Annotated in this window: 58 protein-coding genes and 3 pseudogenes (2 of these 61 only partly in view); 32 read left to right on the top strand and 29 right to left on the bottom strand. The window is 70.1% G+C overall.

What is annotated here, in order from left to right:
* Both OG589_RS09515 and OG589_RS09510 read right to left on the bottom strand, forming a co-directional pair.
* Positions 1-130 carry the start of a putative quinol monooxygenase gene (locus OG589_RS09515; RefSeq protein WP_405147974.1) on the bottom strand. Its footprint begins 188 nt before the window's first position, so the window shows 130 of its 318 coding nt (coding positions 1-130); the start codon lies at positions 128-130; its stop codon lies beyond the left edge, outside the window.
* 149 nt (positions 131-279) lie between these two features.
* Complete coding sequence (locus OG589_RS09510; protein WP_405147972.1) at positions 280-609, bottom strand: hypothetical protein; 330 nt, start codon at positions 607-609, stop codon at positions 280-282.
* On the opposite strand from OG589_RS09510, the pseudogene OG589_RS09505 reads away from it, so the two are divergent.
* A pseudogene (locus tag OG589_RS09505) lies at positions 517-1,110 on the top strand (transposase); the annotation flags it as partial. The gene OG589_RS09510 and the pseudogene OG589_RS09505 sit on opposite strands and share 93 nt — an antisense overlap.
* A gap of 51 nt (positions 1,111-1,161) precedes the next feature.
* Here the strand turns inward: OG589_RS09505 and OG589_RS09500 are convergent.
* Both OG589_RS09500 and OG589_RS09495 read right to left on the bottom strand, forming a co-directional pair.
* Positions 1,162-1,473: pseudogene (locus OG589_RS09500) on the bottom strand (transposase family protein); the annotation flags it as partial.
* Between the two features lie 274 nt (positions 1,474-1,747).
* Complete coding sequence (locus tag OG589_RS09495; RefSeq protein ID WP_405147970.1) at positions 1,748-2,020, bottom strand: hypothetical protein; 273 nt, start codon at positions 2,018-2,020, stop codon at positions 1,748-1,750.
* Positions 2,021-2,038: 18 nt separating this feature from the next.
* Between OG589_RS09495 and OG589_RS09490 the strand changes: the two genes are divergently transcribed.
* The 7 genes from OG589_RS09490 (at position 2,039) to OG589_RS09460 (ending at position 8,232) form a co-directional block, all read left to right on the top strand.
* On the top strand, positions 2,039-2,221 hold the full coding sequence (locus tag OG589_RS09490; RefSeq protein ID WP_405147968.1) for a hypothetical protein: 183 nt from the start codon (positions 2,039-2,041) through the stop codon (positions 2,219-2,221).
* A gap of 726 nt (positions 2,222-2,947) precedes the next feature.
* Positions 2,948-4,003, top strand: coding sequence for a methyltransferase (locus OG589_RS09485; RefSeq protein ID WP_405151997.1), 1,056 nt, complete (start codon positions 2,948-2,950; stop codon positions 4,001-4,003).
* A 138-nt stretch (positions 4,004-4,141) separates the two neighbouring features.
* Complete coding sequence (locus tag OG589_RS09480) at positions 4,142-5,356, top strand: hypothetical protein (RefSeq protein WP_405147967.1); 1,215 nt, start codon at positions 4,142-4,144, stop codon at positions 5,354-5,356.
* Between the two features lie 237 nt (positions 5,357-5,593).
* Entirely contained in the window at positions 5,594-6,172 is a 579-nt protein-coding gene (locus OG589_RS09475) for an NADPH-dependent FMN reductase (protein ID WP_405147965.1), read from the top strand.
* An 18-nt stretch (positions 6,173-6,190) separates the two neighbouring features.
* A complete protein-coding gene (locus OG589_RS09470) occupies positions 6,191-6,565 on the top strand; it encodes a winged helix-turn-helix transcriptional regulator (RefSeq protein ID WP_405147963.1) in 375 nt (124 codons plus the stop codon).
* Between the two features lie 146 nt (positions 6,566-6,711).
* The gene (locus tag OG589_RS09465; RefSeq protein ID WP_405147962.1) at positions 6,712-7,464 is read left to right on the top strand and encodes a hypothetical protein; all 753 of its coding nucleotides are present in this window, start codon (positions 6,712-6,714) and stop codon (positions 7,462-7,464) included.
* Between the two features lie 273 nt (positions 7,465-7,737).
* A complete protein-coding gene (locus OG589_RS09460) occupies positions 7,738-8,232 on the top strand; it encodes a DUF892 family protein (RefSeq protein WP_405147960.1) in 495 nt (164 codons plus the stop codon).
* On the opposite strand, the gene OG589_RS09455 is transcribed toward OG589_RS09460, so the two are convergent.
* Positions 8,204-8,938 carry a TetR/AcrR family transcriptional regulator gene (locus tag OG589_RS09455; RefSeq protein ID WP_405147958.1) on the bottom strand — a complete coding sequence of 245 codons (735 nt, stop codon included), beginning with the start codon at positions 8,936-8,938 and terminating at the stop codon, positions 8,204-8,206. The genes OG589_RS09460 and OG589_RS09455 overlap by 29 nt on opposite strands.
* A 74-nt stretch (positions 8,939-9,012) precedes the next feature.
* Between OG589_RS09455 and OG589_RS09450 the strand changes: the two genes are divergently transcribed.
* The 4 genes from OG589_RS09450 to OG589_RS09435 all read left to right on the top strand — a co-directional run bounded on the left by OG589_RS09450 (position 9,013) and on the right by OG589_RS09435 (position 12,638).
* Positions 9,013-9,831 carry a thioesterase family protein gene (locus OG589_RS09450; RefSeq protein WP_405147956.1) on the top strand — a complete coding sequence of 273 codons (819 nt, stop codon included), beginning with the start codon at positions 9,013-9,015 and terminating at the stop codon, positions 9,829-9,831.
* A gap of 116 nt (positions 9,832-9,947) precedes the next feature.
* A complete protein-coding gene (locus tag OG589_RS09445) occupies positions 9,948-11,015 on the top strand; it encodes a type III polyketide synthase (RefSeq protein WP_405147954.1) in 1,068 nt (355 codons plus the stop codon).
* A gap of 64 nt (positions 11,016-11,079) precedes the next feature.
* Positions 11,080-11,628 carry an isoprenylcysteine carboxyl methyltransferase family protein gene (locus tag OG589_RS09440; protein WP_405147952.1) on the top strand — a complete coding sequence of 183 codons (549 nt, stop codon included), beginning with the start codon at positions 11,080-11,082 and terminating at the stop codon, positions 11,626-11,628.
* Positions 11,625-12,638 (top strand): NAD(P)/FAD-dependent oxidoreductase, encoded by a 1,014-nt coding sequence (locus OG589_RS09435; RefSeq protein ID WP_405147951.1) that lies wholly within the window; start codon positions 11,625-11,627, stop codon positions 12,636-12,638. The genes OG589_RS09440 and OG589_RS09435 overlap by 4 nt, the downstream gene beginning before the upstream one ends.
* 12 nt (positions 12,639-12,650) lie before the next feature.
* On the opposite strand, the gene OG589_RS09430 is transcribed toward OG589_RS09435, so the two are convergent.
* The gene (locus OG589_RS09430) at positions 12,651-14,330 is read right to left on the bottom strand and encodes a DEAD/DEAH box helicase (protein WP_405147950.1); all 1,680 of its coding nucleotides are present in this window, start codon (positions 14,328-14,330) and stop codon (positions 12,651-12,653) included.
* Between the two features lie 532 nt (positions 14,331-14,862).
* On the opposite strand from OG589_RS09430, the gene OG589_RS09425 reads away from it, so the two are divergent.
* Complete coding sequence (locus tag OG589_RS09425; RefSeq protein ID WP_405147948.1) at positions 14,863-15,210, top strand: peptidoglycan-binding protein; 348 nt, start codon at positions 14,863-14,865, stop codon at positions 15,208-15,210.
* Positions 15,211-15,341: 131 nt separating this feature from the next.
* Here the strand turns inward: OG589_RS09425 and OG589_RS09420 are convergent, their stop codons facing one another.
* Together OG589_RS09420 and OG589_RS09415 are read right to left on the bottom strand one after the other, a co-directional pair.
* Positions 15,342-16,334, bottom strand: a complete 993-nt coding sequence (locus tag OG589_RS09420) for an aldo/keto reductase (protein WP_405147946.1) — start codon at positions 16,332-16,334, stop codon at positions 15,342-15,344.
* Positions 16,335-16,585: 251 nt separating this feature from the next.
* Positions 16,586-17,860, bottom strand: a complete 1,275-nt coding sequence (locus tag OG589_RS09415; RefSeq protein WP_405147945.1) for a M14 family metallopeptidase — start codon at positions 17,858-17,860, stop codon at positions 16,586-16,588.
* 250 nt (positions 17,861-18,110) lie between these two features.
* Here OG589_RS09415 and mihF point away from each other — a divergent pair, with 250 nt between their 5' ends.
* Positions 18,111-18,419 carry an integration host factor, actinobacterial type gene (gene mihF, locus OG589_RS09410; RefSeq protein ID WP_358556588.1) on the top strand — a complete coding sequence of 103 codons (309 nt, stop codon included), beginning with the start codon at positions 18,111-18,113 and terminating at the stop codon, positions 18,417-18,419.
* Positions 18,420-18,563: 144 nt separating this feature from the next.
* Positions 18,564-18,905, top strand: coding sequence for a hypothetical protein (locus tag OG589_RS09405; protein WP_405147943.1), 342 nt, complete (start codon positions 18,564-18,566; stop codon positions 18,903-18,905).
* On the opposite strand, the gene OG589_RS09400 is transcribed toward OG589_RS09405, so the two are convergent.
* The 4 genes from OG589_RS09400 to OG589_RS09385 all read right to left on the bottom strand — a co-directional run bounded on the left by OG589_RS09400 (position 18,902) and on the right by OG589_RS09385 (position 23,414).
* Positions 18,902-19,366: a cupin domain-containing protein gene (locus OG589_RS09400; RefSeq protein WP_405147942.1), complete on the bottom strand. Its 465-nt coding sequence runs from the start codon at positions 19,364-19,366 to the stop codon at positions 18,902-18,904. The two genes, OG589_RS09405 and OG589_RS09400, sit on opposite strands and share 4 nt — an antisense overlap.
* A gap of 178 nt (positions 19,367-19,544) precedes the next feature.
* Positions 19,545-20,375, bottom strand: coding sequence for a hypothetical protein (locus OG589_RS09395; RefSeq protein ID WP_405147940.1), 831 nt, complete (start codon positions 20,373-20,375; stop codon positions 19,545-19,547).
* A 159-nt stretch (positions 20,376-20,534) separates the two neighbouring features.
* Positions 20,535-21,500 carry a hypothetical protein gene (locus tag OG589_RS09390; RefSeq protein WP_405147938.1) on the bottom strand — a complete coding sequence of 322 codons (966 nt, stop codon included), beginning with the start codon at positions 21,498-21,500 and terminating at the stop codon, positions 20,535-20,537.
* A gap of 96 nt (positions 21,501-21,596) precedes the next feature.
* Entirely contained in the window at positions 21,597-23,414 is a 1,818-nt protein-coding gene (locus OG589_RS09385; RefSeq protein WP_405147937.1) for an AMP-dependent synthetase/ligase, read from the bottom strand.
* A gap of 202 nt (positions 23,415-23,616) precedes the next feature.
* Here OG589_RS09385 and OG589_RS09380 point away from each other — a divergent pair, with 202 nt between their 5' ends.
* Positions 23,617-25,143 (top strand): peptide MFS transporter, encoded by a 1,527-nt coding sequence (locus OG589_RS09380; protein WP_405147935.1) that lies wholly within the window; start codon positions 23,617-23,619, stop codon positions 25,141-25,143.
* Positions 25,144-25,149: 6 nt separating this feature from the next.
* On the opposite strand, the gene OG589_RS09375 is transcribed toward OG589_RS09380, so the two are convergent.
* Positions 25,150-26,610 (bottom strand): PLP-dependent aminotransferase family protein, encoded by a 1,461-nt coding sequence (locus tag OG589_RS09375; protein WP_405147933.1) that lies wholly within the window; start codon positions 26,608-26,610, stop codon positions 25,150-25,152.
* 63 nt (positions 26,611-26,673) lie between these two features.
* On the opposite strand from OG589_RS09375, the gene OG589_RS09370 reads away from it, so the two are divergent.
* Positions 26,674-27,279 (top strand): YitT family protein, encoded by a 606-nt coding sequence (locus tag OG589_RS09370; protein ID WP_405147931.1) that lies wholly within the window; start codon positions 26,674-26,676, stop codon positions 27,277-27,279.
* A gap of 51 nt (positions 27,280-27,330) precedes the next feature.
* Entirely contained in the window at positions 27,331-29,139 is a 1,809-nt protein-coding gene (locus OG589_RS09365; protein ID WP_405147929.1) for a glycoside hydrolase family 15 protein, read from the top strand.
* Here the strand turns inward: OG589_RS09365 and OG589_RS09360 are convergent.
* The gene (locus OG589_RS09360; RefSeq protein WP_405147928.1) at positions 29,136-30,035 is read right to left on the bottom strand and encodes a hypothetical protein; all 900 of its coding nucleotides are present in this window, start codon (positions 30,033-30,035) and stop codon (positions 29,136-29,138) included. The two genes, OG589_RS09365 and OG589_RS09360, sit on opposite strands and share 4 nt — an antisense overlap.
* A gap of 46 nt (positions 30,036-30,081) precedes the next feature.
* Entirely contained in the window at positions 30,082-31,008 is a 927-nt protein-coding gene (locus OG589_RS09355) for an LD-carboxypeptidase (protein ID WP_405147927.1), read from the bottom strand.
* A 185-nt stretch (positions 31,009-31,193) separates the two neighbouring features.
* On the opposite strand from OG589_RS09355, the gene OG589_RS09350 reads away from it, so the two are divergent.
* Positions 31,194-32,078 carry a sulfotransferase family protein gene (locus OG589_RS09350; protein WP_405147926.1) on the top strand — a complete coding sequence of 295 codons (885 nt, stop codon included), beginning with the start codon at positions 31,194-31,196 and terminating at the stop codon, positions 32,076-32,078.
* A 13-nt stretch (positions 32,079-32,091) separates the two neighbouring features.
* Here OG589_RS09350 and OG589_RS09345 read toward each other — a convergent pair whose 3' ends face one another.
* The 4 genes from OG589_RS09345 to OG589_RS09330 all read right to left on the bottom strand — a co-directional run bounded on the left by OG589_RS09345 (position 32,092) and on the right by OG589_RS09330 (position 37,128).
* Positions 32,092-33,966, bottom strand: coding sequence for an ABC transporter ATP-binding protein (locus OG589_RS09345; RefSeq protein ID WP_405147924.1), 1,875 nt, complete (start codon positions 33,964-33,966; stop codon positions 32,092-32,094).
* Between the two features lie 164 nt (positions 33,967-34,130).
* Complete coding sequence (locus OG589_RS09340) at positions 34,131-35,057, bottom strand: enoyl-CoA hydratase/isomerase family protein (RefSeq protein ID WP_405147922.1); 927 nt, start codon at positions 35,055-35,057, stop codon at positions 34,131-34,133.
* A 142-nt stretch (positions 35,058-35,199) separates the two neighbouring features.
* Positions 35,200-35,415: a helix-turn-helix domain-containing protein gene (locus OG589_RS09335; RefSeq protein WP_093173121.1), complete on the bottom strand. Its 216-nt coding sequence runs from the start codon at positions 35,413-35,415 to the stop codon at positions 35,200-35,202.
* 114 nt (positions 35,416-35,529) lie between these two features.
* Positions 35,530-37,128 carry an ABC-F family ATP-binding cassette domain-containing protein gene (locus OG589_RS09330; RefSeq protein WP_405147921.1) on the bottom strand — a complete coding sequence of 533 codons (1,599 nt, stop codon included), beginning with the start codon at positions 37,126-37,128 and terminating at the stop codon, positions 35,530-35,532.
* A 198-nt stretch (positions 37,129-37,326) separates the two neighbouring features.
* On the opposite strand from OG589_RS09330, the gene OG589_RS09325 reads away from it, so the two are divergent.
* Positions 37,327-37,737 (top strand): ArsR/SmtB family transcription factor, encoded by a 411-nt coding sequence (locus OG589_RS09325; RefSeq protein WP_405147919.1) that lies wholly within the window; start codon positions 37,327-37,329, stop codon positions 37,735-37,737.
* On the top strand, positions 37,734-38,114 hold the full coding sequence (locus tag OG589_RS09320; RefSeq protein WP_405147917.1) for a VOC family protein: 381 nt from the start codon (positions 37,734-37,736) through the stop codon (positions 38,112-38,114). Before OG589_RS09325 ends, OG589_RS09320 begins: the two co-directional genes overlap by 4 nt.
* 79 nt (positions 38,115-38,193) lie before the next feature.
* On the opposite strand, the gene OG589_RS09315 is transcribed toward OG589_RS09320, so the two are convergent.
* Positions 38,194-38,898: an acVLRF1 family peptidyl-tRNA hydrolase gene (locus OG589_RS09315; protein WP_405147915.1), complete on the bottom strand. Its 705-nt coding sequence runs from the start codon at positions 38,896-38,898 to the stop codon at positions 38,194-38,196.
* Positions 38,899-39,173: 275 nt separating this feature from the next.
* Here OG589_RS09315 and OG589_RS09310 point away from each other — a divergent pair, with 275 nt between their 5' ends.
* Positions 39,174-40,367, top strand: a complete 1,194-nt coding sequence (locus OG589_RS09310; protein WP_405147913.1) for an EAL domain-containing protein — start codon at positions 39,174-39,176, stop codon at positions 40,365-40,367.
* Positions 40,368-40,418: 51 nt separating this feature from the next.
* Here OG589_RS09310 and OG589_RS09305 read toward each other — a convergent pair whose 3' ends face one another.
* Entirely contained in the window at positions 40,419-40,928 is a 510-nt protein-coding gene (locus OG589_RS09305; protein WP_405147912.1) for a hypothetical protein, read from the bottom strand.
* Positions 40,929-41,014: 86 nt separating this feature from the next.
* Positions 41,015-41,452 (bottom strand): ATP-binding protein, encoded by a 438-nt coding sequence (locus tag OG589_RS09300; RefSeq protein ID WP_405147911.1) that lies wholly within the window; start codon positions 41,450-41,452, stop codon positions 41,015-41,017.
* 227 nt (positions 41,453-41,679) lie between these two features.
* On the opposite strand from OG589_RS09300, the gene OG589_RS09295 reads away from it, so the two are divergent.
* Together OG589_RS09295 and OG589_RS09290 are read left to right on the top strand one after the other, a co-directional pair.
* Positions 41,680-42,507 (top strand): Scr1 family TA system antitoxin-like transcriptional regulator, encoded by an 828-nt coding sequence (locus OG589_RS09295; RefSeq protein WP_405147909.1) that lies wholly within the window; start codon positions 41,680-41,682, stop codon positions 42,505-42,507.
* Entirely contained in the window at positions 42,498-42,698 is a 201-nt protein-coding gene (locus tag OG589_RS09290; RefSeq protein ID WP_405147907.1) for a DUF397 domain-containing protein, read from the top strand. Before OG589_RS09295 ends, OG589_RS09290 begins: the two co-directional genes overlap by 10 nt.
* 50 nt (positions 42,699-42,748) lie before the next feature.
* Here the strand turns inward: OG589_RS09290 and OG589_RS09285 are convergent, their stop codons facing one another.
* Positions 42,749-43,189 (bottom strand): SRPBCC domain-containing protein, encoded by a 441-nt coding sequence (locus OG589_RS09285; protein ID WP_405147905.1) that lies wholly within the window; start codon positions 43,187-43,189, stop codon positions 42,749-42,751.
* 187 nt (positions 43,190-43,376) lie between these two features.
* Here OG589_RS09285 and OG589_RS09280 point away from each other — a divergent pair.
* From OG589_RS09280 to OG589_RS09265, 4 genes and pseudogenes are all read left to right on the top strand, one after another.
* Positions 43,377-43,892 (top strand): annotated as a pseudogene (locus tag OG589_RS09280) (M20/M25/M40 family metallo-hydrolase); the annotation flags it as partial.
* Positions 43,893-44,049: 157 nt separating this feature from the next.
* The gene (locus tag OG589_RS09275) at positions 44,050-44,682 is read left to right on the top strand and encodes a peptidase dimerization domain-containing protein (protein WP_405147903.1); all 633 of its coding nucleotides are present in this window, start codon (positions 44,050-44,052) and stop codon (positions 44,680-44,682) included.
* 51 nt (positions 44,683-44,733) lie between these two features.
* Complete coding sequence (locus OG589_RS09270) at positions 44,734-45,366, top strand: trimeric intracellular cation channel family protein (protein WP_405147901.1); 633 nt, start codon at positions 44,734-44,736, stop codon at positions 45,364-45,366.
* Between the two features lie 265 nt (positions 45,367-45,631).
* Positions 45,632-46,060: a DUF3592 domain-containing protein gene (locus OG589_RS09265; protein ID WP_405147900.1), complete on the top strand. Its 429-nt coding sequence runs from the start codon at positions 45,632-45,634 to the stop codon at positions 46,058-46,060.
* Positions 46,061-46,110: 50 nt separating this feature from the next.
* Here OG589_RS09265 and OG589_RS09260 read toward each other — a convergent pair whose 3' ends face one another.
* The 6 genes from OG589_RS09260 to OG589_RS09235 all read right to left on the bottom strand — a co-directional run bounded on the left by OG589_RS09260 (position 46,111) and on the right by OG589_RS09235 (position 51,262).
* Positions 46,111-47,055: a threonine/serine dehydratase gene (locus tag OG589_RS09260; protein WP_405147898.1), complete on the bottom strand. Its 945-nt coding sequence runs from the start codon at positions 47,053-47,055 to the stop codon at positions 46,111-46,113.
* A 96-nt stretch (positions 47,056-47,151) separates the two neighbouring features.
* Positions 47,152-47,757, bottom strand: a complete 606-nt coding sequence (locus OG589_RS09255; protein ID WP_405147896.1) for a response regulator transcription factor — start codon at positions 47,755-47,757, stop codon at positions 47,152-47,154.
* A gap of 30 nt (positions 47,758-47,787) precedes the next feature.
* A complete protein-coding gene (locus OG589_RS09250) occupies positions 47,788-48,933 on the bottom strand; it encodes a sensor histidine kinase (protein WP_405147894.1) in 1,146 nt (381 codons plus the stop codon).
* A gap of 2 nt (positions 48,934-48,935) precedes the next feature.
* The gene (locus OG589_RS09245; RefSeq protein WP_405147892.1) at positions 48,936-49,673 is read right to left on the bottom strand and encodes an ABC transporter permease; all 738 of its coding nucleotides are present in this window, start codon (positions 49,671-49,673) and stop codon (positions 48,936-48,938) included.
* A 3-nt stretch (positions 49,674-49,676) separates the two neighbouring features.
* Positions 49,677-50,567, bottom strand: a complete 891-nt coding sequence (locus OG589_RS09240) for an ABC transporter ATP-binding protein (RefSeq protein ID WP_405147890.1) — start codon at positions 50,565-50,567, stop codon at positions 49,677-49,679.
* 287 nt (positions 50,568-50,854) lie between these two features.
* Complete coding sequence (locus OG589_RS09235; RefSeq protein WP_405147888.1) at positions 50,855-51,262, bottom strand: phenolic acid decarboxylase; 408 nt, start codon at positions 51,260-51,262, stop codon at positions 50,855-50,857.
* A gap of 244 nt (positions 51,263-51,506) precedes the next feature.
* Between OG589_RS09235 and OG589_RS09230 the strand changes: the two genes are divergently transcribed.
* From OG589_RS09230 to OG589_RS09215, 4 genes are all read left to right on the top strand, one after another.
* A complete protein-coding gene (locus tag OG589_RS09230; protein ID WP_405147887.1) occupies positions 51,507-52,019 on the top strand; it encodes a SigE family RNA polymerase sigma factor in 513 nt (170 codons plus the stop codon).
* Positions 52,016-52,957 (top strand): endolytic transglycosylase MltG, encoded by a 942-nt coding sequence (mltG, locus tag OG589_RS09225; protein WP_405147885.1) that lies wholly within the window; start codon positions 52,016-52,018, stop codon positions 52,955-52,957. The genes OG589_RS09230 and mltG overlap by 4 nt, the downstream gene beginning before the upstream one ends.
* Positions 52,958-53,180: 223 nt before the next feature.
* Complete coding sequence (locus tag OG589_RS09220; RefSeq protein WP_405147884.1) at positions 53,181-53,705, top strand: PadR family transcriptional regulator; 525 nt, start codon at positions 53,181-53,183, stop codon at positions 53,703-53,705.
* On the top strand, positions 53,702-54,291 hold the 5' portion of the coding sequence (locus OG589_RS09215; protein ID WP_405147882.1) for an ABC transporter ATP-binding protein. Its footprint extends 94 nt past the window's final position; 590 of the gene's 684 nt are visible here — the first part of the coding sequence; the start codon lies at positions 53,702-53,704; the stop codon falls past the right edge of the window. The genes OG589_RS09220 and OG589_RS09215 overlap by 4 nt, the downstream gene beginning before the upstream one ends.

The raw sequence follows: 54,291 nt of genomic DNA, 5'->3' as shown, positions 1-54,291 counted from the left end.
GGTAGACGATGCAGTGTTCGCTCGCGCCGGGGCTGCCCTCATCCAGTCCGGTCAGCAGCAGGTCGACCAGCTGATCGCCCAATCCGGGCTTGGCGGTCAGGGTGGCGTTAAATCCATAGTTGGCGGTCATGACTACCTTCTTCTGCGGGCGGAGGAATGTGGATGCGCGTCCTGGAGGGAGAGCCCAGTGGCTTGTTCCTGGATTCCAGTGATTCCATTCAACCGGTGTGACCTGCGGAAATAATAGACCGATACTCGCGGGCCCTTGCACGATCCTCTCTAGTCCGAGAGTGAGTGCCGGTTGTGTGCGGCAAAGAAGGCATGCGTCTCGACGAGCCCCGCATCTTGCCGGCCCGACATGCCTGGCTCGACTGGACCACCGCCATCGACGGCGTACTCATCTCGAAGGTCGAGCGGTCTTGAGCCGCCGACGCCGTCGACGTCGGCACGGTACTGGCGGTCATTGCCCAGGGCACCAAACGCCTCGCGCTGGGCCTGACCGCTCGTTCGGACGCGTTGTTCGAGCCGGCTGATGCCGTCCTGTGCGGCGACGGGCCGGTGAGGTCGCTGGCTGAGCTGTCGCTGGTGGGTGAACACCGCCGCGGCCATGGCGGGCACGCCGCCGTGGCCTGTGGACGCATTGATGCCGGCCGGCTGCGGCAGGCACTGGCCGAGGTGCCACTGCCGCGGGCTGCGGACGGCCGGCTGGTCCTGGCTGTCGACGTCACCTGCTGGCTGCGGCCCGACGCCCGCACCTCACCGGAACGGATCCTGTGCCATACCTACGGCCGGGGCAAGGACCAGCACATCCCGGTCCCCGGCTGGCCCTACTCAATCATCTGCGCGCTTGAGCCCGGCCGCAGCTCATGGACCGCGCCTCTGGACGCGCTTCGTCTGGCGCCCGGCGACGACACCGCCACGGTCACCGCCCGGCAGCTGCGCGATCTGCTTCAGCGACTGATCGCAGCGGGGCAGTGGCAGACGGGCGACCCGGACATCCTTATCGTCGCGGACGCCGGATACGACGCACCCCGTCTCGGCTTCCTCCTGAGGGACCTGCCCGTGCAGGTGCTGGCCCGGATGCGATCGGACCGCGTCCTGCACAGAGCTGTCCCGCCCCGGCTGCCGCACACCCTGGGCCGCCCGGGACTAAGGTGCCGTGACGGTGCCCTTGGCGAACCGCTTACGGGGTGGGAACGCGAGCATCGGCCCGAGGTGGTCGATGATGCGGTCCGCTGCCGACTTGGACACCCCGAAGAACCGGTCGAGCTGGCGCGTCGTCAAGTTAGTGCGCCAGTACGCCGCGACCAGCAGAGCCCGGTCCTCCAGCGGGAGGCTCCACGGCCGGCCCTTGCGGACCGCATCCGCACCCTCGCGCCGCAGTACGGTCACCAGCTTGCCGAACAGGCGGGGGCTCAGCCCGGTGAACAGGGCTATCCAGGACGGCTCCGACGCCGTGATCACACCAGCCACATCAAGATCATCTCACTCGTGGCCAGCAGTTACGGAACAACCTTTGGGTTCGGGACAGGCTCCGAGAATCCTCCGCCCCGCGTACGTTCAACTCCCGAATGACTTCGAGTACCGACCACTGAGCAAGCGGAGCCCCTCCGTAACCGGTGCGATGAGTGAGATCACCACGCCAATGACGAGGGCTCCGCCGCGTCACCACCGCTGTTGCATCAAAGGGGTTCGTTTCCGAATCATGGACTCAGAACTGCTGACCGGGAGATCCCGGAGGGTGGACCTAAGCCGATCCCAAGGCTATCCCCAGGTAGGCGCGCGCATCGGCGGTGGTGCGCAACGTTCCAACGTTCGGGATCGTGAGCGTGCCGGTGCTCCCGTTGACCCGCGCATAGAGGAACCTGGATATATCCTGCCAGTGGGTCTCCAACTCGTGTTGGCGCAACGGCGTGGGCGCCTGGGAAAAGCCAGTCATCGCTGTGCGCCATATTCCCTCAACATCGTTGAGGCGCGAAGCCTCGACCCATGTTTGCGGTGAACGGATCACGTCGTTCACGGCTGAAGAGGGCTGGCCATGCAGCTGCTCGTCCTCGGACCGCTCGACATCGCGATCGACGGCCGGGCCGTCCCCTTACGCTCGGCCAAGCAGCGGGTCCCGCCGGCTGTTCCGATCTCCCGGCTGGGCGCCACCGAGCTTCGTGTGCGGGCCGGCCACGCGCTCGGCCCGCAGGTCGTCCAACCTCCTGACCTGCGATGATGTCTTGCGTGAGGTTTCGGGGCGATACATCTCTTATCTGCATGGCAGGAAGCGGTCACAGCGGTGCAGCTTGCTGCCGCCCATTCATCTGGTTTGTGGGTTGCGATTCCCGCAGAGTTGTTTGTGCGAGAACAAATACACAGCCCTCCAGAAAAGAGACACAGAAATGACGAACTCCGCGAACTCGAACCGCTCCGCCGGCACCACCTGGGACTCCTACAGCCGCACCGCCGGCACCACCTGGGACAGCTACTCCCGCACCGCCGGCACCACCTGGGACTAAGAAAGAACAACTCCCTAAAACTCCGGAAAACAACTAAAGGCACCTCCGCCCGACAGCGGACAAGTAACACATGAACAAGGTCTGCCGAACCGACTAAGACCATCATCCGCACTCGACACGATGGCATCGGCGAGCATCGAAGCCCCAGACATGGAAACCGGCCAGGTCACCGCCGAGACGTCCCGCTCAGGCCCGACCGGCCAGATCGCCACCCAGCGGCCCCCGCGCCCACAGGTCCCCGCCACGCACTCGGTAACCGGTCATGCCCGGCCTCATCTCCTGATGAACCGCGACAGCCCCATGTCCCGCCGAGCACAAGGCCTACTTCGAAGGCCAGATCACCCCAGCGGCCGGTCTCCCATTCGTCCAAGACCGAGCGGATCGGTCGCATGGTAGCTTTCGGGCAAGCAAGCCTTGATCCCGCGAGAGGAGGGGTCGTGGCCATGACCAGCGCCGAAGACGATCACGACCAGCAAGGCCGGTCATCGGCATGGGAAGCGGCATGGGAAGTACTGGGACCCGTAACGGACCTGGTCACGCCGATGGCGGTGCGGGTCGCGGCCTCTCTTGGGCTGACGGATCTGATGGCCGACGACTCGGTGTCCGTCGAGGAGCTAGCACGGCGGTCTGACACCAACGCGGACGCGCTGGGCCGGCTGTTGCGTCACTTGGTGTGCCGGGGCATCTTCACCGAACGGGAGCCGGGCAGGTTCGCGGTCAACGAGCCCGCCGCGCTGCTGGCGTCCGACCATCCTTCCGGGATGCGGGTGCGCCTCGACTTGGGTGGCTTCGGCGGGCAGATGGACCTGGCGTTCATCGGTCTGCCGCACACGGTCCGCACCGGGCAACCTGCGTGGGAGACGGTCTTCGGCGCCCCGTTCTGGCGCCATCTCGCCGCGAACCCACAGATGAGCGCGTCGTTCGATGCGATGATGGCTACCGGAGCCGACTACCTCACCGATGCGGCCAAGGGGTACGACTGGTCCGGCGTGCGGCATGTGGTCGACGTCGGCGGTGGCACCGGCGCCCTGCTCGCCGAAGTGCTGCACGCCAACCCGGACATCCGGGCCACGCTCGTAGATCTGCCGGACACGGTGGATCGAGGTCGGCGGTACCTGGCCGAGCGCGGGTTGGATACGCGGTGCGAGTTCGTCGGCCAAAGTTTCTTCGATCCGCTGCCCGCCGGGGGTGATGTGTACGTACTCAGGCGTGTGGTGCACGACTGGGGCGACGACGACGCCCTGCTGATCCTGCGTCGGTGCGCCGACGCGGCCGGGCGGCACGGACGGGTCGTCATGATCGAGTCACACGGCAGTTCCGGTGACGACCCGGCCATGTTCGCCGAGATGAACCTGCGCATGCTCGTGCTCAGCGGCGGCCGCGAGCGCACCGTCGAGGACTACATCGCCATCGCTGCCGAAGCCGGGCTCGACCTTGCCGGCGTTCACTGCACCGCGCTCGGACACATCATCCTCGACTGCGCTCCGCTGGGCCCTTGACACACCGATCCGCCGGCGCTCATCGGTCAGGTCCCACTGGTCGATCATGGCTTTGAGCTCAGTGAGCGAGTCGACCACCGGCATCGGCACGAGATCGCGATATTCCCTATACGGCGTCGAAGCTCCTATGCTCATCGGGTGCATCCCCCTCCCCACGACGGACCGCCCGATTTTGGGGAGCGGCCGGCGGGTTCTGTCGAAATCGGTTCGCGTATCTCGGCGCGGGCCATCGTCATCATGGTCAGCGTCGCGGCCGTCGCCCTCGTCGCGGCGATCGGCCTCATCGTCGCCCTGGTCGTTCCGCGTCTGAGCGGCGACCGGCACCGGCGCGATGTCAGGGCGGTCGACGTAATGCCGCCCACGATCACGGCAGGCGACCGGACCTACCATCTGACCAGCACCCACGAGCAGAAGGGATGCCAGGGTCTCGGTACGGGCACCCTCGTGCCGGTGCTCGACAAGGTGGAGTGCGGAACCGTGGCCTTTGGCCGATACCGCGCTGACAACGGCACTTCGGAAGCGTCGGCCGTCATCATGCGTATCGATGACCTGGACCAGTTCAACTCGGTCAGTGGCACCACCAATGATGGCGACGCCTATTTCAAGGTGCTGCTCGCTGACGGAAGTCTCGGGCCTCTGGGCCAGGACGAGCCCTCGCAGAATGCATTCCTGGACCGCTACATGGTCTATGTCGTCGCCGACAGCGGGAAGAACACGGCCGCTGACCCGTCGGACTCCGGTTCGATCGTCCAGGACGTCCAGACCGGTCTTATCGATGGCAACCAGCTCGACCCCGGGAGTCCATCCAAGCCGGCCCCCGGCCGGCCGGAGGTCCAGGCCACGCCGGCCGGGCCCGTCACGGTCAGCGGCGAAGGCGCCATGGCCTCGACGATCAAGGTAGATGACCGGACCTACCGCCTGACCGCCAGCCATGAGCAGCAGGGATGCCAAGGGCTCGGCACCGGTGCCCTGGCTCCCGCTCTGGACGGCGTCCGATGCCAGACGGTGTTCTTCGGGCGTTACGCATCCAGCGTGCCGGGCTGGGAAGCGTCCGCGGTCATCGTCCGGCTTGAAGACGACAAGCAGCTGGAGTCGCTCAGCAAGGTCGATGACGATGGCAGCGGTGGCCTGAAAGTCCTTCTCGCGGACGGGTCGGTCGGTCCAGGAGACCAGGAGGAAACAGGGGGCACTTCGCAGTTCTCCTTGTTCGACCGCTACCTGGTCTACGTGATGGCCGACCCTGCCACGGAAAAGATCGGCGATCCGGAGTCCAATCGGGTCGCCGCGGACGTCCACGCCGGCCTGGTCGACGAGAGCGGTCCCGAGCCGAAGCTCCGGGGACGCACGTCCTGATCACGGTTTCCCGCCAAAGCGGGCCGGGCTCGGCCGCATGGGGATGAGCGTCGCCGATGGCCCCGCGGACGAGAGGGAGGCGACCGCCACCATCCACAGGCACGTCTGAGAGCGGCAAGGCGGTGGGCGCCCCATGCGCTATAACTAAGGATTACTGAGTCACTAAGTTTTCTGATGTACGCTGTGGCGCGTGAGGAGCGTCCGTCCGGAGGCTCCCCGGATATGAGGAGACGTGTCATGGCGAAGGTCGAGATCATCGTGGCGAGCACCCGGCCCGGCCGGATCGGGCTGCCGATCGGGCAGTGGGTCGAGGCGGAGGCGAAGACGCACGGTGGTTTCGCGGACGTGGAGCTGGTCGATCTGGCCGAGATCGACCTGCCCTTCATGAACGAGCCCAACCACCCCCGGCTGGGCCAGTACACCCACCAGCACACCCGCGACTGGAGCGCCAAGGTCGCCGAGGCGGACGCCTTCGTCTTCGTCATGCCGGAGTACAACTACGGGTACAACGCCGAGCTGAAGAACGCCATCGACTACCTGCACAAGGAGTGGTACTACAAGCCGGTCGGGCTGGTCAGCTACGGCGGCGTGGCGGCCGGCACCCGCGCCGCTCAGATGATCAAACAGGTGGTCACCACGCTCAAGATGACCCCGATCTTCGAGGCCGTTTCCATCCCCTTCGTCCGCCAGTTCATCGATGACGAGGAGAATGTGGTTCCGAACGACGTCATGACGGCGTCGGCCAAGGCCATGTTCGACGAGCTGGTCCGCATGAGCGACACCCTGCGCCCGCTGCGCGAGGGCAAGGGCCAATGACGAGGTGAGGGCAGACCGATGAGCGACATACACCCCGTCTGCGTACGGTTCCACGCCGCGATCGAGCTGATCGGCTCCCGATGGTCCGGCGCCATCCTGCGCGCCATGTTCACGGGGCAGGGCCGGTACGCGCAGATCAGGGCCGCCGTGCCGGGGTTGAGCGACACCATGCTCGCCCAGCGGCTGCGCACGCTGGAGAGCGAGGGGCTGATCGAGCGCCGGGTGATCCCCGCCTCCCCCGTCCAGGTCGAGTACGTCCTCACCGAGAAGGGCCGCGACCTCGCACCGGTGCTGGAGGCCGTGATCGCCTGGTCGCACAAGTGGATCCCGCTCCCGGGTGAGGAGGCCGCGAGCGACTCGGACAGGCCATCGGAGCCCGCCCATGTCTCCTGACGCCCTGGCCGTTTACGCGGGAAGTGACAACAGCCGTCCACGGCATCCTGTGAGATCTGCGTAGAACCAGAACGTATTCCGCGGATAGACCAGGACTCACCATTTCCCGCGCCTCCCCCTCCGGCGCGGGGCCCGAGGAGGAGTCCATGAGAGTTCTTGCCCGGCATCTGGTGATCGGGTCCGCCGCGGTGGTGCTGCTGGGCGGGATGGCGACTCCCACCCAGGCGGCCGCCTACGACTACCACCCGAGTGAGGCCGACTGGTCCGACTGTCCCAAGATCCCGCGGAACGCCAGGACCGACACGTGGAGCTGCGTCTTCATCATCACGGTCGGCGGCACGATGAAGCTCGGGAAGATCGAGCAGGACATCTCCCAGCCGCTGCGGATCACCGTGGCCCAGGGCAGGCTCGAAGACGGCAGCGCCGCCGCGGCCTTCGGCGGCGTGAAGGGCGACCGCATGAAGGTCCCGGGCGGCCTCATCGGCGCACCCTTCGAGGTGCCGAAGCTCACCGACGTCTACGTCGAGACCCAGGGCACCGGGCGGGTGGACGCCGGCCCGATCTTTCCCACAAACGTCGGCGTCAAGCTCCGCATGATCCACAGCCTGCTCGGCAAGAAGTGCTACATCGGCGGCGACGCCGACCCCATCCTGCTCAAGCCGGACGTCACCTCCCTCGACCTCACCTCCATCGACGGCGTGCCCGTCTTCAAGGTCACGGCCAAGGATTCCCGGTTCGCCGTGCCCAAGGCGAGTGGATGTGGCCTCAACTGGGGCCTGGTGAACACCGCCGTGAACGTACGGGCCGGGCTGCCCTCGCCCAGCGGGAACAACTCCGCCGAGTTCCAGTGGTTCGTCCGAGGCAAGTCCTACACCGAGCTCCCCGGCCTGGCCCCCTGACCACCGGGAACCGGCGCACATCCCCTGCCCTGAGGGCCGCCCCTCGGGTCCGCACCCCTCGGTGACCCGGTCCCAGGCCGTGACGTACCCGCCCTTGGGGGTGACGTGCACGCGGAGCGCCCGGGGCGACAGGGTGTTGAAGGGGTTCGGCCCGTGCCTTGAATGGGCTGTGACCTGCGGAGACATAGCCATCTTGACGGGAATCGGGGGTGCGCCGGGGGGTAGGGCAGCAGGGAGGGCGCATGTCGCCATCAGCGATCAAGAGGTGAAGTCATGGCTTTCAACAACCCCTCCGACCTCTTCCTGTACGAGCTCTCCGCCGTGTACGACGGGGAGATCAAGATCACGAAGACGAAGGAGGAGATGGCCGGGCAGGTCCGCAGCTCCAGCCTGGCAGAGGAACTGCGCAACCAGGTGGCGAAGGGCCAGGAGAAGGTCAGGAACCTGGACGCCTGCTTCCGGTCACTCGGTACCGCGCCGCTGGACGTCCCCTGCCTGGTCGTTGACGCGATGCGGGCGGAGTTCCAGCAGTTCATCCAGCGGGGGCCCGCGCCCGAGGTGATCGACATGTACACCGTCGGGGCGGAGCTGAAGCTCGCCAGCTACAAGACCGCCGGTTACAAGTGCCTCGTCGACAAGGCCGTGCTCATGGGCCAGAGCGAGTGCGCGCACTTCCTCCAGACCAACCTGGTCGGGGAGGAAGAGGCCAAGGGGCACTTCGAGCGGCTCAGCCACGAGGTCAGCGAGGCGACGCTCGCCGGGGTGTGAGCCCCTGACCGAAGGCCTGGCCGTGCGCGGTCAAGCGCGCCGCGGCGTGGTCCAGGCCGGCGTTCAGCTCGGGGCTCGGGGGTACGCCGTGCCGGGGCAGGCGGGAGACCAGGGCCGTCCCGAACCCGGCCATGCGCACGGTCTGGTCGATGAGCGCGTCCAGATCGTCCGGCCAGGGGAAGGACGGCTGGGCGATGAGCAGCGACACCAGGCCGTGGACGGCCGACCACATCCCGAGGGCGAGGGTCTCGGGATTCCCCCTCATGACGCCCGCCTCCACGCACGCGGACACGGCGTCGACCATGTGGCCGAAGCAGGCGGCCGCCGCGGGCGGGACGCCCTTCGCGGCGGCCGGCCGCATCATCAGGAGCCGGTACTGCACCGGGTGGTCGAGCGCGAAGCGCGCGTAGGCGCGCCCGCACCTTCCCAGCGCGGGGAACGGATCGCCGGCCCCCGCCGCCTGCTCGCGCACGCGCCTGCCCAGCTCGTCCCACACCCGCAGGCAGACCGCCTCCACCAGCGCTTCCTTGCCGGCGAAGTGCATGTACACCGACGGGGTGGAGACGCCGGTGCGACGGGCCACCGCGCGCAGTGTGAGCGCGTCCTCGGTGCCCGTCTCGATCAGCAGCGCCTCCGCCGCCTCCAGGATCTCCTCGCGGAGCCTCGGCCCCTCACCCGGGCGGGCCCGAACGCGTCCTTCGGCCATGCCGCTAGGTTGACGCCGTCAGCCTGACGATGTCAACCTGACTGCGGACGAAGCCGGAGCGATGAGGAGCCCAGATGGGGATTTTCCAGGAGGCGACCGTCGTCGCCGCGCGCCGCGAGACGCCGGGCGGCCTGGCGTACGAGGCCGCGCTGGACGGGCAGTGGAGCGTCGGCACGAAGTTGCACGGCGGGTACCTCCTCGCGGTCCTCGGCCGCGCCGCGTCCGAGAGCGCCGGAGAGGGTCACCCCCACGTGACGGCGGTCAGCGCGTCCTTCCTGACCTCGCCCGCGCCCGGCCCCGCCGAGGTGCTCGTGGAGACACTGCGGGCGGGCAGGAGCACGACGCAGGCCCGCGCGCGGCTGACCCAGGACGGCCGGCCGTGCGTGGAGGCTCTGATCACGCTCGGCAGGCTGGAGGAGTCCGACTCCTGGTGGTCCGGGATGGAACCGGTGGAGCTTCCCGACGAGCAGGACTGCTACCTCAGCCCCCCGGAGGCCCCCGGAGGGGAGTTCAAGGTGCCGCTGATGGAGGTGGTCGAGCAGCGCCTCGACCCGGGGCACCTCGGCTTCGCGGTGGGCGCCCCCTCGCGGCAGGGCGTCATCGCGGGCTGGCAGCGGCTCGGCGACGGCACCGACTGGGATCCGCTCTCCTTGCTGGTGGCCCTGGACCCGGTGCCCCCGGTCTCCTACGACCTGGGCATCAGCGGCTGGGCGCCGACCATCCAGTTCACCGCGTACGTCCGCAGGCTTCCCGCTCCGGGGCCGGTGCGGGTGAGCATGCGGGCGCTCGACGTCACCGGCGACCGCATGGACGAGGTGGCCCACGCCTGGGACAGCAAGGGCCGGCTCGTCGCCCAGGCCACCCAGCTCGCCGCCGTACGAACTCCGGCCTGACCGACGAGGGCGCGCCACGATCACGATGGTGCGTCCACCGTGGGGCTCCAGGTATGCGCACGGGCGCGGTGGGCAAGACAGAGGTGTCCCCACTGTCAGCGAACCGGGAAATCCATATGACCCGAATTGCCGCTGTCCGCGGTGCCCTTCCTCCGAACCGCTACCCCCAGGCCGAGATAACCGACACGTTCGCCCGCATCTGCCTTCCCCCAGGTGCCGACCGGCGGCTGCTCGACCGGCTGCACGCCTCGGCCCGCGTCGGTCACCGCAACCTGGTGCTGCCGCTCGAGCAGTACGCCAAGCTCGACGGGTTCGGGATGGCCAACGAGATCTTCATCGAGGCGGCCGTGGACCTGGGTGCCGAGGCGGTGGGCGCCGCGCTGGAGGCGGCCGGGCTGACGCCCGGCGACGTGGACCTGATCATGTTCACCTCGGTGACCGGCATCGCCGCGCCCTCCGTGGACGCCAGGCTCGCCGGGAGGCTCGGGCTGCGGCCCGACGTCAAGCGGATACCGGTGTTCGGGCTCGGCTGCGTCGCGGGCGCGGCCGGCATCGCCCGCCTCCACGACTACCTGCGCGGATGGCCGGACCACGTGGCCGTGCTGCTCTCGGTCGAGCTGTGCTCGCTCACCTTGCAGCGCGCGGAGGCCAGTCCGGTCAACTTCGTGGCCAGCGGGCTCTTCGGCGACGGCGCGGCGGCCGTGGTCGCCGTCGGCGCCGGCCGGGCCGCTGACGTGCGGGCCGCACCCGGCCCCACCGTCGTCGCCACCCGCGGTCACCTCTACCCCGACTCCGAGGGCGTGATGGGCTGGGACGTCTCCGACACCGGGTTCCGCGTGGTGCTCGACACGAGCGTCCCCGAGGTCGTGCGCACGTACCTGGCCGACGACGTGAACGGCTTCCTCGGCGACCACGGGCTGACGACGCGCGACGTCAGCGCCTGGGTGTGCCACCCGGGCGGCCCGAAGGTCCTGCACGCCGTCGCCGAGAGCCTCGACCTGCCCGAGGGGGCGCTGGACCTCACCTGGCGCTCGCTGGAGGACATCGGCAACCTGTCCTCCGCGTCCGTCCTGCACGTCCTGCGCGACACGCTGGCCCGTCGCCCGCCGCCACCGGGCACGCCCGGGATGCTCATCGCGATGGGGCCCGGATTCTGCTCCGAGCTCGTCCTGCTGCGCTGGTAGTGGCGGAGTGTCGTCACCGCTGCCGGCTGTCACCCTGGTGATCGGACCCGTATCGTTTCAGGGCATGTCGTCCTGGTACCTGCTGCTCGTCCTGCTCGTCGGAGCCGAGCGTCTCGCCGAGCTGGTGGTCGCCCGGCGCAACGCGCGCTGGAGCCTCGCCCGAGGCGGGCGCGTCTTCGGGCGCCGGCACTATCCCTGGATGGTCGCCCTGCACACCGGCCTGCTCGCCGCGTGCCTGCTGGAGGCGGGCCTCGCCGGCCGGCCCTTCGTGCCGGCGCTGGGCTGGCCGATGCTCGCCCTGGTCGTCGCGGCCCAGGGCCTGCGCTGGTGGTGCGTCACCTCGCTCGGCCCGCAGTGGAACACCGAGGTCATCGTGGTGCCGGGCCTGTCGCTGGTCGCGCGGGGGCCCTACCGCCTCGCGTGGCTGCGCCACCCCAACTACGTGGCGGTGGCCGTGGAGGGCGCCGCGCTGCCGCTGGTGCACGGCGCGTGGGTGACCGCCGTGGTCTTCACCGTGCTCAACGCCGCGCTGATGGTGGTGCGCATCCGCTGCGAGAACCAGGCCCTCGCCACCCTGGCCCCGCGCCCCGCCGCGCGCGAGGCGACGGCGTGATCGACGTCCTGGTCGCCGGCGGCGGGCCGGCGGGCCTCGCAACGGCCATCCACGCCACGCTGGCGGGGATGGAGGCCGTGGTGGTCGAGCCACGGTCGGCTCCGGTCGACAAGGCGTGCGGCGAGGGTCTCATGCCCACCGGGGTCGCGGCCCTGCGGTCACTCGGCGTGCGCGTGGAGGGGTGGCCGCTGCTCGGCATCAGGTACGTCGACGAGCGGCGCCGCGCGCAGGCGGCGTTCCGCGAGGGGCCCGGGCTCGGGGTCCGCCGCACCGCCCTGCACGCCGCGCTGGCCGAGCGCGCGGCGGAGGTCGGCGTGAAGGTCGTCCACGGCCGGGTCGGCGGCGTGCGGCAGCACGCGGACTCGGTGGAGGCGGCCGGGTTGCGGGCCCGCTGGCTGGTCGCCGCCGACGGGCTGCACTCCCCGCTGCGCGGCCTGCTCGGGCTTGAGCTGGCGAGCCGCGCCCCGAGCAGGTACGGGCAGCGCAGGCACTACCGCGTCGCGCCCTGGTCGGACTTCGTCGAGGTGCACTGGGCGGCGCGCGCCGAGGCGTACGTGACCCCGGTGGGCGAGGAGCTGGTCGGGGTCGCCGTGCTGAGCTCCGAGCGCCGGAGCTACGAGGAGCACCTGGCGGGGTTCCCCGCGCTGCTGGCCCGGCTGGAGGGGCCCGCCGCCACCTCGGTGCGCGGGGCGGGGCCGCTGCGGCAGCGCGTCAGTGCCCGCGTCGCCGGGCGCGTGCTGCTGGTGGGCGACGCGGCCGGCTACATGGACGCGCTCACCGGCGAGGGGGTCTCGCTCGGGTTGCTGTCCGCGCGCGCCCTGGTCGGCTGCCTGCGCGCCGGGCGGCCTGAGGCGTACGAGCGCGCGTGGCGGCGCCTGTCGCTGCGCCACCGGCTGCTGACCGGGGCGCTGCTGGCCGCGCGCCGCCGTCCGGGCTCGGCCCGGCTGATCGTGCCGGCGGCCCAGCGCCTTCCGGTCGTCTTCACCGCCACCGTCAACGCCCTGGCCTGACGGCCGACGCCGCTAGCGGGCCTCGAAGCGCTCGCGCCGGACCGTGACCTTCCTGCCCTTGACGGTGGTCTGGCGCAGGGAGGTGATGACGTCGTCCGCCGAGTAGTCGGGGACCTCGACGAGCGAGAAGCGGTCGGCGATCTCGATCGCCCCGATGTCCCGGCCGCTGAGCCGCGACTCGTTGGCGATCGCGCCGACCAGGTCCTGCGGCCGGACCCCCGCGCTGCGGCCCGCGCCGATGAAGATGCGGGTCATGCCGCTGCTCGGCCCGCGCCCGCGTCGCTCGTCGCGCCCGCCCGGCTCGCGGCGCGGGCGTCCCTCGCGCTCGGCCCGCACCGGCACGTCGGGGATCTCCTCCTCGTCGGCGGCGGCGCCGCTGGCCTCGTGCGCGAGCTTCACCGCCGCCATCGCGATCTCCACGAGGTCGAACTCGTCGGCGAGGGTGTCCACCACGACCCGGAAGTGCTCCAGGTCGTCCTCCAGCATGCTCTCCTCCAGGGCGGAGCGCGTGAGCTCCAGGCGGCGGGCCCTGAGGTCGGCGACCGTGGGGACCTTCTCGACCGTGATCCTGCTCTTGGTGACCCGCTCGATCGTCTTGAGCATGCGGTGCTCGCGGGGCTCCGCGAGTGTGATGGCCACGCCCTCGCGGCCCGCGCGCCCCACCCTGCCGATGCGGTGGACGTAGGACTCCGGAGCCGAGGGGACGTTGTAGTTGACCACGTGCGTGAGCTGCTCGATGTCGAGCCCGCGCGCGGCCACGTCGGTCGCGACCAGCAGGTCGGCGGTGCCGCTCCGCAGCCGCGCCATGACGCGGTCGCGCTGCTCCTGGCCCATCCCGCCGTGGAGGGCCTCGGCGCGGTAGCCTCGGCCGTTCATGGTCTCGGTGAGCTGGTCGACCTCCTCGCGGGTGCGGCAGAACACGATGGCGGCCTCGGGCGCCTCGACGTCCAGCACCCTTCCGAGCGCCGTGGGCTTGTGCGCCCTCGGCACCATGTAGGCGCACTGCCGTACGCGCGGGGACTCGCCGGGGGCGGCGGACTCGCGCTCGATCTGGATGCGCACCGGGTCGCTGAGGTGCTGGCGGGCGATGGAGTTGATGCGCGGCGGCATCGTGGCGGAGAACAGGACGGTCTGGCGCTGCTCGGGGGTCTCCTGCAGGATCGCCTCGATGTCGTCGGCGAACCCCATGTCGAGCATCTCGTCGGCCTCGTCCAGGACGACGATCTGGAGGGCGTCCAGACGGAGGGTCTTGCGGCCGATGTGGTCGAGCGCCCGCCCGGGGGTCGCGACCACGACGTCCACCCCTCGCTGCAGCTCCCTGAGCTGCCGCCCGATCGGCTGCCCGCCGTAGATCGGCAGGACGCGGGCGCCGAGGTCGCGGCCGTAGCGGTGGACGGCCTCTGAGACCTGGACGGCCAGCTCGCGCGTGGGCACCAGCACGAGCGCCAGCGGGGATCCGGACCCCCCGCCCGCCGGCATCCGCTGGAGGATCGGCAGGGCGAACGCCGCCGTCTTGCCGGTGCCGGTCGCGGCCTGCCCGAGCAGGTCACGGCCCTCGACCAGCGGCGGGATGGCCTCACGCTGGATCGGCGTCGGCTCCTCGTACCCGAGACCGGTGAGCGCGCGCAGAAGCTCGGGACGCAGCCCCAGGTCAGCGAAGCCTGTCGAGTCTTCGGTGGCGTTGGGGGTCATGATCGAGCTCCTCGTTCCGGGACGGACGCGCATGGGATCGGTATTGACTCCATGTTCCACTGTCGCAGCATGCTTCCCGCCCACCGGGGGCCCGTACCGGCGGAATTCCCGCCCCGGCGCGGTGCCTTTCGGCGTACGAGGAACCCACCCCCGGTAAAGGGGTGGCCTTTTCACGCTTACGGGAGAGGAAGTTTACTTCACACTGCATGGGGCCGGACCGGCCACGATACGGGGTCCGCGGACCGGCGGGGCACGCGGCGGAGCGGATCGGCACCATGAACGTCCCCCGACCGGAAATGATCACTGTCCGCCCGCAGGCCCCCTACCGGGGATTTTGCACTCAGATGGAAGGGTTTAGAACTCGGCCCGCAGTGCCTGTCAAGCTGCCCTGTGTGCGCCCACACGCACGGGCTCCGGGCCTGGAGTTCCGGCTCGGTGAGCGCCTTCGCCCGAGAAGCACGCAGGCCGGTTCCCGGCCGAGCCGGCCGACGAACTCGCCACCTGATGGGAGACCAGGATCATGTTGAGTTCCATGAAATCGAAGATCGCGCTGCCCGCCGCGGCGCTGGCGATGATGGCCGTGGCGGTCGTCCCGGTCCTCGCCACCCCCGCGCACGCCGACGCGGCGGCGAAGGCAAGGGCCGCCGGGCCTTTCGGCTGCAACTATACGAACTCCGAGCCTGTCCTCAGGAAAGGGTCGACCGGCACCGCCGTCAAACAGGCTCAATGCCTTCTGAAGTATCGCATCGGGCAGCCCGATTCCGTCGACGGTGTATTCGGCTCGGCGACCGACTCAGCGGTCTATGAATTCCAGACCAGGTGGGGCCTCAAGGTCGACCGCGTCATCGGCTCCTCTACCTGGTACGCGCTCAAGCACTGACCACCTTCTCGGTGATCGCGACGGCCGCGCCGGTGGGCGTGGCCGTCTCGCGTCCCGGGTTCGCGGGGCGCCCGCGAGCTGTCGCGGATGGCGCCCGACGTACGCGGGGCAGGAGTCACGGGGCCCTCGCGTCACCGGTGGACCGCGTCCATCGCGGCGGCGGGGTAGCGCTCGCCGGAGGCCACACCGCGCGGGGCCACGGCCTCGATCGCGGCCAGGTCGTCGGGGGTGAGGGTGATCTCGACGGCGGCGGCGTTGGCCTCCAGGTAGGCCCGGCGCTTGGTGCCGGGGATGGCCACGATGTCGTCGCCCTGGGCGAGCACCCAGGCCAGCGCGAACTGCGAGGAGGTCACCCCCTTGGCGTCGGCCAGCACGCGGATGCGGTCGACGACCGCGAGGTTGCGCGCGAAGTTCTCCCCCTGGAAGCGCGGGTGCGAGGAGCGCCGGCGATCGTCCTCCGACAGGTCGTCCACGCTGCGGATGGTGCCGGTGAGGAAGCCCCGGCCGAGCGGGCTGTAGGCGACGAAGCCGATGCCGAGCTCACGGGTGGTGGCCAGGACGTCGTTGTCCTCCACGTCGCGGGTGAACAGGGAGTACTCGGTCTGCAGCGCGGTCAGCGGGTGGACGGCGTGGGCGCGGCGGATGCTCGCGGGAGCCGCCTCCGAGATGCCGAGGTAGCGGATCTTACCCTCGGTGACCAGCTCGGACAGCGCGCCGAAGGTGTCCTCCACCGGGACGCCGGGGTCGACGCGGTGCTGGTAGTACAGGTCGACGTGGTCCACGCCGAGCCGCTTGAGAGAGCCGTCGAGCGCCTCGCGCAGGTAGTCCGGGCGGCCGTTGACCCGGCCGGTGAGAGCGCCGTCCTCGACCTCGTTGCCGAACTTGGTGGCGAGCACGACCTCGTCGCGGCGGCCGGCGATCGCGCGGCCGACGAGGCTCTCGTTGGTCCACGGCCCGTACATGTCGGCCGTGTCGAGGAAGGTGATGCCGAGGTCGAGCGCCCTGTGGATGGTGGCGGTCGCCTCCCTCTCGTCCGCGGGGCCGTAGGCGACGCTCATCCCCATGCAGCCGAGCCCCTCGGCGGAGACGTGTAGGCCCTGGCTGCCCAGCCGGCGCTGTCGCATTGCTGAACTCCCTATGTCGATATATCGACGGTCCGTCCCTGTGCGAAGGGTGACGGCCGCTTGGTCCCTCTGCTCACGATCTTCGCGCCTCGCCCGCCTCCGCGCCACCACCGCTGTGACTGCCCGCACAAACGCCCGTCAAAGCCTTCTCCGCAGGGGCTTCCGGGCGCGCCGCGCCGGGCGGGGTACGGCCGCTCGCGCCCGAGCGCGCGGCCGTACCCCTGGTGGCGGCGAGTGCCGTCAGGTGATCGCTAGCAGTACTGCGCGGCCTTGCCGATGATGCGGTAGACGCAGTCGGAGTACTCCAGGAACCGGAGCACCGCCTCCTTGTTGCGCGTGGTCTGGGTCACGATCTGCTCGTCGGGCGGGTAGAAGCCCGGCGAGCCGTTCTTCGGGTACATCTCGAAGGTGTAGCTGAAGATCTTGTAGGTGCCCCACAGCCAGTCGTCGATGGAGCCGTCGGTGATGTAGAGGTCGCTGGCCTGCTGCGCGGTGTAGCCGTTGGTGCCGGCCATGTTCTGGCCGAGGGTGGCGAACGCGTCGTGGTCGTCCTGGGTCAGGCCGGCCGCGGTGTCGTTGTAGGTGTAGCCGTACGGCCACAGGATCAGCTCGCTGTAGGTGTGGAAGTCGATGTTGGACTTGATCTGCTGCTTGCCGCCGACGACGCGGCTGCGCACGAAGTCGGCCGCCGCCTTCACCTCGGGCGCCGACTCCGCGGACGCGCCCCGGTAGGTCTCGCTGGAGGTGGAGCCGGAGGAGCCGCCGCAGCAGCCCCACTTGTACGCCCAGTTGCGGTTGAGGTCGGTGCCCACGTAGGAGGAGCCGGAGTTGGGCTGCCGGTTCTTGCGCCAGGAGCGGTAGGAGCCGGAGGCGATGTCGTACTCGCCGCCGTCGGGGTTGAGGTCGGGCAGGATCCAGATCTCCCGGGAGTTCACCAGGCCGGCGATCCTGCTGTCGGACGCGTAGCTGCCGGTGAACAGGTTGAGCAGGTAGATCGCCATCTCGACGGTCAGGTGCTCGCGGGCGTGCTGGTGGGCCGTGAACAGCACCTCGGGCTCGTTCTCGTCGGTCGCGACGTTGTCGCTGATCTTGACGGCGATCAGGTCGCGGCCTCCGTAGGAGGTGCCGTAGCTGTACTTCTTGGCGATGGACGGGTAGTTGGCGACCACCTGGTTCACGAGCGTGGTCAACTCCGCGTAGTTGTGGTACCCGGAGTCGGCCGAGGGGAAGTCCTGCGGTTTGGGCAGGACCGGGGATAACGGGCGCGGGATGCGCGTGACCGCGTAGCCGAGCCGCTTGATCTCGGCGATCTCGGTCTCGGAGGCGGTGACCACGATGGATGTGGTGGCCACCTCGTCGATCGCGGCGCCGGTCGCCGCGATCGTGGTCCGCTGCTGGGCCGTGCTCGGGCCTTCGACGCGATACTGGTTGCTCGGGGGCGGCTCCGCGGAGGCCCCCGCACCGGTGATCCCGCTAACGCACAAGAGCGCCAGGACCGCCAACCCTACGAGCAGACGACGTCTCACCTGTTCCTCCCTCAGGCGCGCGCTCTGGGGTTTGTCGCACGCCTGCACTGAGAGTCAGGTCATCCGTCCGAACTTAGAAGGCCCAAATTTCACGACTTGTACGGCTTTGGCCCGGCAGGGGCAGATCCGCCGAGATGGGGCAACGAACTGCGGAACCATGATTAACGCCCGTAGTGGGGGTAACAGGATTGCCGACCGCACCAGCGGCCGGTCACACGGCCGACGATCCCGACCCCCAAGGAGAACCCCCATGGCCCTCCCCGTCCTCACCCCCGAACAGCGCCAGGCGGCTCTGGTCAAGGCGACCGAGGCCCGGCAGGCCCGCGCCGCGCTCCTCGCCCAGCTGAAGACCGGCGACCTGACCCTGGCCGAGCTCCTCAAGCGGGAGGACGACACCGCCAAGAAGATCAAGGTCTCGCAGGCCCTGCGCGCGCTCTCGGGCATCGGCCCGACGAAGGCCGCCGCGCTCATGGAGCGCGCCGGCGTCGACGACAAGCGGCGCATCGGCGGCCTCGGCGTCCAGCAGCGTCGGAAGCTTGTCGACGCCGTCTCGTCCTGAGCGTGCCCTCCTTGATCCGGCCGGAGGCAGGGACGGCGATCCGGCCGTCCCTGCGCCAGCCGATCATCGGAGGACCGGAGGCATTTTCCCCGGAGTCCCCAGCGCATAGTCTCCCAATAACGACATCGCTGCGGGAGGCGACCTTTGAGCAAGCTCACGGAAGACGAGCGCAGGGACCTGGCCGACATCCTGTCCAGCCCTGAGCTCAACGATCCACGGGTGCACGCCGACCGCGAGGTGGGGCAGCAGCTCGCCGACTTCTTCCGCAAGGACATGCCCGACGTGGACGAGGTGGTCATCGGACGCGTCTTCCTGCGGACCGCGGTCACGATGACCCAGCTCGGGGACGCGGGGATGCCCCTTGAGCAGATCGCCAACATCTTCACGCTGAGCGCGCTCGACCTGACGGCCCTGGAGCTCGCGCGGGGCATCGAGGCCCTGCCGGAGCCCGCGCCGCGCGACGACCCGGCGGCGCCGGAGGGCTAGGCCCCTGAGCCGCCCTCGGGCGGGCGGAGGTCGGGGAGGTTCACCACGATCGCCTCCTGGGTGCTGCGCGCGATCACGACGACCGCCTCGCTGTCGGGGTCGGGGTTCTCCTCGCGGTGGGGCACGAACGGCGGCACGAAGACGTAGTCGCCCGGCCGGGCCTCGATGCGCACCTCGCGCGGCTCGTCGCCGTCGAGATCGAGGAAGACGAACGACGGCGTGCCGCTGACCACGTAGATGGCGGTCTCGGAGTCGCCGTGGTGGTGGTTGGCGGAGACGGTGGCGGGCGCGACGTGGGTCTGCCCCATCCACAGCCTTCTCGCGCCCACGGTCGTGTCGCTGATCGCGGCTCGGCGGGCCATGCCGGGGGTCTGGGCCGTCTCTGCGCTCAGGTCGCCCTGCCCCACGTGGTGCAGGCGCCGATGGAACGGATCCCCGGATGTCGCGTGGTCCTCTGACACGGCGCTCTCCCCCTCCCCGATGCCCGTAGGACGTCTTCTCGAAGCATAGGACGGGCGGGCGCGTGCCCGCGTCCCCACGAAGCCGCCCACAGCGTCCCACGACGGCCCCTGGACGGCCGGAACGCCTGGCTCCCGGGAGTTCCCGGGGGCCAGGCGTTCCGGTTGGTCAGGCCAAGGACTAGCGGACGACCTTCACGTAGTCGGTCGCCGACGACCCGTACAGGCCGCGCGAGCCCTCGAACACGACCTTCCACGTGCCGGACCAGTAGGCCGGGATCTTCGTGTAGAAGGTTCCGTCCGGGTTGGTCTCGATGGTGTCGACGTACTCCCACTTGCCACCGTGGGCCCGGTGGAAGTACACCTTGATCTTCTGCCAGCCGAGCTGACGCCAGCTGTGCCAGCGGGAGTCGTCGTGGCAACGGTTGCCGCCCACAACGTAGGCGTCGCCGTCCCACCACCAGTCGCCGTAGCACCGGGCCGTCTCAAGCTTGCCCGAGAGCGACAGCTTGCGACCCTTCTTGACGGGCTCGGGGCTCGCGTCGAACCCCGCGATCCGCGTCGCGCGCGGACCGCGGTGACGGTCCTGCACGACCTTCACGTAGAAGGAGGACTTGGCCCTCGCGACCTTGCCGTCCTGGCCGGTGGCCTCGACGTAGACGATCCACTTCCCGGCCGGGTCGTGCCGGTCGAGAACGATCGTCTTGCCCCAGGTCTTCGACTCGCCACTGGACGCCTTCGCGGCTCCGGGGCAGGGGTTGCAGTCGGGCTGACCACCCTGTCCCGTCGGCTCGAAGTCGAACTTCACGTCCTCGGCGCCCACGGTCTCGACCGTGGCCGTCACCGCGACGTGATCGCTTCCACGGATGACCACCGGGTCGGGGGTCACCTTGATGGACTCGATGCTCACCGCGGTGTCCGGCGCCGTGTCTGCCAGCGCCGGCGCCACCACACCGAGCGCCGAAGCGCCCATGGTGGCCGCTACCAGGGCGGTAGCGATGCGTTTCATCATGCGGAACTTCCTCTCCCCGTAGAGAAAGGCATCCCAATTGGGGGTGTGCCTACGTCATAGACGCTTTAAGGCACCCAAAAGTTGCCAGGCAACTCCCAGCAAATAATTACAAATTGGACACTTTGCCGGTTCGCAGGACCGGATATATAGCCGTTTGTCCTAATTTCGAGCTACATGTCTAGCAGAGGCCGAAATGTGGGCGTAATGGTGTGTTCCGGGATAGAAGACGCGCCACGTGCCATGTGCCCGCTTTACTCGCCTGACGAAGCGGCCGTCCCTGTTGGTGCTGGCCTTGGCCACGGTCTTCCACGTCTTCCCGCCGTGCTTCCTGAACTGCAGGGTGACGCGCTGCCTGGGGAAGGACCAGTAGTCGAACCTGCCGGTCGGGTCGACGCGCATGAGCGTCCCCGACAGCCGTACGGCCCGATGCCGCTTCCTCGCGCGGCCCACCTGGATGCCGCTGAGCACCGTCGCCTTCTTGAACAGGAAGGACGAGGACGCGGTGACGCGCGCGCCTCGGGCGTTCCTGGCGGTCGCGATCGCCCGCCACCGGCCCGAGGGGTACCACCGGGTGAGGCCGACGGGCGGGTTGAACCGCCACATCTCCCACCTCTGGCCGGTCTTCCCCTGGACGGGCACCGGCCCCTCCGCGGCACGGGGCGCCAGCGGGGATGGGCCGCCGGGCGCCCAGGGCGTGCCGCCGCCGAGGCGGGACGGGGCGGCGGTACGGGAGCGGGCCCGCCGCCCGCCGGGCTCGACCCGCAGGGTCACGCCGTCCGGGCCGGACACGCCCCTGGCCACCACCTCGACCACCAGCCGCACCGCGCCCTTGGGCCCGGCGACCGGGGTGCGCGGGTGGACCCGCACCGAGCGGATGGCGGGCCGTTCCCGCGCAGGAGCGGGCGCCTTGACGGCGGAAGCGGGCGCCTTCGCGGCCGGAGGCGGCGCCTTGGCCGCGGGCGGGGTGGCCTTCGCGGCGGGAGGCGAGATCGTCTCGACTGTGGGTTCGCGCGGGCGCGGGGGCGGCTCCACCGTCCGTCCGGCGAAGGAGGGGGGCGCCTCCGCCAGGACCGTGAGCGCGGCCAGCCCCACCGCCGACGACGTGAGCAAACGTCTCATGGTCATGGCCTGGAGGCTAGGGACCGGGAGGTAACGGCCCGGGGCCGACACGCTCCTCCCCCGGCAAAACGCCGCCCGGTCAGCTCTCGTACATCGAGCCGATCACCTCGGCGTACTTCGCGTGGATGACGCGGCGCTTGAGCTTGAGGCTGGGCGTGAGCTCCTCGGTCTCGGCGGTCCACTCGCCGGGCAGCAGCCGCCACTTCTTGACCTGCTGGACCCTGGCGAGCTTCTCGTTGGCGACCGCACGGCCGCCTCGACCTCCTTGACCACGTCGGGGTGCTCGGCGAACGCGGCCAGCGAGGTGAACTCGATGCCGCGCCCCAGGGCCCACGCCGGGGCCACCTCGCCGTCGAGGGTGAGGATCGCCACGACGTACGGCCTGCGGTCGCCGTACACCAGGGCCTGGCCGATGAGCGGGTGCTCCTTGAGGAAGTTCTCGATGTTGGCCGGGGAGATGTTCTCGCCTCCGGCGGTGATGATGAGCTCCTTCTTGCGGTCGACGATGCGGACGAACCCGTCGTCGTCGATCGAACCGACGTCGCCGGTGTGCAGCCAGCCGTCCTCGTCGATGAGCTCGGCGCCGGCCTCGGGGCGGTTCAGGTAGCCGCTGGTGTTGGCGGGGCTGCGCGTGAGGATCTCGCCGTCCTCCGCGATGCGCACCTCGACGCCGGGGCCGGGGCGGCCGACCGTGCCCAGCTTGAACTCCTCGGAGCTGTTGGCGGTGAACGCCCCGCTCGTCTCGGTCATGCCGTACACGTCGAGGACCTTCAGCCCGAACCCGGCGAAGAAACGCTGCACCTCAAGGGGCATGGGCGCGGCGGCGGTGGCGAGCCAGCGCGCCTCGTCCAGCCCGATCATGGACCGGATGATCGAGAGCAGCGCGGCGTCGGCGCGCTCATACGCCGCGGCCACCTCGGGGCTCGGGACCTGGCCGTACTGCGAGCCCTCGACGTAGGCGAGCCCGGCCGCCATGCACGCGCGTACGTTCTCCTGCTGCTCTTCCGGCTGGGTGCTGAGCAGCGCCTGCAGGCGGGCCATCATCTTCTCGTAGACCCTCGGCACGCCGAAGAACAGCAACGGCTTGACCTGGCCGAGCACGGTGCCGAGCTGGGCGAGGTCGGTGCAGAAGTGGATGTGGGAGACCTTGAACACCGGCAGGTAGAGGCTGAGCACGCGCTCGGCGATGTGGGCGTAGGTCAGGTAGGAGATCTGCGCGCCGTGGGTGGGGATGTTGGTCATGCGGTCGGTGGCGGCGACCTCGAAGAAGATGTTGGTGTGGGTCAGCGGCACGCCCTTGGGGTTGCCCGTGGTGCCGGAGGTGTAGAGCACGCTGAGCACATCGCCGGCGGTGACGGCGGCGGCGCGCGCCTCCACCGCCTCCGGGTCGGCGGCGAGCGCGCTCTCGCCGAACGCCAGGAAGTCGTCCCAGCTCATGAACAGCTCGCCGTCGGGCGTGTCCTCCAGGAGGATGACCTTGCGCAGGCCGGGCAGCTCGCCGAGGATCGGCTCCCAGCGCGCGAGGTCGGCCGCGCCGCCCAGCACCACGATGCGGGCGCCGACGTCCTTGGCGACGAAGGCGACCTGGTCGGGGGCGAAGGTGGCGTACACCGAGCAGGCCATGCCTCCGGCGTGGACCGCGCCGAGGTCGGCCAGCACGTGCTCGCTGCGGTTCACCATCATGAGGGCGACGGCCTCGCCGCGCGCGAGGCCGAGGGCGGAGAAGCCGGCGGCGATCGCGAGCACCCGGCGCCTGGCCTGCCCGTAGGTCAGGGTCGTCCAGCCGTCCTCGGCGGGGTCGGAGTAGGCGGGTGCGTCGGGGAAGCGCTCCGCCGTGAGCTTGAGCTGTTCGCAGATCGTGTGGCCGGTGATCTCCTGCTCGATCTCGGAACGTTCCGCAAGGACCCGGGGGTCGGCCATCTCACGCCTCCAGAAAGTGCCCACTTGCACGAGTGGCATGCATCGCACCACACGCCCTTCACCGGAGACAAGCCCCGGGAAGTGAGAAGAACGACCGCGCTTGCCCACCCCGGCCGATGGGCATTCATTCCACCACGAAGAGTAACCACCGAGCCAGGAATATCTCTACATATAGGGATATAGAGGACGTTCATTAATAAACGTGACTTCTGATGGTGAACGCGGGGACGGGGGGCGGACCGGCATGGCCGGAGAGGCCGGGGAGCGCGAGCGGGAGAAGACGGTGTTCGGGCACCCGCGCGGCATCATCACGCTCTTCCTCACCGAGATGTGGGAGCGGTTCAGCTTCTACGGGCTGCGCGCCATCCTCTACTTCTTCCTCATCGCCACCGCGGCCGGCGGCGGCCTCGGCCTGCCCAAGCCCACCGCGACCGCCGTCGTCGGGGTGTACGGGGCGCTGATCTACCTGCTCGCGCTGCCGGGCGGCTGGATCGCCGACCGCGTACTCGGGGCGCGCAGGGCCGTGCTGGTCGGCGGCTCGATCATCATGCTGGGCCACATCTGCATGGCGATCCCGATCAGGGGGGCCGCGCTGATCTGGCTCGGGCTGGCCCTGATCGTGCTCGGCACCGGACTGCTCAAGCCGAACATCTCCACGATGGTGGGCGAGTTGTACCCCGAGGGGGAGAACGCCCGGCGCGACGCGGGCTTCTCCATCTTCTACCTGGGCATCAACCTCGGCGCCTTCATCGCCCCCTACGTGGTCAGCAACCTCGCCAAGGACGACCGGTGGCACCTCGGCTTCGGCGCCGCGGCGGTCGGCATGGCGATCGGCCTGACCCAGTACGTCATCGGCGGACGGCACCTGCGGGGCGTCGGGGAGACGCCCGGCCACCGCCTGACCCCCGGGGAACGCCGGCACTTCGGGCTCGTCATCCTGGCCGGCCTGCTCGTGGCGGTCGTGGCGATCGCCCTGTGGGCGGCGACCGGCACGCTCAACGTCGACCGCTTCACCGTCGTGCTGACCGCTCTCACGATCGCGGTCCCGGTCCTCTACTTCGCCTACATCCTGCTCGGCAGCCACAACCTGACGGCCGACGAGCGGCTGAAGATGAAGGCCTACATCTGGCTGTTCGTCGCGGCCTCGATCTTCTGGATGATCTACGACCTGGCGCCGACCGTACTGAACGAGTTCGCGGCGTCGAAGACCGACCTGGAGATCTTCGGCCATCGCATCACGGCCGCCACCACGCAGTCGTTCAACCCCCTGCTCATCATGATCTTCGTGCCGGTCTTCGCGGTCCTGTGGGTCAGGCTCGGCAACCGGGTGGGGGCCGCCCAGAAGTTCGCCTTCGGGCTGTTCGTGATCGGTGTGAGCTTCGTGGTGATGGCGCTGGTGGCCCGCCTGGCGGAGTTCGGCAAGGTCTCGGTCTGGTGGCTGTTCCTGGTGTACCTCATCCAGGTGTTCGGCGAGCTGTCCCTCAGCCCGGTCGGCCTGTCGGTCACCGTGGAGCTGGCCCCGCGCGCCTTCAAGAGCCAGATGCTCGGCGTGTGGTTCCTGTCGTTCGCCGTCGGGGACGCCATCGGGGGCCAGACGGCGCGGCTGCTGAGGTTCATCTCCCTGCCCGCGTACTTCGTCACGCTGGCCGCCATCGCGATCGTGGCGGCCGGCGTCCTGCTGACGTTCTCCCACAGGCTCCGCGTCCTGATGGGCGAGGAGCGGGGCTGAGGCCGCTCACAGGGTGGGCGTCAGCGGGGCTCCCGCGCGCGATCCGTACGGGGCGACCCGCGAGCCGGGAGAGGACGCGAGAGCCCTCGCCGCCGCGAGGCGGCGGGCCGCTTCGGTCAGCGCGTGCGGCGGCATGGTGAACGGCAGGCGCAGGTAGCGCTCCAGCGTGCCGTCCACGCCGAACCACGGGCCCGGCGCCAGCCGTACGCCGTGGGCCGCCGCGGCGTCGGCGAGCGGCGTGGCGACCGGGGAGTCCAGCCGCACCCACAGCGAGCCGCCGCCCTTCGGCACGGTGAACCGCCATTCGGGCAGCTCCGCGCGGAGCACCTCGACCAGTGCCGACCGTGAGGCCCCGAGCGTGCGGCCGCGCTCCGCCCTGGTCTCCTCGATGCGCTCGAACAGGTGGGTCACCACGAGCTGCTCGAAGAGCGGGGAGGCGACGTCGACGGAGGAGCGGAGCACGGCCAGGCGGCGGATCAGCGCGGCCGTGCCCCGGATCCAGCCGATGCGCAGGCCGCCCCACCACAGCTTGGAGGCCGACCCGATGCTGATCACCCGGCCGTCGGTGTCGTGGGCCGCCAGGGGTGAGGTCGCGGGCACCTCGTCGATGGCCAGCTCGGCCCAACTCTCGTCCACCACCAGCGTCGTGTCGTACCGTCGCGCGGCGTCCGCCAGCGCGGCCCGGTCACCCTCGCCCATGAGGTGGCCGGTGGGGTTCTGGAAGTCGGGGATGACGTAGGCGAGGCGCGCCGCCGACTGGCGCATCGCGCAGGTCACCAGGTCGAGGTTCCAGCCGTCGTCGGCTATGCCCACCGGGACCAGCCGCGCGCCGCGCATGCGGGCGGCGTCCAGCGCGTGCGGGTACGTCGGGGACTCCACCAGCACCGGGTCGCCCTGCCCGGCCAGCAGCGTCATCAGCAGGTGGACGGCGTGCTGCGCGCCACCGGTGACGAGGATCTGGTCGGGCCGGGTGGCGAGGCCGCGGGCGCCGTAACGGGCGGCGATGGCCTCGCGCAGCGGGCGCACGCCCACCGGCTCGTACCCGGTGCCGAGGCCGTAGCGGGGGTAGGCCTCGGTCGCGGCGGCGACGGCGTCGGGCAGCAGGCCCGTCGCGGCCGGGGCCGCGGAGTGCAGCGGGAGCAGGCCGTCGTCGTCGGGGGCGATCCACGGGTTCTCCGTGCCCAGCAGCGCGCCCGGCTCGGGCAGCGCCGTCCAGCTCCCCGCGCCCTGGCGGCTGTCGAGGAACCCCTGCTCGCGCAGCCGGTCGTAGGCGGTGGTGACGGTGGTGCGGCTGACGCCGAGCGCCTCGGCCAGGTGGCGTTCGGCGGGCATGCGCACCCGCGTGGGCAGCCGCCCGTCGAGGATCAGCGTGCGCACCGTCTCGGCGAGCGCCCGGTAGTACGGCCGGGCGTCCCGGGGGACTTCGACGAGCCTGGCGAGCTGTGGCCCGCTGAGGTAACGCTCCATCAGGCCACTTTCTCTGATTGGCCCTTTAAGTGCAATCAATGGCATCGGAAGACTGGCCTCATCATGAGCGAAATCTCCCTCCCCCACCTGGGATCGATTCCCAACCGGTTGCTGCGCCTGTACGCCGGGCTGGCCCTCTACGGCGCCGGGATCGGACTGCAGGTCGAGTCCAGGCTCGGCAACGACCCGTGGGACGTGTTCCACCAGGGCCTGGCCGTGCGCACCGGCTGGTCGATCGGCACGTGGATCATCCTGGTCGGCGCCATCGTGATGGTCTTCTGGATCCCGCTGAGGCAGCGCCCCGGGATCGGCACGATCAGCAACATCGTGTTCCTCGGGCTCTTCGCCGACATGACGATCTGGCTGGCCCCCACGCCGGACGCCCTGGTGGTGCGCTGGGTCTACCTGCTGGCCGCCGTGGTGTCCGTGGCCGCCGCCACCGGGCTCTACATCGGCGCCGGCATGGGCCCGGGCCCCCGGGACGGCCTGATGACCGGCCTCGCCCGCCTCGGGCTGTCGATCCGCGCGGGGCGCACCCTGATCGAGCTGACCGTGCTCGGCGCCGGCTGGCTGCTCGGCGGCACCGTCGGCGTCGGCACCGTCGTGTTCGCCGTCGCGATCGGGCCGCTCACGCAGTTCTTCATGCCTCTGATGCGCCCCAAGCGGTGACCCCCGCCGACCCGTGCGCCCCGGCTGCGGAACCGTACTAGCGTGACGGGCATGCGGATCGAGGACTACGCCATCATCGGCGACATGCAGTCGGCCGCCCTCGTCGGGCGCGACGGCTCCATCGACTGGCTCTGCCTGCCCCGTTTCGACTCCCCGGCCTGCTTCGCGGCGCTGCTCGGCGACGAGCGCAACGGCCACTGGTGGCTCGGCCCCGCCGGCCCAGAACGCCGGCTCAGCACCAGGCGCCGCTACCGCGAGAACACCTTGATCCTGGAGACCGAGTGGGACACCGAGGGCGGCACGGTGCGGGTCACCGACTTCATGCCGCCCCGGCAGGCCAATCCCGACCTGGTCCGCATCGTCGAGTGCGTGGCGGGCAGCGTCGAGATGGGCACGCAGATCCGCATCCGCTTCGACTACGGCCGCATCGTGCCGTGGGTGCGCCGCAACGACGGGCTGCTGCAGGCCATCGGCGGGCCCGACTCCGCCTGGCTGCACTCCCCCGTCCCGCTCCAGGGCGGTGACTACGCCCACCGGGCCACGTTCAGGATGTCGGCCGGCGAACGGCTGGCCTTCGTGTACACCTGGCACCCCTCCCACTCGCCCAGGCCCGAGCAGATAGACCCGATCAAGGAGCTCGACGAGACCGAGAAGATGTGGACCGAGTGGGTCGCCCAGTGCGAGCCCCGGGCCGAGAAGCAGTGGCGCGAGCCGGTCGTCCGCTCGCTGATCACGCTGAAGGCGCTGACCTACGCCCCCACCGGCGGCATCGTGGCGGCGGCCACGACCTCCCTGCCCGAGGACCTCGGCGGGGTCCGCAACTGGGACTACCGCTACTGCTGGCTGCGCGACGCCACGATGACGCTCGACGCGCTCATCGGCGCCGGGTACGTCGAGGAGGCGCGCGAGTGGCGCGAGTGGCTGCTGCGCGCCATCGCCGGCCGTCCCCAGGACCTCCAGATCATGTACGGCGTGGCGGGCGAGCGCCGCCTGCCCGAGACGGAGCTCTCCTGGCTGGACGGCTACGAGGACTCCCGGCCCGTGCGCATCGGCAACGGCGCGGTCGACCAGCTCCAGCTCGACGTCTACGGCGAGGTGATGAACTGCCTCTACCTGTCGCGCGCGTCGGGGCTGACCTCCATCTCCCGCACGTGGGCGATCCAGCGGTCGCTGATGGACTTCCTTGAGTCCCACTGGGACGAGCCCGACGAGGGGCTGTGGGAGGTGCGCGGGCCGCGCAGGCACTTCGTCCACTCCAAGGTGATGGCCTGGGTCGCCGCCGACCGCTCCATCCGGCAGATCGAGCGGTTCGGGCAGAACGGCCCGCTGGAGCGGTGGCGCGCCCTGCGCGACCGCATCCACGCCGAGGTGATGGAGAAGGGCTTCGACCCGGTCAGGAACACCTTCACCCAGTCGTACGGCTCACGCGAGCTGGACGCGTCCCTGCTGCTGATACCGCAGACCGGCTTCCTGCCCGCCGCCGACCCCCGCGTCGTCGGCACCATCGACGCCATCGAGCGCGAGCTGATGTCCGACGACTTCGTGCTGCGCTACCCGATCGCCCAGACCAACTCCATCGACGGCCTCGCCGGCGGGGAGGGTGCGTTCCTGGCGTGCAGCTTCTGGCTGGCCGAGGCGCGGGCCATGGTCGGCAGGCGGCCCGAGGCGGTCGAGCTGTTCGAGAAGCTGCTGTCGCTGCGCAACGACGTCGGACTGCTGGCCGAGGAGTACGACCCGCGCTACGGCCGCCTGGTCGGCAACTTCCCGCAGGCCTTCAGCCACGTCCCGCTGATCCACACCGCCCACACGCTGTCGCGGGCCACCAGCACGCCCCGCTACGCCGAGTTCCTCGGCGACTAGCGCCCCTGCGCGAGGTCGGCGAGCAGGCGGGCGAACTCCGGGGGCGGGGCGACGACCAGGCGGCGCTGGCCGTTCTGGATGACCAGATCGGCCTGGATTCGGGTCAGCCGCCCGTGGTTCCACCAGTAGACGTGCGGGCTCAGGCCGTCCTCGCGCGTGCGGTACTCCCTGCGGGCGAGCAGCCACAGCCGTTCGATGGCGCGCATCACCGACAGCCCGTCTATGGGGTGGACGACCATCTCCCCGGGGTGGGGGAAGGCGACCATGAGGCCGTCGGGCGAGACCAGCAGGTAGTCCTGGATCCTGCGCAGGTGCACGGCGGCGCTCACCGTCGACCCCGTCATGATCCAGGCCGGGGTGCCGTCGAGGTCGGCGCGCTCGGCGGACAGCTTCTCGTCCGCCAGCACGTTCTCCGCCGCGAGGTCCAGGGCCTCGGCCGGGGTGACGGGCCAGCAGAAGGCCTCCTCGGGCCGCACCGGGCGGCCGGAGACCGTGAGGATCTCGACCAGGTCGGAGCCGACGTGGCGGCCGATCAGCCGGGACGGGTCGTCGTCCAGGCCGTCGGCGAGCACGACGCGCGTGCGGAGCAGCGGGCGGATCTGGGCGAGGTCGCACACGTCGGGCAGGTCGTCGGTACGGGCGACGGCGCGGGCCAGGTGGTCGGACACGAGCACGGGCCAGTCCTCACGGGAGCGCCGCCCGGCCTCGCGGCGCAGCCCGGTGAGCCGCACCGTGATGTCGCGCGGCCCGGACAGCACCAGGGCCGATCCGTCGGACTCGAAGGCGTGGTCGTAGCCGAGGCTGTCGGCCACGAGCGCCAGTAGCGAGTCGAGGTCCACGTCTTCGATCGGGCGCCGTTGCGCGTCGGCCCGCCGGTTCCGGAATCGCCTGAACAAGCCCACGCAGGCTCCCTACTGACCGCTGTCTTCCCCCGGACCAGCGCTACAGTGCCGTAGCAGGGTCGCGGAACAGGCAAGTCAAAGAGCACGATTCGGTATCAATGACCGCGTCCGCTCCCATCCATGCGGTGAACTGTGGGGTTCCGTGCCCGATGGGCACCCCGGCGATCATCGGCACCCCCAGCGGCGCCAGCCGCTCGACGAGCACCCCCATCGGGTCCCCGCACCCCACCCACGAGGCGAGCACGACGCCGAGGGCGCCGTCCAGGCATCCGGCCTGGAGCAGCTGGGTGAGCATGCGGTCGATGCGGTACGGCGCCTCGCCGACGTCCTCCAGCAGCACGATGTGCCCCTCCGCCCGCAGGGCGTACGGGGTGCCGCACAGGGCCGCGAGCAGCGACAGGTTGCCCCCGGTGAGCGGGCCCTCGGCGTGGCCGGACACGATCACCCGGTCGCCGGCGACCGGGGCGGGCATCTCCCTCTCGAACAGCGACGAGCACAGGTGGGCGAGCGAGTCCTTCTCCGGCCCCTCGTCGTCGCCCAGGGTCTGGCAGGCCGGCATCGGCCCGAAGCAGCTCGCCACGCCCAGCCGTACGGCGAACGCCTGGTGCAGGGCGGTGATGTCGCTCGACCCGAGCAGGATCTTGGGGCGGGCGGCCTCCATGGCGGGCCATTCGAGCAGGTCGAGCACGCGGGTGGCGCCGTAGCCGCCCCGGGCGCAGACCACCGCCCGGATGTCCGGGTCGCACCACGCCTCCTGCAGGTCGGCCGCCCTGCCCACGTCGGAGCCCGCGAGGTATCCCCGCCGGTTGAGCACCCTCGGCATGACGACGACGTCCAGGCCGATCTCGGTGAGGACCTGGCGTCCCCGTGCCAGGCGCACCGGGTCGACGGGCCCGGACGGCGCGACGACGGCCACCCGGTCGCCGGGGCGGAGCCGGGCCGGGATCCAGAGCCGGTGGCTGGTCATCGGGACGCTCCGCGAAGGTCGGCCGGCGAGTGGCGCGGCTCCGGTTTACGGACGACGAAAATCCCCGAATCGGATGAAACACCTGCCGCGATGAGTACTCTTACCCAGGTGACGCCATGTGCCACCGACGGGCGGGGCGTGGCCGGTTCGTTCACCTCGCAAAGGGTGTCAGACTGTCCTCACTTATGCGACCCCCGACCCACATTCTCGTGGTCAACGGCATCAAGGTCCGTAGGCCGGTGTTCGTGCTCGGCGCTCCGCACTCCGGCGCGGACCTCCTCGGGCGTGCCCTCAAACGCTCCCCCGGCTTCCACCTGACCATGGGCAGGGCCGCGGTCGCGCACGTCGTGTACGCGTTCGCGCGGCGGCCCTCGATCATGCGCAGGAAGGGCGGCGGCGCCGTGCGGGTGCTCCGCGACGCGCTCGCCGAGGCCTGGCAGATCGTCCCCGGCGCCTGCGCCGAGTGCCCCGCGGCGTGCCGGGAGGCCGGGGCCGTCACCGGGCCGGGCCCGTGCGCCTCGCCCGGCGGCGTCGTCAGGTTCGGCGACGCCAACCCCGACCTGCTCTACAGCGCCCCTGTGCTGCTCCAGGCGTTCCCCGACGCCCGCTTCGTGCAGCTCATCCGCGACGGCAGGGACGTCGCCGCAGACATGCTGGCCGACCGCGCCTCCATGAGCTGGTCGCGGCCGAGCATGCTCAGCGACGAGACCGAGTTCCCCAACCCCTTCCTCGGCGTCAACTCGAGCGAGCACCGCGACAAGTGGACGGTGATGGAGCCCGCCGGCAAGTGCGCCCTGCGCTGGCGCAGCGCCGTCCGCCTGAGCGCCGCGCTCCGCCAGGAGATCCCCCGCGACCAGCTCCTCACCGTGCGCTACGAGGACATGGCCGCCTCCCCCGCCGAGACGATCGCGACGATCTCCGGCTTCCTGGAGACCCGGGTCTCCAAGGTGGCCCTGTACGGCACGACCGCCCCCAAGGTGGGCGCGTGGCGTTCCCGCCTCAAGCCCGACCAGGCCTCCCTGGTGGAGAAGATCGCCAGGGACGAGCTGACCAGGCTCGGCTACGTCTGAGGCGCGCCCCGGGTCACCTCTGCTGCTCGAACTGCGTGCGGTAGAGCTCGGCGTAGGCGCCCCTGGCGGCGAGCAGGTCGTCGTGGCGGCCCCGCTCGACCACGTGGCCGTCCTGGACCACCAGGATCGTGTCGGCCTCGCGGATCGTGGAGAGCCGGTGGGCGATCACCAGTGAGGTGCGGCCCGCGAGGGCCGTCTTGAGGGCCCGCTGGACGGCGGCCTCCGACTCGGAGTCCAGGTGGGCGGTGGCCTCGTCGAGCACGACGACGCGCGGCGCCTTCAGCAGCAGGCGGGCCAGCGCGACGCGCTGCTTCTCTCCCCCCGACAGGCGGTACCCCCGGTCGCCGACGACGGTGTCCAGGCCGTCGGGCAGCGCCTCGACCAGCTCGCCGATCTGCGCGGCGCGCAGGGCGTCCCAGATGTCCTCGTCGGTCGCGTCCGGGCGGGCGTAGCGGAGGTTGGCGCCGATCGTGTCATGGAACAGGTGGGCGTCCTGCATCACCACGCCCACGGTCTCGCGCAGGGACGCGAGGGTGGCGTCGCGCACGTCCACGCCGTTGACCCGCACCGCGCCGCCGGTCACGTCGTACAGGCGGGAGACCAGCGAGGTGATGGTGGTCTTGCCCGCGCCCGAATGCCCGACCAGCGCGACGAGCTCGCCGGGGTGGGCGGTGAAGCCGACGCCCTTCAGCACCTCCTGGCTCGGGCCGGTGTCCGGCCGCGCGACCGACTCCAGGGAGGCGAGCGAGACCTCCTCCGCGGCCGGGTAGCGGAACTGGACGTCGTCGAACTCGATGGTGACCGGCCCGCTCGGCAGGGGCTCGGCGCCGGGCTTCTCGGCGACCATCGGCTTGAGGTCGAGGACCTCGAACACCCGGTCGAAGCTGACCAGGGCCGTCATGACGTCCACGTGGACGTTGGACAGGCTCGTCAGCGGGCCGTACAGGCGCATGAGCATCGCGGCGAGGGCGACCAGCGTGCCTATCTCGAAGGTGCCCTCGACGACCAGCACGCCGCCCGCGCCGTACACCAGCGCGGTCGCGAGCGCCGCGACCAGGCCGAGCGCCACCCGGAAGACCGTGCCGTACATGCCCACCGTGATGCCCACGTCGCGCACCCGGCCGGCGCGGTCGCCGAAGTTGACCGCCTCGTCCTCCGGGCGGCCGTACAGCTTGGCGACCATGGCCCCCGCCACGTTGAAGCGCTCGGTCATCACCGAGCTCATCTCGGCGTCGAGCTGCATCTGCTCGCGGGTGAGCTTGGACATGCGCCGGCCCACCAGCCGCGCGGGGAAGATGAAGATCGGCAACAGGACGAGGGCGACCAGCGTGACCTGCCAGGAGAGGATCAGCATCGCGCCGAGCACCATCACCAGGCTCACGACGTTGGACACCACGGCCGACAGCGTGCTGGTGATGGCGCGCTGCGCGCCGATGACGTCGCTGTTCAGCCGGGAGACCAGCGCGCCGGTCTGGGCGCGCATGAAGAACGCCACGGGCATGCGCTGCACGTGGTCGAAGACCTCGGTGCGCAGGTCGTAGATCAGCCCCTCACCGATGCGCGCGGAGAACCAGCGCTGCGCCAGCCCGAGCCCGGCGTCCATCAGGGCGAGCCCCGCGATCACCGCGGACAGCGTGATGACCACCTCGGTGCGGCGCGGGATGATGCCCTGGTCGATGATCGACTTCAGCAGCAGCGGGTTGGCGATCACGATGGTCGCGTCGAGCACGACCAGCCCGAGGAAGGCGGCGATCTGCCAGCGGTACGGCTTGGCGTACCTGGCGATGCGCGGCACCGTGCCCGGCGTCAGCCGTTCCTTGGTGACCGAGCTGTCACGCCGCAGGGACCGCATCACCTGCGGCCCGTATCCCCCGCCCAACATCGTCATCTTCGTCCTTCGCCGGTCCTCTCCCCGTGTGTCCGGTACGAGGGCGCCCGCCCCCGTCTCCTCCTCCGGGCGAAGCATGGGAAATGGTCGCCTGATTCCCCGGTCAGCTCAGGGCGAACGGTCACTCGCGGGCGCCGCCGCGACGTTCGTGCCGTCTTCGCAGGTCAGGCCCTTCCGGGCTCTCCTTGGCCCGCGGCGCCGAACAGCTTCCTGATGCGCACGGTCTGCTCCGCGCGCTCTGCGGCGCTCTGCTGCTCAAGCGTCCTGCCAGGGGCGCCCTGGAGCAGCCGCTTGGTGGCCGCCGCCGCGTCCCTGTCGGTCGTGAGCAGGGCGCCGGCGAGCTCGCGCGTCGCCGCCGCGAGCTCGTCCCTAGGGACCACCCGCTCGGCGAGGCCGAGCCTCAGCGCCTCACCGGCCTCGATGACACGGGCGGTCAGGCAGATCTCCACGGCCCTCGCCACGCCGACGAGGTCGACCAGTGGCTTGGTGCCGGTCAGGTCGGGAACCAGCCCGAGAGCGGGCTCCTTCATGCAGAACCTGGCGTCGTCGGCCAGGATCCGCAGGTCGCAGGACAGGGCTAGTTGGAATCCGGCCCCGATCGCGTGTCCTTGAACCGCCGCGATCGACACGATGTCCGGGCGGCGCAACCACAGGAAGCCCTTCTGGGCCTCTGTGATCCGCTCCTCGAACGTATCGCCGTCGAGCGCGGCCGCGGACGCGAACGAGCCCTGCCCCGGCACTCCCTCGGGAGTGAACATTCGCAGGTCGATACCCGCTGAGAAGGACGGCCCCTCGCCTCGGACCACGACGACGCGCACCTGCTCCGGCAACTCTCTGCCGATCCGAGCAAGGGCCGACCAGGTGGCGAACGTCTGAGCGTTCCGCTTTTCCGGCCGGTCCAGTGTGATCGTCGCGATCTCGCCGTCCACCTCGAAGCACAGACCGACCTCCGCGAGCTCCTCGTCGCCGAGGGTCCTGTCAGCCTCACCGCGCACCCCTCCGGCACGCCTCAGCGCACCTTCCGTGCCCGGCTCGGCACCCTCGCCCGCCGAGATCGCCGCCGCACTCCCCCCAAGCGTCGCTTCCGGCATCGCCCGCTCCGTCCGTGGTGTCGCTGTCCCGTCACGCCCGAACCCAGTGAGGTTCCAGAATCAGATTCTACCGGCGCGGGCGGGACGGGTTTCGACTGAACGGGACGAGCGGCTGCGGTCGCGCGTTTCCGAGGCGGCCGGTCTAGCGCTTCGACTTACCCCGGGTGGCCCCGCCGCGCCCGCGCAGAGTCACGCCGGACTCGCTGAGGATGCGGTGGATGAACCCGTATGACCTGCCGGTCGAAGCGGCCAGCGCGCGGATGCTCTCACCCGCGGCATAGCGCTTCTTAAGGTCGGCGGCCAGTTTTTCACGGTCGGCCCCGGTCACCCGGGTGCCCTTCTTCAGAGTCTCGGCCACGAGTACCTCCTGTAGTGCCAGACTTCCGCAGCGTTACTCACGCCATGATCAGTCATTTCAGCCGGATCGGCTACCTACTCCATGGGAAAAGATCCGTACCCGCTCAAATTAAGATCAGGCGAGTGCCACAAGATCGGAAAATTCATCGCTCCAAGCGTCTTCTACTCCGTCTGGTAGCAAGATCACCCTATCCGGTCGTAGAGCCTCTACGGCCCCCTCATCATGTGTAACGAGGACAATTGCCCCAGAATAGGACCTCAACGCTGAAAGTACTTGATCGCGGCTGATCGGATCCAGGTTGTTCGTAGGCTCGTCGAGCAGGAGGACGTTGGCGCTCGAAAGCACCAGCGTGGCAAGGGCCAGGCGAGTCTTCTCCCCCCCGGAAAGCACGGAAGCCGGCTTGTCGGCGTCGTCCCCCGAGAACAGGAACGAGCCGAGGACCTTGCGCAAGGTCACGTCGGGCACATCGGGGCCGGCGGAACGCATGTTCTCCAGCACGCTGCGCCCGGCGTCCAGGGTCTCGTGCTCCTGGGCGTAGTACCCCAGCTTAAGGCCGTGACCTGGGCGAACCTCGCCGGAGTCGGGCTTTTCTATGCCGCCGAGCATGCGCAGCAGCGTCGTCTTGCCCGCGCCGTTGAGGCCGAGGACGACGACCCGGCTGCCCCGGTCGACGGCCGCGTCGACGTCGGTGAAGACCTCCAGCGAGCCGTAGGACTTCGACAGGGCGGACGCGGTGAGCGGGGTGCGCCCGCACGGGGCCGGATCGGGGAAGCGGAGCTTGGCCACCTTGTCGCTGCGCCGCTCCTCCTCCACACCCGCGAGCAGGCGCTTGGCGCGGCGCTCCATGTCCTGTGCGGCCTTGGCCTTGGTGGCCTTGGCGCGCATCCGATCGGCCTGCGAGAGGAGCTGCGAGGCCTGCCTCTCGGCGTTGGCGCGCTCGCGCTTCCTGCGGCGCTCGTCGGTCTCGCGCTGGGCCAGGTAGGTGGTCCATCCGACGTTGTAAGTGTCGATGACACAGCGGTTCGCGTCGAGGTGCAGGACTTTGTTGACCGTCGCTTCAAGAAGCCCGACATCGTGGCTAATAATGATCAAGCCGCCCTGGTGGGATCGTAAAAAATCACGAAGCCACCCGATTGAGTCTGCATCGAGGTGGTTTGTCGGCTCGTCAAGCAGGAGAGTCTCCGCCCCGCTGAACAGAATGCGGGCCAGCTCGACCCGTCGCCGCTGGCCACCTGAGAGGGTCTGGAGCGGCTGCTTGAGCACCCGGTCGGGCAGCCCGAGGCTGGAGGCGATCGACGCCGCCTCGGCCTCCGCGGCGTACCCGCCGAGGACGTGGAGCCGGTCCTCCAGGCGGCCGTACGCGCGGACCGCGCGGTCGCGGACGCGGACCTCCTCCGAGGCCATGCCGAGCTCGGCCTCGCGCAGCTCGCGCAGCACCTCGTCGAGGCCGCGGGCCGACAGGATGCGGTCGGCCGCGAGGACCGTGAGGTCGCCGGTGCGGGGGTCCTGGGGCAGGTAGCCGACGTTGCCCGTGGTGGTGACGGTGCCGGCCGCGGGGATGCCCTCGCCCGCGAGGACCCTGGTGAGGGTGGTCTTGCCGGCTCCGTTGCGGCCCACCAGGCCGATGCGGTCGCCGGGGTTCACCCGGAACGACGCCCCTTCGATGAGCAGGCGGGAACCGGCGCGCAGTTCGATGTCAGACGCAATGATCATGGTGAGGGAACACTCCCAGAGCGGGGAACGAGGTCGAAGGACGTGCTGTCGGAAGAGACCGGAGTGTCGCAGGGCAGCCACATGGCTCGGCCCGCTTCCATGAGTGCGCCGATCAATCGGGAGTGCGCATACGCCTAGTGTACGGCCAGTCGCCAGGCGGGGGTCGATAGTTAAGAAAAAACTAATATGATGCTCCGTATGAGCGCGAAGATCGGACGCCCCCGGCTGCGGCACGACCGTCCCGACGCCTTCACGGCCCTCGCCGACCTGACGCGGCGGCATCTGCTCGAGAGGCTGGCCGCCGGCGAGTGCCCGGTCTCCGAGCTCATGGCCGATCTGGAGATCACCCAGGCCGCCGTCTCCCAGCATCTGAAGGTGCTGCGAGACGCGGGCCTGGTCGAGGTGAGGCCGGCCGGAAGGCACCGTCTCTACCGGCTGCGGCCGGAGGGCCTCGCCGAGCCGCGCGAGTGGCTGGCGGAGCTGGAGCGCTTCTGGAAGGACCGCCTCAAGACCCTGGGCGCCGTGCTCGACGAGCTCGGCCCCGACCCCGAACCCGGCGGGCCGGCCTCCACGCCGCCTGCCGTGCGACAGAAAGGACCGACCCCATGACACTGCGATCGATCAGCGTCGTCTCGATTCCCGTCTCCGACCAGGACCGCGCGGCCGAGTTCTACACGCGGAGGCTGGGCTTCACCCTGGTAGCCGACAACCCCATGGGCGACCGGCGGTGGGTCCAGCTCACCCCGCCCGGAGGCGGCGCCACGATCACGCTCGTCACCTGGTTCCCCTCCATGGCGCCCGGCAGCGTCAGCGGCCTGGTCATCGAGTGCGACGAGGTGGCGGCGACCCTCGCGCGGCTCCGCGCCGAGGGCGTCACCGTCCACCAGGACGACGTCGAGAAGGCCCCCTGGGGCGCCTTCTTCACCTTCGAGGACCCCGACGGCAACGGCTGGGTGGCCCAGGAGTCCACCCCCGCGCGAGCCTGACGGCGGCGCGTGGCCGCAGGTCAGACGGGGCGGGAGCGCAGCTGCCTTCGCCCGGCGGGTGGCTCGGGCGGGCGACGGGTCATCCCTGCGGGTCGATCACGCGGATCCGTACCGCGCGGAACCGCGCGGGGGTCTCCTGAAGCACCGCGAGCCGGGGATCGGGGACGTCCAGGAAGGGGCCGGTCTCCAGGGCGAAGACCGCGCCTATCCGGCGGTCCTCGCGCAGCGCGTCGATCGCCCTGCGGTCTCCTCCGAGCACGACGGCGTCCAGGGTGCCGACGTGCGGGACGAGCACCCGTACGGCCACGTCGGCCGCCGCCTGCGACGCCTCGCTCGCCTGCTTCTCCCTGCGGCGGGCGAAGCGGTGCTGTGACCAGCCCCCCGCCGCGCTGCGCCCGTGGACGAGCCGGGAGCCGACCTTGGACACGACCAGCCGCTCCCCCTCGAACACCCCGGCCGCGTGCCCGCCCAGCCGTACCAGGAGCACCCCGACCCGGCGTTCCCTGCCCGCATGGCGCACCAGCCCGGAGAGAAGACCACCGGGTACGTCCCCCGCGGACGCGGAGGGAAGATCATCGGAATCGTCTTCCGTCGGCGCGAGGGGAGGGAACGGCACGTGACACTCGGCCACCGCCCCGTCCTCGGCGCGCAGCCGTACGACGTCGCCGTCCAGCACCGCCTCCACCGGGCCGTGCCGCTCGGCGAACCTCCGCAGCCAGCCCTCGATGCGCTCCGGGGCGACCGACACCCATCGGCCCCCGCCCGCCGCCGGTCGTGACGTCATGACCCGCGACAGTACCGGACGGCCGCGGGGGCCCCGGTCGTCCGTTGGTCGCGAGCCCCTGCGGCAGGCGCCCGGACGGCCTGAGGTGGCCGTACCGGGACCCTGAGAGCGGCCGGGCCGGGGAACCCCGGGAGCGGCCGGGATCTTGATTACGATCGGTTACGTTGTTTGCGGGTTCCTGTAAAGAAGGACCCCGATCCAACAGATGTGGAAATGTCAGTGAATTCCGCTGCTGGCGGCCGCTGCCACCACTGAAACCGCAGGACAATCCGTGTGTGACGGTCCCCCGATCCACCTCTACGGCCGCCTCACCCCCGGCGCCCGCCACTGCCACCACCGGGGCCTACGGAGCCCTGCCGGCCTCCGGCGGCGCCGCGACCTTCCTGCCCATCGTCGACCTCGACACCGGCGGCGTGATCGCCGTTGAGGCCACCGCCGAGGTGTCCCCCACCGGCGTCTCCCGCGACATCTCGCCCACGATCGCCTCGGCGTACGCCGCCGCGCGCGAGGAGGCGCTGCTGCCGCTCGTCCTCACCGTGGCCTCCGGGGTCGTGATCGAGGGCTCAGCCGCCCTCGCTTCGCTGCACGAGGCGATGCGGGCCACGAGGCGGCGCCCGCGCGAGGTGATACTCGTCATCTCGGGGAACTTCGCGCCAGAGGACCGCCGGGCCCTGCTGGTCGGCATCGACGGCCTGCGCACCATCGGCTACCTGGTGGCCGTTGGCGGCGTCGGCACCTCCCACGTCCCCCTCGACCTGATCGCCGACGTGTCGCCGTACGCCGCCGTCCTGTCGCCCGACCTCGTCGACCGCATCCCCGGGGACGTACGGCGCAACGCGCTGGGCGAGGCCGTCGCCCGCATGGCCAAGGGCATGGGCATCCACGTGCTGGCCCCGCAGGTGCGGGACGAGGCCCAGCTCGCCGCGCTGCGCGGCTGGGGCATCAGGCTCGCCCAGGGACCGCTGCTCGCCCCGCTGGACTGGCGCCCCTCGCAAGGCCGGGTGCACGTGCCCCTGCCGGTCCCCCCGTCCGACCCCGGGCCCTCGGTGATCGAGCTGGGACCGCGCGTCCAGGAGTTCCTCATGCCCGCGGTGACCCTGGACATGGGCGCGACCGCCGAGCAGGTGGTGGACGCCCTCGGCACCGAGCCCTCCATCACCAGCGTCATCCTGGTCGACGAGTACCAGCGGCCGCGGGGCAGCGTGGAGCGCAGCCGCTTCCTGCTGTCCATCGCCGGGCCGTACGGGCACGCCCTGCACGCCAAGAAGCCCGCGCACCGCCTCGCCGACCCGCCGCGCGTCGTCCCCAAGACCACCCCCGCCATAGCCGCCATGCAGCTCGCGGGCAAGGACGCCGCCCGCGTGTACGACGACCTGGTCGTGGTGGACGAGGTGGGACGCTGCATGGGGATCGTCCACGTCGGCGACCTGATCCGCCACGTCGCCGACATCCAGCCGATCACTCGTTGAAACGCACGGGGCACCTCAGGAAAGGGCCAGTGCCGCCCGGCTCTCGGCGTCTCACCGCCCTAGGTCGTGGATCCAGTGCACGACTTGGACGAACTTGAGGACCTTGTAGAAGCGGTCCTGCTTTCGCGGCTGCTTCGGCAGGGCCTCCTGCTCGGTCTGCGGCTGCTTCGGCAGAGCCTTGGCGTCATTCGTCAGGCCGAGGACGGCGAGCCCGGCCTTGACCTCCTCCGCGCCCGCGCTGAACATGGCACAGAACGGGCCCCGCCCGCCCATGGCCTTCGCCTCGAAACCCCGCACATCTGCCTGCGGGGCGGGGAGCATCTGATCCGCAGTCGTCGTCTGCGCCGCCTCTCCGCACGTCGTGTCCGGCCCTCCGGTCGTACCCGGGGGCACCTTGCCGAGGAGGTCGGCCGGCCCCGAACGGGTGGTGGTCGCCGTGGCCGTACAGGGCACCCGCGACCCGGCATGAGCGGCCGACACGGTCAACACGGCAGGCCAGCCCAGCCCCCCGGCCACCATGCCGGCCACGACGACGCTCCGAACCGGCAGACCAACGGACATGACGACCTCCAAGACAACCACCGATCAGCAATGATCTCACTCAATGTACACGAATGATCACCTCCGGTACCGGATCCCGTCAGACGTCAGGCGCGAGCGGACAGAGTGCACCAGACGACCTTTCCGCCGGTGACGGGCCTGCGGTATCCCCAGTTCTCCGCGAGGGCGTCCACCAGATGGAGGCCACGCCCGCCTTCGTCGTCCGGCGCGGCCGTCCTGGGTGCGGGAGGAGTCCGGCCCGCATCCCACACCTCCAGCACTATTCGACCAGCCGCCCGGTAGACGTCGATCCAGATGTATTCAGGAGCGTCGAACGCCGCCTCCCCACTGACCGGTGCCCCGGTGCCGGCTGTCGCCCTGACCGCGTTAGTCACCAGCTCAGAGGCGATGAGTTCAGCGGTGTCCAGGAGTTCTTCCAGCCGCCATTCACCGAGTACTCGCCTGACGTGCTTACGCGCGTAGAGCGCGGCCTCCGGACGTGCCGGAATCTCCAGATACTGCTCCCGCATTCTGACGCCGGCCATCGACCGCCTCCGTGATCCATCAGTGATTTCCTCCACGGGCGCCAGGCACGTCATATACGTCCTCGCGACGCTTATCGGCTGCCTGCCCGATGCGAAATTCGCCCCACCATCGTGTACACGATCGACTACGTTGAGTATTCGATTCCCCCCACGGAAGAGCACGGTCCCGGTGGGTCATCGGTGGGTTGGTGGGGTCGAAATTCAGCCGGCGGATGCGAGGAGATCAGATGGGCAAAATGGTCGACATCGACCCGGAAGAGTCAGCGGCGGCACGGTTCGCGTACGAGCTACGCCGGCACCGTCTCGTCGCGGGGCTGACCCAGGCACAGGTCGGCCGGAGAATCGGATTCTCCGAGAGCATGATCGGCATGGTGGAGACGCTGAAGCGCGACCCCACAGAGGGTTTCGCGCGACTGTGCGACCGGGCCTTCCGCCTCGACGGCGTCATGCTCGGGCTCTACATGGAAGCCTGGCCACCACCGCCACCGGTGCCGGAACATTTCCGCGACTGGGCGGCCGAGGAATTGCGCGCCACCGCACTCCGCCTGTGGGATCCCCTGCTCATCCCCGGCCTCTTCCAGACCGAGGCGTACGCGCGCTGGATCATCGAGTGCGCCCCCGGGATCACCGCCGAGGAGATCGATCAGCGCGTATCCGCCAGAATGCAGCGCAAGAGAACCCTTTCGCGCGATGACCCGCCGATGGTCTGGGCCATCATCGACGAGGGCGTGTTGTGCCGGCCGGTCGGAAGCACCTGTGTCATGCGCGAGCAGCTCGAATATCTCATGGAGATGGCACGGCACCCCAAGGTCACCATTCAGATAGTTCCGTACGGCGCCAAAGCAGGGGCGGGATTACTAGGGGCATTCGGCATAGCGGAAATGCGAGGCGTCCCTTATACGGTGTATGTGGAGGGTCAGCCGCACGGCCGTACGGTGGACGAAAGAGGCCTGATCGCGAAGCTTGTCAACCGATACGACGCCATCCGGGGCGAGGCCCACTCCCAATCCCTGTCCCTGAAGATGATCGAGGAAGCGGTGCGGAGATGGATCTGAGCCAGGCCAGATGGCGGAAGTCGAGCCGGTCAGGGGATGACGGAGGCATGTGCGTCGAGGTGGCGACCAATCTGCCGGACGTGGTCGCGGTGCGCGACTCCAAATACCCCCACAGAAGCGCATTGATCTTCCCCCCCGGCGAATGGACCACCTTCCTCGACGAGGTCAAGACCCACCGGATCCCGAACTGACCGAACGGCCTGGCGGTCTGCCGAGGCCCCGTGTCCTCGGCAGACCGCGGCTAGGCCTGCGCGGCGAGCAGCTTCTCCATCGCGTCGAAGAAGCCGTTGTAGCCGGCCACCGTCCGCGCGTGCTGCTCCTCGGTGAAGCCGCTGCCGGTCTGGGTGAGCGTCATCTCGGTGCCTCCGCCGACCTCCGCGAGCACCACGACCACTGGCACGCGCGCGGGGTTCGAAGGGTCGTCGCTCATCGTGAAGGCCAGGCGCTCGGGCGGGCCGACCTCGGTGTACTCGCCGACCCACTGGATCTTGTTGCCGTCGGGCAGGTGCATCACGGCGTTCCAGGCGCCACCAACCCGCACGTCCATCGACAGCGTGTCGAGCGGCACGTCGACGGCCTCGGTGCCGAACCAGACGGAGAAGTGCTCCGGCCGGGTCCACGCCTCGTAGACGAGCTCACGGGACGCGGCGAAGGTGCGGGTGACGGTCAGTACGTCAGTCATCGTCGTTCTCCTAGCGTGAAGCGGTGCCGGTAGGTCATCGCGCTGAAGCTTCTCAAGGTAGCTGCCGAGCGAGTCGACGCTGCCCGCCCAGAACCGGGCGTAGTCGCCGATCCAGTCGGACGCCGGAGCGGTCTTGGCCAGCCGGTGGCAAGCTGATTTGGATACCGCGTGGGATGAGACCTGGCGCATGTGCGCCGCGGAGGAGGGGATCATGAGTGGTACCGATGGGATCCTGGCCGGGTACGCGGGCTTGCGGGACGCCCAGGAAGGGTTCTATAAGGATCTGCACCAGCATCCGGAGCTGTCCCATCAGGAGCAGCGGACCGCCCGGCGCGCTGCGGAGTGGCTGCAGCGGTGCGGCTACGAGGTGCGTGCCGGCATCGGCGGCACTGGCGTGGTCGGCGTGCTGGCTAACGGCAGCGGGCCTGCCGTTTTGCTCCGGGCCGAGATGGACGCGCTGCCGGTCAGGGAAGATACCGGGGCGGATTATGCGAGCACCGCTACCGGCCAGGACGCCGATGGCAGCCAGGTGCCGGTGGCGCATGCCTGCGGCCATGACCTCCACGTGGCCTGCCTGGCCGGCATGGCCAAGCTGATGGCCGACCAGCCCGGCTTGTGGAACGGCACCTTGATCGCGCTGTTCCAGCCCGCCGAGGAGACGGGAGACGGGGCACAGGGCATGGTCGATGACGGCCTGCTTGATGGCATCCCGGCCCCGGACGTCGCGCTGGCCCAGCACGTCCTAGGCCCAGCACGTCCTGCCCGGCCACGCCGGAACCGTTGGCACGCGTTCAGGGCCGACGCTGTCGGCGTCCGACAGCATCAAGATCACCGTGTACGGGCGGGGCGGGCATGGCTCCATGCCGCAGGACACCATCGACCCGGTGGTGCTCGCCGCCATGATCATCGTTCGGCTCCAGACGGTGGTGTCCCGTATCGTCGATCCCAGCCAGACGGCGGTGCTGACCGTCGGCAGCTGCCAGGCCGGCACGAAGAGCAATGTCATACCCGACTGCGCGATCTTGCAGCTCAACAGGCGAACCTACTCGCAACGGACACGTGAACGGATGCTGGCCGCGGTCAAGCGGATTGTGACCGCCGAATGCCAGGCCTCCGGCTCACCCCGGGATCCTGACTTCGAGATCTTCGATAGCTTCCCGCTCACCGACAACGACAACGCGACCACGAACCGGGTGGCCGCCGCTTTCAGCGGGCATTTTGGCGACCGCGCCGCTGAACTGGCCCAGCAGACCGCCAGCGAGGACTTCAGCGATATCCCCCGGGCCGCGGGCATCCCCTACACCTACTGGGGCATCGGCGGCACCGACCCGCAGGCCTACGCCGCCGCCGAGAAAGCCGGGCGGGTCCAGGACGACATTCCCGTCAACCATTCCCCCAAGTTCCTGCCCGCGTTGCAGCCCACCCTGCGCACCGGTACCGAGACCCTGACCGCCGCTGCGATGGCCTGGCTTGCGGCCCAGCCCGGGGCATGAGCCGGCGGACACCGTAGTGCCGGGCTGCCGCCGGAAGGCAAGCTGGCACCTATGACCGGAACCACGCTGCTGCTCTCGCTGGACCTCACCGGCACACTCGCGTTCGCGCTCAACGGCGCGATCACCGGGGTCAGGGCCGCCCGGCTGGACATCATCGGGATGCTGGCACTGGGCATGGTGACCGCGCTCGGCGGCGGCATCGTGCGCGACATCCTGATCGGCGCGCTACCGCCCGCCACGTTCAGCGACTGGCGCTACCTGACGGTAGCCGCCGCAGGGGCACTCGTCGCGTTCTTCCTCAGCAAGCACCTGCGCCGGTATGCCCTGGCCATCGAACTGGCCGACGCCGCCGGGCTGAGCCTGTTCTGCGTCACCGGCGCCAGCAAGGCCCTGGAACACGGACTCGGCCCTGCGCAGGCCGTCATTCTCGGGGCCATCACCGCCGTCGGCGGCGGGACGGTCCGCGACGTGCTGGTGGGCCGGGTCCCGGCAGTGCTCACCAGTGGCCTGTACGCCATCCCCGCCCTCGCCGGGGCCACGATCGCGGTTGTATCCATGCGCACCGGCGACTACGGCGTCCCGGCCGCGCTGGGGGCTGCGCTGGCCTGCTTCCTCATCCGCGTCCTGGGCATCAGGTACGACCTGAATGCCCCCAAAGCACGCGAGGTCAGGAACCCGAAATGACACCGGCCGCGCACGGTTCGACCTCGACACCACGGACCCCATCTCGGTGCCGATTAGCGCGGGCGGCGGGATCGTCAAGACCGTCCCGGCGAACGTCTCCCGTCCGGACATCGGGGCCACCTTCCCGCCCACGGCACACCCTTACGTCCTCGCCCGTACCACAAGCGGCTCGCAGGACGCGGGGTTCACGAAGTGGGACGAGCCGTCCGGGGGCCGGGCAGCCCGATGCAAGCCATGATCAAGCGCCGTCCCCTACGGTTGCGGGGTGTCGGACAACGCGGCGTTCATCATCGGGGCCATCGGTCTGACCATGGCCGTTCTCGGGGGCGCGGTCATCTTGAACGCCCGTGACTTCCGCAGGCGGGCGCGGCGCGGCCGGGGCCAGGTCGTCCGGCTGCGCGCGGTCCGGACCGGCGGGACACGGAGGGAGAGGCGGCACAGCGCCGTCTACCACCCGGTCCTGCGGTTCACGACCGACAATGGCGAGCAGGTCGAGGCCGAGTCGCCCGTCGGCAGCAACCCGCCGCCCGCCAGTCCCGGCGACCGGGTCCCTATCATCTACGACCCGGCCGACCCGACTCAGGTGCGCATCGACAGCGCGCTCGGCGGCGGAACGCTGCTCGGAACGCTCCTCATCGGCTTCGGGCTGCTGCTGCTCGTCCTGGGCGTGCGCGCGGGCATCGCCTCCCTCTAGAGGGCGACGAGCACGGTGTCTCGACCAGGGTGAAGGCCGGGATGGGGACGTCAGTCGTGGGTCAGCGCCTCTGCGTAGGCGCCTGGGGTGATGTTGCGGCCGGACAGCACGACGACGAGGCGTCCGCTGATCTCCACCTTGCCGGCCAGCACGGCGGCGACTCCGCAGGCCCCGGCGCCCTCGGCGACCAGCCCGTGCGCGGTGAACAGCCAGCGCAGGGCCGCGCGGATCTCGGAGTCCGTCACCGAGGTGAGCTCCACCGGCCCCGCGCCGAGCAGGCCGGGCGTCACGCAGCCGGCCTCCACATTGCCGGTGATGCCGTCGGCGATGCTGTCGCCGATCTCCAGGCGGACGATCCGCCCGGCGGCGACCGAGGCCGAGACGGCCCGGGACACGCTCGACTCCACTCCCACGATCCGTACGTCGCCGCGCTCGCGCGCCCACAGGCACAGCCCGGACAGGAGCCCACCGCCGCCCAGCGGGGCGACCACCGTCAGCGGGCCCGTCACCTGCTCGTCGAGCTCCCTGCCGATGGTGGCCTGCCCGGCGATCACACGCGGGTCGTTGTAGGCGGAGATGTAGTGGCCCGGCAGTGTCAGCGCGTACCGCTCGGCGTGATCGAAAAGGGTGCCGTGCCGGACGAGCGTGACCGGGTATGACTCGATCTTCGCCACCTTCGCGGGCGAGGCGGTCTCGGCGACGACCACGGTGACCTCGGCGCCCGCCCGTGACGCGGCGTAGGCGATGGCCAGTCCGTGATTGCCGGCGCTCGCGGTGACCGCGGCCATCCCCTCGGGCAGCGCGGCCAGGGCCGCCAGCGCCCCTCTGACCTTGAACGACCCCGTCGGCTGCAAGGTCTCCAGCTTCAGAAGCGCGCCCGGCGCCAGACTCGACGGCACCACGGAAGTCGGCGCAAGGAGCTCGCGCACGGCGCGCCAGGCATGCTCCAGATCGTGCGGCTCCGGCGGCCGTACTGCGCGCACGGTGACGGTCATGTGCCTACCCCCGACGGTGGACGACGCCAGAGAGCAATATGCAGCCTCTCATAGGCCTTGTCCAGGAGGGGCCGGTCAGTAGAGGACCCCGTACGGTCAGAGCCAGCCCTGGGACTGGGCGCGCTGGACGGCCTCGATGCGGTTGCGGGCGTGGGTCTTCTGGATGGCGGAGGAGAGGTAGTTGCGGACGGTGCCCTCCGACAGGTGGAGGCGCAGGGCGATGTCACCGATCGTAGAGCCGTCGACGGCGGCACCGAGGACGTCCCGCTCGCGCTGGGACAGCGGGTTCGGCCCGGCGCTCAGCGCGGCGGCGGCCAGGGCGGGGTCGATCACCCGCTCCCCCGCGAGCACGCGCCTGATGGCGGCGGCCAGTTCCCTCGCGGGACTGTCCTTGACCATGAAGGCCGAGGCGCCCGCTTCCATGGCCCTGCGGAGGTAGCCGGGCCTGCCGAAGGTCGTGAGGATCATCACGCGGCAGCCGGGCACCTCCTGGCAGATCCGCGCCGCGGCCGCGATGCCGTCCATCACCGGCATCTCGATGTCGAGCAGTGCGATGTCGGGCCGGGCCGAGAGCGCGACGGCCACGGCCTCCTCGCCGTTGGCGGCCTCGCCGACGACCTCGATGTCGGGCTCCAGGCCGAGCAGGGAGGCCAGCGCCCCCCGGACCATCGCCTGGTCCTCGGCGAGCACGACCCTGATCATCAAATCTCCTGAATTGTCGAAGGCCGAACGTCAGGCCCGTGAGTCTACGGCGACCGGCACCAGCACCCAGAGGCGGAAGCCGCCCTCCGGACGCGACCCGGCGTCCACGGAGCCGCCCGCCGCCTCGACGCGCTCGGCCAGCCCGCACAGCCCGCTTCCCGCCTCGTACGGCCCGGCGTGGGGCCCGTTGTCGGCGATCTCCAGGGCCGCCCCGCCGTCGTCGTACGACACGGTGATCTCGCACCTGCTCGCCCTGGCGTGCCGTACGACGTTGGTGACCCCCTCGCGCACGGCCCAGCCGAACAGGCCGTCGAGGACGTCGGGCAGCGGGGTGCCCGCCATGCGGACGGTGACGGCCACCCCGGCGGCGTCCAGCGCCGCGCGGGCGTTGTCCAGCTCCTCCGACAGCCCGCGCTGGCGGTAGCCGGTGACGGCCTCGCGCACCTCCTGAAGGGCGAGCCGCGCCACGGACTCGATGTCACGGATCTCGTCGGCCGCCCTGGGCGAGCCCTGCTCGGAGAGCCGCCCGGCCAGCTCGCTCTTGAGCACGATCAGCGACAGGCTGTGCCCGAGCAGGTCGTGCAGGTCGCGAGCGATGCGAAGGCGTTCCTCACCTGCCGCGAGCCGCGCCACCTCGCCCTGGGCCTGATGGAGCTGGACCACCAGGACCCGGGTGTTGCGCACGCTCATGAACAGCACCCCGAGGGTGATGACCTGCAGCACCAGAAGCGAGATGGTACCGCCGTCGGCCCCGGTGAAGTGCCCGCCGACGAGCACGACGGCGACCATTCCGGCCATCCCCGCCAGTGCCGCCCGCAGGGGCAGGGCCATGCTGATCACGACGGTGACGTAGATCGGCAACGCCAGCCACCCGCCTCCGAAGAGGAACGGGAACACGATCGCCATCAGCGTCGTCAGGCCGAGCAGCGGCAGCGTCCAGCGGCCCGGCTGACCGTAGTTCTTCGGGCTCATCACGGTGGCGATGTACGACGCGACGAAGGCCACCAGCGCGGCGACCTCCGCGTACGCCTTGAAGCCGGTGACGCTCCCCGAGGTGATGTCGGCGATCGGGTAGAACAGGTAGACCAGCCCGAAGGACATGCCCATGAGGCGCCTCCAGCGGGACGGCCTCTCCTCCGTCCCGCCGAAGGTGAAGATCTCGCCCAGACGGCTCACGGTCAGCCCCGTACCGTCGCCCTGCGGTAGGCGTAGACCGCCAGGCCGCACAGCGCGACCGCCCAGCCGAGGATGCCGGCGACCGCCGACGCGGGCGGCGCGTGGCCTGCGACGATCTCCCACCCGATGTCGGCGTAGTCGTAGGAGGGAAGCACGTGGGCGATGGTACGCATGGTGGCGGGCAGCATGTCGACGGGGAACCACAGGCCGCCGAGCAGCGCGAGGCCGAACATCCCGATGATCGCCAGCGGCTGGGCGGTGTCCGGCGGTACGAGCGAGCCGATGATGAGGCCGAGCGCGGCGAACGGGATCGTCCCGGCCCACATGATCGGGATCAGTGCGGCCCACTGCCCGGCGGTCAGCGAGACGTGCTGGGTGACCACCGCGGCCAGGACGACCAGCAGCAGCGCGGGCAGCACCAGGAGCAGCGACGAGATCAGCTTGGTGACGATGATCATCCAGCTCGGCAGCGGGGTGATCTGGAGCTGGCGCAGCCAGCCGCTCTGCCGCTCCTGCGACCACGGCACGGCGGTCGACATGATGGAGGCGGCCAGCGCGCCGTACGCGGCCATCGACACCATGAGGATCACGCTGGCCCGCACCCCGGTGGCCTCGTCGACCTGGCCACCCCAGAGGTTGGAGTAGAGCAGGTAGAAGCCGACGGGAAACGCCACGACGAAGATGATGTAGCGCTTGTTGCGCAGCATCCGGATGGCTTCGAGCTTGACGTAGTTCAGCATGGCTCAGGCCTCCGCGGACTGGGTGAGGGCGAGGAAGGCGTCCTCCAGATCGACCCCGTTGATCTGGAGACCGCGCACGTCCAGCGTGGTCTTACGGTAGAGCGCGGCCACGGTGGCGTCGACGTCGGCCGTGCGCAGCGTCACCGTGCCTGAGACGATCTCGACGCCGGTGACCCCCGGCAGCGCGTCGAGCCCGGCCGCCGACTGGCCGCCGAGCGAGAACCCGACCGCGCTCCCGCCGACACCCGCCTTGATCTGCGCGGCCGTACCGTCGGCCACGACCTTGCCCCTGGCGACGACGATCACGCGGTCGGAGTTCTCGTCGGCCTCTTCGAGGTAGTGGGTGGCGAACAGGACCGTGTGGCCCTGCGCCGCGTAGGTCCGCATGCTTCCCCAGAAGGCCCGGCGCGACTCCACGTCCATCGCGGCGGTCGGCTCGTCGAGGACGAGCAGCTTGGGCGCCCCCGCGATGGCCAGGGCGAACCTCACCCGCTGGCTCTGCCCGCCGGACAGCTTGCCGGCACGCCGGGAGGCCAGATCGGTCAGATCGGCCATCTGGAGCACCTGGTCGAGCGGCAGCGGGGCCGGGTAGAGGCGCCGGATGAAGTCGATCAGCTCCCGCACCGTGAGCTCGGGGATCAGTGTCCCCTCCTGGAGCATCGCGCCGATCTCCCCGCGCGCGACCGCCTCGTCCGGGGAGCGGCCGAAGACCCGGATCTCACCGGCGGTCGGCCGGATGAGCCCGAGCAACATGTTGATGGTCGTCGACTTGCCCGCCCCGTTCGGACCGAGGAGGGCGACGGTGCGCCCTTGCTCCATGGTGAGGCTCAGGCCGTTCACGGCGTGCACCTCACCGTAACTCTTGCTCACGTCGGCAAGCGCTATGGCGTTCATGTCCTCAACGGTAGGGAAAGCCGAGCAAGATCCTCAGTGCCGCGAATCCGCTGTTGACAATGACATTTGTCATCCGCCCTTGGTCCTTCGCCCTGGCAGTCCCTCGCCCCTGGGAGACGAGCTACAGGCTGGGCGAGCAACACTCGCTCGCGCCGTCGAGCGGGCCACATCCCTCGCCCCCGGAGAGGAGCTACAGGCGGGCGGGCAACACTCGCTTGCGCCGTCAAGGGGGTGCCGGGCGGGCTTGGTACCCCTCGTCACGGTCCGTGGCAACGCCCGGACAAGCGCTAAAGCACCTCGAAGTAGCCGTCGTCGTCCAGGATGCGCCGGGGCCAGTCCTGACCCTGTGACGCAAGCCCCCTGATCTTCTCGACGAACGCCGGGTCCTGGTTGTCGCCGCGATAGACGGTGAAATCCGCGGCCAGCCACGCCGGGATCGCCGCGAAGCGGTGCGACGTCTGCGTCTCCAGGTACCACGTGACATGGACGAGCGCGCCGCTCTCCTCGTACCAGGCCGTGGTCTCGATTCCCGGCGCCACCCGCTGGTAGTACATCCACTGGATGGCGTGCCGTCCCGCGTGCGGGCCCTCTTTCAAGGTGTACTCGATGACGTCGGGCCCCACGATGACCGGGTCGAACACCCACCCGTCGGCCAGATACCAGCGCAGCCGCGCCCCGAGAATGCTGGTGAGCATCCCGATCACCTCCTGGAACACGACAACAGCCGAGAGCCCTCACTGCGGCTACCAGGACACTTCCCAACCGCCCGCCCTGTCAGTCAGCCGCCACGGTGACGAACGACAGACGAACTCGCCCGTGAGCCACCGAAAGGGACCCAGTGTCCTGCCCAGGGCCCGTCCTCACCGGAACCCACGGCCATGGCGGCATAGATCGACGTCCTGTCCACGTCCTTGCTTGATGACACAGTAAGGAGGACGGGTGGATCCAGGATTTGAGGCGGACTTCCGGGAGTTCGTCATCGAACGATCAGGGGCCCTGTTCCGTACCGCTTACCTGCTGACCGGTGACCGGCACGCCGCCGAGGACCTGGTGCAGTCGGCGCTGGCGAAGACGGCCGCGAAGTGGCGCGGTCTGCGCGACCCGGCGGCCATCGAGGGTTACGTCCGCCGCGTCATGTACCACGAACAGGTGAGCTGGTGGCGACGACGTTCCCGCGTCGCGGAAGTGGCCACCGGATGGCTGCCCGACCAGATCGGCGAGGGGCATGCCGAGATCGTGGACCTTCGCCTGGTGATGCGGGCGGCCCTCGCCCGGCTGACGCCCCGGCAGCGGACCATGCTCGTGCTGCGCTACTTCGAGGACCTGTCCGAGACCGAGATCGCACGGCTGCTCGGTGTCAGGGTGGGGTCGGTCCGCAGCCAGATCTACCGGTCGCTGGAGCGCCTGAAGAAGGCCGCACCCGAACTGAGCACCGTGAGGGAGTTGCGATGAGCATCGAGGACCTGTTGCGCGAGACCCTTTCCGACATGGCCCAGGAGGAACAGCCGCCCCCGCCGGGCCGGTTCCTCCGGGTCCGCGTGGCCCGGCCGTACCGCCGCGGCCTCGCCTTGGCGGCGGCCGCGTCCGTCGCCGTGATGGCCGTCGGATCCACGCTCGTGGTCGAACGGCTCTCCTCTCGGGTGGCCACCCCCAGCGGGCTGGGTACCGACAAGGCGCTCGTGGAGCCCGAACACGCGCGGATCGCTCTGACGGTGAGAGAAGGAGCGCGGCTCTCGCAGATCTTGGAGCAGCTTTCGACCGCCACGGGCAAGCCTGTGGCGGAGTTCGAGCGTGCCGCCAAGGACGGCAGGTCGCTGGGCCTTCCTTCCTACGCCGGAAACGCGCTGGAAGGGTTCGTCTTCCCCGCGACCTATGAGGTCTCGCCCAAGTCGAGCCCCGAGGCGCTTCTCGCCGCGATGGTGACACGCTTCGATCGCGCCGCCGAGGACGCCGGCCTGGTGGAGGGCGCCAGGCGTGCCGGCCGTACGCCACGGGAGATCGTGACCATCGCCAGCATCGTCCAGGCCGAGTCGGGCGACAGGCGCGACATGCCCAAGGTCGCGCGGGTCATCTACAACCGGCTGAACCGCACGCCCGAGATGAGGCTGCAACTGGACAGCACCGTCCTGTACGGCCTGGACAAGTTCGGCATCAGGGCCTCGAACGAGGATCTCAAGAGCCGGTCAAAATACAACACCTACGCGCACCCCGGCCTGCCGCCCGGTCCCATTGGCAATCCGGGTGACGACGCCATCAAGGCCGCCCTGAACCCCGCCCCCGGCCCCTGGCTGTTCTTCGTGACGACCGACCCGAAAAGGGGCATCACGAAGTTCACCGACTCCGAATCCGAATTTTTCAAGCTGGCGCAGGAGCTCAGCAAGAACCGGTGATGGAGCGGCGCGGCCAAGTCGCCGATCCACCGGCCGCGCACTCCCGCCATCGGCCCGGCGCCCGGTCATCGGACTTCCGCGCCGTCACGAGGAAGGTGCTCGCCCGCCTCGCCCGGAGTGGGACGCCGTCTCCGGACAGGTGAGGTCAGCCGGCTACGAACCCGCCGGACCCCATGGCCATGAGTAGACACTCAAGGTATACGTGGTGTGTATAGTCGCTGGCATGTCGATTGGACAGACGTTCCTCGGTCTCCTGGAGTCGGGTCCCCGTCACGGATACGACCTCAAGCGGGCGTACGACGACCGGTTCGGCCATACCCGGCCGCTCCATTTCGGCCAGGTCTATGCCACGTTGTCGCGGCTGTTGAAGGACGGCCTCGTCGAGCTCGACGGCATCGAGCCGGGCGAAGGGCCTGAGCGCAAGCGGTACGCGGTCACCACGGCCGGGGTCACGGACGTGGAGCGGTGGCTGGCGTCCGCGGAGAAGCCAGAGCCGTATCTGCAGAACACGCTCTACACCAAGGTGGTGCTGGCGGTACTGACCGGCCGTCCCGCGGCCGATCTGCTCGACGTGCAGCGCGCCGAGCATTTGCGGCTGATGCGCGAGCTCACCAGCCGCAAGGCCTCCGGCGACCTCGCGGAGCAACTCATCTGCGACCATGCGCTGTTCCATCTCGAAGCCGACCTGCGCTGGCTGGAACTCACGTCCGCCCGGCTCGACGACCTGGCGAAGGAGGTGCGGAGATGACGGAGACGCCGTTGCTGGTCGCCGAGGACCTTCGCAAGTCCTTCGGGCCGACCCCCGCGTTGGACGGTGCTTCGCTGGCCGTGAGAGCCGGCGAGGTCGTCGCGATCATGGGTCCGTCCGGGTCGGGGAAGTCGACTCTGCTGCACTGCCTGGCCGGCATCGTGCGGCCGGACTCCGGGCGGGTGCGCTATCAGGGCCGGGACATGTCGGCGATGTCCGACGCCGAGCGCAGCGCTCTGCGCCGCACCCGGTTCGGCTTCGTCTTCCAGTTCGGTCAGCTCGTGCCGGAACTCACCTGCCTGGAGAACGTGGCCCTTCCGCTGCGTATGGAACGGGTCCGCCGCCGAGACGCGGAGCGCCGGGCCGCCGAGTGGTTGGATCGGCTTGAGATGGGCGACGTGGCCGGCAAGCGGCCGGGCGAGGTCTCCGGCGGCCAGGGGCAGCGCGTGGCCGTCGCCCGGGCCCTGGTCACCAGCCCACAGGTGATCTTCGCCGACGAGCCGACCGGCGCCCTCGACTCGCTCAACGGCGAACGGGTGATGCGGCTGCTGACCGAGGCCGCACGCGACACCCGTGCCGCGGTGGT

Origin of the sequence: Sphaerisporangium sp. NBC_01403, from assembly GCF_045040145.1 — a bacterium.
Taxonomy (GTDB): domain Bacteria; phylum Actinomycetota; class Actinomycetes; order Streptosporangiales; family Streptosporangiaceae; genus Sphaerisporangium; species Sphaerisporangium viridialbum.
This window is presented reverse-complemented; position numbering and strand designations above follow the sequence as displayed.

What these genes read in the sequence shown, in the direction of transcription:
- OG589_RS09370 (WP_405147931.1), top strand. Translation starts at nt 26,674, where the DNA reads ATGAGCGAAATCTCCCTCCCCCACCTGGGATCGATTCCCAACCGGTTG.
- OG589_RS09375 (WP_405147933.1), bottom strand. Translation starts at nt 26,610, where the DNA reads ATGGAGCGTTACCTCAGCGGGCCACAGCTCGCCAGGCTCGTCGAAGTC.
- mihF (WP_358556588.1), top strand. Translation starts at nt 18,111, where the DNA reads ATGGCCCTCCCCGTCCTCACCCCCGAACAGCGCCAGGCGGCTCTGGTC.
- OG589_RS09460 (WP_405147960.1), top strand. Translation starts at nt 7,738, where the DNA reads ATGGCTTTCAACAACCCCTCCGACCTCTTCCTGTACGAGCTCTCCGCC.
- OG589_RS09305 (WP_405147912.1), bottom strand. Translation starts at nt 40,928, where the DNA reads ATGTCCGTTGGTCTGCCGGTTCGGAGCGTCGTCGTGGCCGGCATGGTG.
- OG589_RS09440 (WP_405147952.1), top strand. Translation starts at nt 11,080, where the DNA reads ATGTCGTCCTGGTACCTGCTGCTCGTCCTGCTCGTCGGAGCCGAGCGT.
- OG589_RS09245 (WP_405147892.1), bottom strand. Translation starts at nt 49,673, where the DNA reads ATGCTGAACTACGTCAAGCTCGAAGCCATCCGGATGCTGCGCAACAAG.
- OG589_RS09445 (WP_405147954.1), top strand. Translation starts at nt 9,948, where the DNA reads ATGACCCGAATTGCCGCTGTCCGCGGTGCCCTTCCTCCGAACCGCTAC.
- OG589_RS09490 (WP_405147968.1), top strand. Translation starts at nt 2,039, where the DNA reads ATGCAGCTGCTCGTCCTCGGACCGCTCGACATCGCGATCGACGGCCGG.
- OG589_RS09470 (WP_405147963.1), top strand. Translation starts at nt 6,191, where the DNA reads ATGAGCGACATACACCCCGTCTGCGTACGGTTCCACGCCGCGATCGAG.
- OG589_RS09350 (WP_405147926.1), top strand. Translation starts at nt 31,194, where the DNA reads ATGCGACCCCCGACCCACATTCTCGTGGTCAACGGCATCAAGGTCCGT.
- OG589_RS09485 (WP_405151997.1), top strand. Translation starts at nt 2,948, where the DNA reads ATGACCAGCGCCGAAGACGATCACGACCAGCAAGGCCGGTCATCGGCA.
- OG589_RS09330 (WP_405147921.1), bottom strand. Translation starts at nt 37,128, where the DNA reads ATGATCATTGCGTCTGACATCGAACTGCGCGCCGGTTCCCGCCTGCTC.
- OG589_RS09290 (WP_405147907.1), top strand. Translation starts at nt 42,498, where the DNA reads ATGGATCTGAGCCAGGCCAGATGGCGGAAGTCGAGCCGGTCAGGGGAT.
- OG589_RS09315 (WP_405147915.1), bottom strand. Translation starts at nt 38,898, where the DNA reads ATGACGTCACGACCGGCGGCGGGCGGGGGCCGATGGGTGTCGGTCGCC.
- OG589_RS09455 (WP_405147958.1), bottom strand. Translation starts at nt 8,938, where the DNA reads ATGGCCGAAGGACGCGTTCGGGCCCGCCCGGGTGAGGGGCCGAGGCTC.
- OG589_RS09270 (WP_405147901.1), top strand. Translation starts at nt 44,734, where the DNA reads ATGACCGGAACCACGCTGCTGCTCTCGCTGGACCTCACCGGCACACTC.
- OG589_RS09340 (WP_405147922.1), bottom strand. Translation starts at nt 35,057, where the DNA reads ATGCCGGAAGCGACGCTTGGGGGGAGTGCGGCGGCGATCTCGGCGGGC.
- OG589_RS09320 (WP_405147917.1), top strand. Translation starts at nt 37,734, where the DNA reads ATGACACTGCGATCGATCAGCGTCGTCTCGATTCCCGTCTCCGACCAG.
- OG589_RS09345 (WP_405147924.1), bottom strand. Translation starts at nt 33,966, where the DNA reads ATGACGATGTTGGGCGGGGGATACGGGCCGCAGGTGATGCGGTCCCTG.
- mltG (WP_405147885.1), top strand. Translation starts at nt 52,016, where the DNA reads ATGAGCATCGAGGACCTGTTGCGCGAGACCCTTTCCGACATGGCCCAG.
- OG589_RS09325 (WP_405147919.1), top strand. Translation starts at nt 37,327, where the DNA reads ATGAGCGCGAAGATCGGACGCCCCCGGCTGCGGCACGACCGTCCCGAC.
- OG589_RS09355 (WP_405147927.1), bottom strand. Translation starts at nt 31,008, where the DNA reads ATGACCAGCCACCGGCTCTGGATCCCGGCCCGGCTCCGCCCCGGCGAC.
- OG589_RS09240 (WP_405147890.1), bottom strand. Translation starts at nt 50,567, where the DNA reads ATGAACGCCATAGCGCTTGCCGACGTGAGCAAGAGTTACGGTGAGGTG.
- OG589_RS09450 (WP_405147956.1), top strand. Translation starts at nt 9,013, where the DNA reads ATGGGGATTTTCCAGGAGGCGACCGTCGTCGCCGCGCGCCGCGAGACG.
- OG589_RS09260 (WP_405147898.1), bottom strand. Translation starts at nt 47,055, where the DNA reads ATGACCGTCACCGTGCGCGCAGTACGGCCGCCGGAGCCGCACGATCTG.
- OG589_RS09420 (WP_405147946.1), bottom strand. Translation starts at nt 16,334, where the DNA reads ATGCGACAGCGCCGGCTGGGCAGCCAGGGCCTACACGTCTCCGCCGAG.
- OG589_RS09235 (WP_405147888.1), bottom strand. Translation starts at nt 51,262, where the DNA reads ATGCTCACCAGCATTCTCGGGGCGCGGCTGCGCTGGTATCTGGCCGAC.
- OG589_RS09220 (WP_405147884.1), top strand. Translation starts at nt 53,181, where the DNA reads ATGTCGATTGGACAGACGTTCCTCGGTCTCCTGGAGTCGGGTCCCCGT.
- OG589_RS09465 (WP_405147962.1), top strand. Translation starts at nt 6,712, where the DNA reads ATGAGAGTTCTTGCCCGGCATCTGGTGATCGGGTCCGCCGCGGTGGTG.
- OG589_RS09285 (WP_405147905.1), bottom strand. Translation starts at nt 43,189, where the DNA reads ATGACTGACGTACTGACCGTCACCCGCACCTTCGCCGCGTCCCGTGAG.
- OG589_RS09385 (WP_405147937.1), bottom strand. Translation starts at nt 23,414, where the DNA reads ATGGCCGACCCCCGGGTCCTTGCGGAACGTTCCGAGATCGAGCAGGAG.
- OG589_RS09295 (WP_405147909.1), top strand. Translation starts at nt 41,680, where the DNA reads ATGGGCAAAATGGTCGACATCGACCCGGAAGAGTCAGCGGCGGCACGG.
- OG589_RS09395 (WP_405147940.1), bottom strand. Translation starts at nt 20,375, where the DNA reads ATGATGAAACGCATCGCTACCGCCCTGGTAGCGGCCACCATGGGCGCT.
- OG589_RS09390 (WP_405147938.1), bottom strand. Translation starts at nt 21,500, where the DNA reads ATGACCATGAGACGTTTGCTCACGTCGTCGGCGGTGGGGCTGGCCGCG.
- OG589_RS09475 (WP_405147965.1), top strand. Translation starts at nt 5,594, where the DNA reads ATGGCGAAGGTCGAGATCATCGTGGCGAGCACCCGGCCCGGCCGGATC.
- OG589_RS09365 (WP_405147929.1), top strand. Translation starts at nt 27,331, where the DNA reads ATGCGGATCGAGGACTACGCCATCATCGGCGACATGCAGTCGGCCGCC.
- OG589_RS09275 (WP_405147903.1), top strand. Translation starts at nt 44,050, where the DNA reads ATGCCGCAGGACACCATCGACCCGGTGGTGCTCGCCGCCATGATCATC.
- OG589_RS09510 (WP_405147972.1), bottom strand. Translation starts at nt 609, where the DNA reads ATGGCCGCGGCGGTGTTCACCCACCAGCGACAGCTCAGCCAGCGACCT.
- OG589_RS09430 (WP_405147950.1), bottom strand. Translation starts at nt 14,330, where the DNA reads ATGACCCCCAACGCCACCGAAGACTCGACAGGCTTCGCTGACCTGGGG.
- OG589_RS09425 (WP_405147948.1), top strand. Translation starts at nt 14,863, where the DNA reads ATGAAATCGAAGATCGCGCTGCCCGCCGCGGCGCTGGCGATGATGGCC.
- OG589_RS09255 (WP_405147896.1), bottom strand. Translation starts at nt 47,757, where the DNA reads ATGATCAGGGTCGTGCTCGCCGAGGACCAGGCGATGGTCCGGGGGGCG.
- OG589_RS09300 (WP_405147911.1), bottom strand. Translation starts at nt 41,452, where the DNA reads ATGGCCGGCGTCAGAATGCGGGAGCAGTATCTGGAGATTCCGGCACGT.